Raw genomic sequence first — 57671 nt, forward strand, 5'->3', positions numbered from 1 at the left:
AACGAAAAGCAGAAGCAGCCGTTTAGACTCGGCAGACATAAGACGGACCGTCGAAGTGGCGTTCTTTGCCACACAGACGTGACGGCTTATGACCGAGAGTCTGGCTGCTGGAGCTGGACAACGCCGCACGGCGTAAAAGCAATAAACCATGGCACGGTATTGCCGGTTACTGAAACATATTATCCAGTTTTGAAAGAATAAACTCTTTCAACTTTATACAGTCTGGTGGCGATAGCGAAGAGGTCACACCCGTTCCCATCCCGAACACGGAAGTTAAGCTCTTCAGCGCCGATGGTAGTGAGGGGCTTCCCCTTGTGAGAGTAGGACGCTGCCAGGCACCCGCCTTTAAATCAAATATAAAAAGGCATCTTGTCAGTTTGAAATGCCCCCCAATTGTTAGACACTCTTAACAATTGGGGGGCATTTTTTTTTATGGTTAAAATTACTCCACAAGAAAAATAGAAGCCGTTAAGAAATATTTACATGGTAATCAAGGAAGTAAAATCGTTACTAAATCAATCGGCAGAAATAATTGTTTATTACATTTACAAAATAATCTTCAATCTAGTATGTTTTACGAAATGGAACCTCGCTTTTTATTGGAGTAGCTCTTCAAAAGTAAATTTATTAAAAAAATAATAAATGGGTAGATGTCTATCCATCAATAATAGGGACACATATACTAACATGTAGTTAAAATAATGATGAGGAGAGTTAAAAGTGAACAATATGCCATTTGTAGGGCCAAATATTTCTCCAAACCAGCCATTTGTAGGGCCGAATATTTCTCCGAACCAACCATTTGTAGAGCCAAATATCCCCCCGAATCAACCATTTGCAGGTTCAAATGTCTCGCCGAGCCAACCCTTTGTAAGCCCGGAAGTTTACCCGGATCATCTCGCTTATCCAGCCTATACCCCATGTTGTTACCCGGCATATAATAGCGGATGCGGCTATGGTAGGAGCTTTGTGCTGATCGTTGTTTTATTTATTCTGCTGATCATTGTTGGGGCGGCATACTGCTGGTAATCTTCTCCTAAGAGTTGTTATCTCAGTATAGACACGACACGCCTTGCTGATCCAATAAACTCTGCTAGACGGGTTATCTTTAATCTTTGTAGAGGACATATGATGAATTGATTCCATGTTATTACCCTAATTATTCTTTTACTTTCTATCCTTTATAAGCCGAATGTATAATCTGCTAAAGCTTTTCAAGTGTGGCGGATTCTTAATTTGATTTTCATATGAAGAATGGACTTCACTGTTCATACAATGATTTACTTTACATTTCTCAAGTGTAAAAAAGGTGCTGATTTCACAACCAGCACCTTTTTTAATATTAATGGACAGCTTTTATCATAGTTATGTCTTTTTACCCGAACACCTATAAAATTGTATAGATGTAAATACATTATTCCATTTCATCCAGATACTTACTAATAACTTTAAATGTTGAGCCGATACACTTGAAAGTGCCCTTGTGCTATGCAGTCACAAGGGTAAGAGTAGAATAAAGCTTCAGATCTTATGTTTTTCTTACTTGTTTATGAGGAATTTTTTGGTCAATTATTTATGTCGATTTAATCTCCCCATAAATCTGTTAGTGGGTTTTCTGCAAGTTCAACGATATTATTTCTTTCATCTACATAAGCTACCTTAGTTTTTAATTCGTCCATTTCATCTTCCTCAAAGATTCCTATACACAGGATGACTACCTGATCTCCTTTTGTAAAAAGATGCGCAGGAGGGCCGTTCAGACAAATGACACCTGAGTTTGCTTCACCGGGAATAGCATAGGTCTTCCATCTGGTTGCATTTCGAAAGCTTGTAATTTGTACCATTTCATATGGTAATATTCCGACGGCCTTCATTAATTCCTTGTCTATCGTTATGCTGCCTGGATAATCTAAATTCGCTTCTGTTACAGTTGCTCTATGAATTTTTCCTTTGCAAATATACCGTTTCAATGTGAGCCCTCCAAATTATGCCGTTTATCTCTTCATATTCAAGTCGTTGCAGAAGTGTACGTGATATATACCTTTATTAAAGAGTTTTTTTGTATGATCTTTAAAATCGTTTAAAGAAGAGGATATAGAAAAGTCAAAAAGGATAGCGGAAATGGACGATGATTTGTATGAAGAATGGATGAGAAGCTAACCTTTGATGAATCAAACCAATCCAGAGTCGCTTCCGCAAGTCACCCAACTTGCCTTGATCTGCCGCCTTTAGAAAGAGGGACCGATCACTATACCAATGTCGCTGAAAGCATGTATTCTCTTGTGGAAGACAGAAAGTATAATCTAAACACCTGACAATAAGTTAATGAGGATATGGAGAATCGGACTTAAACATTATTCTATTTAACTTGGTGAGAAGCGAATGCCCGCATATTTGGATCTTGCTGATTCAAATATGCGGGCAGGTTATTCGTAACACTTATAAAATCTCTGTTGTAGATTGATGAAAAAGCTTTTTAAAAAAAGGGACTTAAAGCGTTTGACACGTTCTAGTCTGGACTAATCAGTTCATGGCCATATCCAAAACAAACAATGTTCTTTTGAGCTTCTTTCATCTATACACAAATCAGGAAGGATGTAGGATAAATCCTATATGATATAGCAAAAAATAAACAGAGATCTCCTAATCAGCCAAGATACATTCCGCGATTATGAACTTCTATGCATAGCTAAGTTATCAAATTTAGTTAACTCGAAAAATTTTAGAAAAACTAATAAAAGAATAGGCGATAAGGAAAGGTAACAAAATAGCGATTACTCTTCTTGGGCTGCTAAAAGGAGTTCTAGTCATTAATTGTTGCTAGGGGAAGCTATATGAATCCCACTTGTTGATAATTAAGAGCTTATTGCTAAGACCTCAGAAAGTGGCTGAAAGAAATATACTTAAGCTAAACGGACAACATTTAATAAGCCCGAGTATTGAAATAAGAGAAATGAAGAAACAATACTGAACTGTTCCGCTGATAAAAGAAGAGTACCAGGTAAACCTGGTACTCTCTTAAAATCAGTCGTTTTTAATTTAATTTTGTCACGCGTCCTTCGATTTGAGAATTCACCACGTCTCTGGCCTTAATATAATTAACTAATGCATCAAGATCGACTACGTCGATTGTACGGTTGGTGATACCAGCCAATACTGTGTAACCATCGCCGCCGCCAGCCATATAGTTGTTCACTGTTATCGTGTAATTCTGATCCATTTGAACTGGTGTCCCGTCGTCCTTCACGATGGAAACAATGCGGTCTCCAGCAGCGCGGGAATCATCATAGGAAACTTTAAGACCTGAAACTGGCATGATACGAACTTTGCTGCCCCATTGCTGTTCTAATAATGTTTTAATGTCCGCTCCGGTTACCGTCATTTTTACAAGGTCATTTCCAAACGGCTGGACTGTGAAAGCTTCTTTCCAAGTAATTTCACCAGCATCAATGTCTGCGCGAACGCCGCCCGGATTCATAAAAGCAAAATCTGTACCTGTTTGAGCTCTCATCGAATCAGCAATGAGATTTCCCATAGCTGATTCACCAGCTGCATTTGTTGTTCTTGTAATCGCAGTTGGAGTAGTGCCAATCACTTCATTTAACTGGCCCGCAACATCAGTCATATATCCATCCAAAATGGCTCTTATTTCTGCATCGGGAGTGATGCGATCACGGTAGGTTGTGACGATTTCTGATTCTGCTGAAATCACATCCTTAGTGTCAGGATCGATCAATAGGTCGACATCAGAAAAAGCTGTTCCAGAAGCATATGACTGGACAACAACCTTTCCATCTACTGTAGTGTTCGTGTACGAATGATTATGGCCGCCAAATAAAACATCGACCTCATCATCTACATTACGGGCAATATCAATGAGTTCTTCCGATGCATTTGAGCCGTCTGCTTTTGAATAGGAAGGGTTATGGGCTAAAACAATAATCGTTTCAACGCCTTTTGCTTTTAACTCTGCCGTATACTTATTAATGGCCTTTGTTTCATCTGTAAATTCAATCCCCTCAGTCGCACTTGGGATGACAATGTCCGGTGTATCTGACAAAGCCACACCAATAAAACCAATTGGTACTCCATTTACTTCTTCAATATGATAAGGCTCAAGAATAGTTTTCTTTGTTTTCGCATCAATGACATTTGCTGCGATATAAGGGAAGTTTGCCCCTTCAAATTCACCATATTTCTCGACCGTCTTCGGATGGCTTCCTCCATTGATAAGACGCATCATTTCTTCAATGCCTTCGTCAAATTCATGATTGCCAACGGTACCGACATCAAAGCCAAGTTCATTCAGAATATGGATGGTCGGTTCATCCTGTAATAGGGCAGATACTGGTGAACTGGCACCGACAACATCTCCGGCATGAACGAGTAGTGTATGGGGATTTTCCGCTTCACGCTGTTTTAAATAGGCGGCTAAATATTCGACGCCTCCTGCATTAATGCTGGAGTTATACGTGTCTAGCTGTCCATGGAAATCATTAATGCCTAAAAGCTGAAGCTCGAAAGGCTCCTGAGATTCCGCAACTGGCAGTTTCATAGAATACTTGCCAAATCCGCCTGCACCTTCACCTGTAAATTCAATCCCGCTTCCAGGTAAAAGAGCCTTTTGCGCGTCCGGCGAAGATTCAAAAACAACATTTACATCGCCACTGACAGGGGAGAAGGTCCAGTTTCCATCTGCAGACGGATCAATGGTTTTCTGTTCCTCAATATAATCAATAATCGCCTGACGGTTTTCATCTGGATACATTTCTACAGCTGTCTGATTTTTGACTCCAGGGAAATTGCCACCTGCACGATAGTTGTTTGTCACAACAAGGAATTCCTGTTCAAGATCAATGGGCTGGCCGTTGTACTGTAAATTTTTAATTCGGTTTGCCTTAGCATTCACAAGATTGCCATCTTTATCATACTTAGCTGGCTCTGTTACATCAATTTCGTAGGTTACCCCGTCAATTACATCGTAGTTATAGGTTGGAAAATTGGTATTAATCAATGTTTGTTCTTCCCTTACGGACGGGTCAATTTGATTAAATTGGCCTGCAGACATTTCAAGCCATTCTTTTACATCACTACCTGTAATTTTAACAGTGGCTACAGTGTTTGGGTAAAGATAAAGGTCTGCCACGTTTTTAATTGCAATGGTTCCTTCTGGAATATATGTATAGTAATTAGCTCCGCTTCTTCCGCCTGCTTTAAATGGCGCTCCTGCTGAAAGAATTGGCAGGTTTTCATCAGGGGTACCCTGTACTTTTTTCTCCACATACCATTTTTGGGCATTGGTCACAATCTGGATGGAAGGGTCGTCCTGAACAAGAGCAAAATAGCTGTGAATATCAGCCGTTGTTGTCCCCACCGGCTGGCGGACATAATTAACAGTTTCTTCGTGTGCTTCTTTAACTGCTTTTAATACTTTATCATCAGGTTCAGCCAAGCTTGTTTTGGTTGTTTTGTCATAAATCGTTCTGATTTCTGCTTCAGAACTTTTGACAACCCATTTGCCTTTTTCTTTCGCTATGTTTAAATCAATGACACCAAGGTGACTTCCCCAGCTTCCTGGCATTACGACAGGAACACCATTAATCGTTCCGTTTTCAGTGTCTACACCAGGCAGATTTGCATAGTTTCCTGGAAAGGTAGAATGACTATGGCCGGAAATGATGGCGTCGATACCTGCCACACTTGTCAGGTCATAAGCAGCATTTTCCTCCATCTTAACTACTTCTTCGTCGCCGATTCCGGAGTGGGCAAGGGCGACAATAAGATCCGCGCCTTCTTTTTTCATTTGAGGAATTTGCGCTTTGACCGATTCGACAATATCTTTTGTGATCACTTTACCATCAAGGTGGGCTTTATCCCACTGGAGAATCTGCGGGGCAACGGCACCAACTACACCGACTTTAATCACCTGCGTTTTTCCGCGTCCATCTACTACTTTTTTCTTTAAAATGGTATAAGGCTTGAAGGCGTTTTTATCATTGGATGGGTTGTTGTCTTTGTCATCTATGTATACATTTGCGTTAACATAAGGAATTGGTGCATCGTCCAGTACTTCATCAAGGAACTCGAGTCCATAGTTAAACTCATGATTTCCAACGGTTGCTGCATCGTAATCCAATTGCGCCATTGCTTGAAAAACTGGATGAAGTTCGCCATCTTCCAGCTTGTCCACTTTTGCTTTATAATCGCCAAGCGGGTTTCCTTGAATCAGGTCACCATTGTCAAAAAGGAGAGTGTTTTGGGCTTCCTCTCTCGCTTCGTTGATAAGAGTAGCTGTTTTAGCAAGACCAAATTCCAACGTTTCAGCATCCTTATAATAATCATAATTATAAAGGTTGGTATGAATATCTGATGTTCCAAGGATTCGCAAGGATACCTCGTGTTTGCCAGTCTGATCTGGCTTGGCAGCCATTACTGAATGATAGGAAAGTGGAGCAGCTAAGACAGATAATGCCATCGTAGTTACTGCTAATGTCTTCCCGGCTTTCATTAAAGGTTTTCTCAACGGAAACAACTCCTTAATAGTTGTGTTTTTTTAAACTCTTTTTAATTATAAAAAGAACTGCTTATATATAAATGAGGCTTAAGGTAGTACTATTCTTAAGATTTAGTAAACTTAATGTAAATTAGCAGTTCTAAAGTTTGGTGTTGCGAAGCGGGGAACAGGAAAATGTCTTAAATATCTTCTGGCTATATGTTCAGTGTGAACATATACTAAATATTGAGGGCGTCGTGGACTATCAGGATTATAAAATCAACTGTGCAGCCTGTAAACTTTACGATAATATTGGTCAGGAAATTGTTTTTGCCATTTCATTAATTCTTTACAAATATACGCTTCTAATAACCGGTGTAGTGCTTGGACTTCTCTATATACTTGATAACCTGTTGCTTTATCAAAGCGACAAAACAAGGTTTGAAAAGAGAAGAGAGGGGTACGTCCAAAATAAATTTCTATTTTTTCACCCTTCGATGCTGTTGTCAGGCCTCCTTGTAGATGTAGAGCATTCAGCGAAAGGGTCTAAGCTTTCGCTGAATGCTGTGTTATGAACAAATGAGGAAAAGGAAACAAGTGGGAAACACTTTGACAGACAGAGAGCCTGTGGAGTAAGGAGCTTGCATAAGGGGCTCTATTTGCTTTTTTAGCTGGATGCTGAAGGATACGTAACCATTTAAAGTCGATTGTGTTCCGCGTGACGGCGGATGATCATCGGCTTTTTGTTATATAAAAGGATAGGAGAAAACTTAAATACCAGAACATGGTGATTTAAATCAATGTAGGCTGATGAAAGCTGTAAGCGTGAAAACGAGAAAATGAATATTTCTTAAAGGGCGGGAAGAAACCTACGCTTATAGGTCAATCATTTTGGCTTTTTCTGTGGAAATTGATCATGGAAGGAGAGAGGGAAAGTGGAAAAAGCGTTGATAAGATCTATCCCCCTGTCTTGATTAGACAGGACCTCAAGCGCCATTAATAAAATAACAGGGATCTGGTTATTAGACGATCGGATGTGACGCAATACCTCAATGCTGGTTGCTTAATCCAAATAGCATCACGTTCAATAGAAGGTGATGCTAAATTTCCTTTTAAAATGTCGAAAACCCCTCTGTTCGCGTATAAGCAGCCTTTGTTTCATATCCTTCCTATTCAATTTCCAATTGAACCAGGAGCGCAATCTTAGCTTCATCTTCCATAATTAAAATTCTTCCTTTATTGATTAGCGGCCTCCTCACATATCAATAGGAGAGCTTTATAGAGAGGTTCAATTACCTTACATCTAGAGGATGCAGGGTAATTGGATTTATAGATTCGGCAGTACTTTTTTGGCTCCTAGGAAAAGCCATGTGCTAAGAACGAAAGGCATGGTCAACGCTGGAAGTCCGTATGGCAAAAGCCAAGTAGCTATGCTTGCAGCGAACGGCACTGTTAAACAAGCCGCAAAAATACCTGAAAGCAGACCAAAGCGGCGGTGGTCCGTATTAAACGCTGCAGACACGGCGAGGATCGCCAGGATGGCATTGTATCCGTATAGCCCCCTATAAATCAACGTGTGTTCTCCTCCAAGCAGATAGGAAGTCAGTAAAGCGAAGACGTTTCCTAATACAGCATAGAGGCCTAGTTTCCAGCCAGCCACAAATACCGCAACAAAAAGCAGAATTCCGGATAGGATGCCCTCAATGAAAAAGATCTGTCCAATTCCGTCAAATGCCCCTTCTAACCAGTTTATTTTTCCAGCTGTGTCCAATTGCCAATTAGATAAGTCTTGCGGAACAAATCGGGAAGTTAAACGGAATGCTTCTAAACGGTAAGAAGCAAGAATCGTAAACCATGTCACGGTGATAAAGGGAAACGTAAGTACAGGGATTCCTGTATTTTTCATTACATGCATCATAGCGGCTGTTAAGAGTGCTGCTAGTGCCGCACCTGCGAGAGCAATAATCCAATGATAAGGTCCAGTTAAAAATAAGGTGAGCGCAAGTCCTGTCAAGATGGAGTTATAGCCGAACAACCCTTGGTTGATGCTTTCCTTATTCGCTCCTCCTATTACTCCAACGATAGTACCTATAAAAGCCGACAGCAGAGCAATGATTCCTAAAGAATAAGAAAATGTGGTGATGGCTAAGAGAATGATAAGTCCAGTAACAGCATTTTCAATGAGCATAACTTGAGATATGCCTTTTAGAGTCGCTATCAGAAAGGAAACCAATTTCCCTTCAGCCCATCGCGTGTGATTAGTATTTTGCACAATAATTCTTCCTTTCCAATTTCTTAGGATTTGCTCCTCTAATATAGAAGCTTTTGCTTTACTGTAAAGTGACAAGTCTATTCTTTCTTGGGTATCTCCTTGTTAGCATTCCTTATTGATAAGAAGATAAAACAAAAAGAAAAGGGTGGTTCCTTTCTATAGGAGCCCATCCTTTTTTGCTTGATCTATGTTTATTTCCTTTTTATTACAAAATATATATATAACCTTAACATATAAGAATTATGATATATGATGGTTTTAAAGGAATCAATATAAGAATGTATGTTATTTGCTGGTTAATTCGACTACATAACTTAAAAAAAGAAAGTTTTTTCCGATAAAAAGTAAATATTTGTAATAAGTAACTATCGAAAATTCAGGTTATAAGGTGCAGAGGCCTATTTTTTAATAGAAATGATAGTGCGGTTGCCAGCGGTTTCTAAGGAATCATTAAAAACGTCATTCCTGCCAAAATAATGGGAAACATGACTATAAATGTAGGCATAGAAACACTGCGTATTTGGGTTCCATGTTCATTGGCTTGGTCCATGGACTAGCAGGAAGCGGCGCTATGGTCCTCTTGAGAATGAGCACTTATCGGGGGAGCGGCCATCTATATCCTCATATTTGGTGCAGGAACCGTCATTGGCATGCTTTTCTTCACGTCTATTGTTAGCATTCCATCCGTGTTAAGCAAAAAATGCAGGACAGTGAGCATGACATTCGGGTTAATAACAGGCATTATCAGTCCTATTTTTTGATAACAATTCGTCTGTAATCTCATTACAAAACCTTTGAAAAGAAAGAACTGCTCTGAATCAGTAGTTTTTATCCGGACATACCATATTTACAATTAGAAGCGTAAAAAAATCCTTAGTCAGCATGCTTCCAGCTTTTCATCATCGTATCGGCCAACTGATGTGCGTTTGGATCATTTTCTTCATACAGCTTACTAATAATATTTTTTTGATCCTCTTCATCATGGTTTTGACTTAGCTTATATGCAGCCTGAACTTCTTGTACTTTTATTTTGAAACCAGTGATGCCCTTTAATTCAGCCTCTAACAACTCAGGAGAAAGCTTGTTCCATAAAACTGGATCTTCACGGTGCCCTTCATATTTATACAGCATTTTGCTAAGCGCTTCTATTAACTCGTCCTTTGGCAATATTTCTGCTTTTCCATATATATGGACAGCTTGATAATCCCATGTAGGGACATTTTCGTGATTGTACCAAGAAGATGATATATAAGCATGCGGTCCCTGATACATAACTAAAACTTCTTTGGATTCCTCAAATGTTCTCCATTGAGGATTACCATAAGCCATATGTCCTGTAATGTAATAGTTACCCTCATCTACATCCTTTTCTAAATATAAAGGAATATGGGTAGCAATGGGCCTGCCCTGTTTAGTGGTAACAAGGGTACCAAATGAATGTTTTTGGATAAATTCTTCAATTTCATCCATAGAAGTTTCTTTAAAATATTTAGGGATATACATGGTTGAACTCCTCCTTAATTGTAATGTGAATGTTGAATGCCGTAATGTGAAGTATTCAACATAACACCCGCTAAAAAAATAGTATTATACAAACTGACATTAAAAAAGGTACAATATTAAACAACTATACATGTCAGAAGGGCAGTAAATGAAAAATACTATTTTTACTTTTAAAAATAACTCTCCTAAATACAAACAAATCTACGAGCAATTTAAATTATTTATTGAGCAAGGTGACATACAGGCTGATGAACAACTGCCTCCTATTCGTCAACTTGCAAACTCCCTTCACGTAAGCCGCAATACCACATTAATGGCTTACGAACAGCTGGTAGCTGAAGGCTATATTCGTGGAGAAGGGCGAAAAGGTTATTTTGCAAATGAGTTGGAGCCTGTTTTGGTTCAGGAAGAGCTGTATTCCCATAATAAAGGGCAAACCGAGCCGGTACCGCCTGTCCTCGTCAATTTCCGGGCCGATGCTGTAGATCAATCTCACTTCCCTCTAAAAGTCTGGAGAAGAATCGCTAACCAGGTATTAGCATTACAAGAGAGCTTTCAATATGGAGAGCCTTTTGGGGAGATATGCGTGCGAGAACAGATTGCTGCGTATTTGTTTCAATCGAGGGGAGTAAAAGCAGAGGCAAATGCGGTTATTATCGGCAGCAGTACCCAGCAGATGCTCATATACCTTGGCCATATACTGAAAGATGATTTCGAAAGTGTCGTAGTAGAGGACCCTGGATATGATGGTGCAAGGGAAGCTTTTCATTTCCATCGCTTTTTGCTTGAAACCTTGCCAGTTTATGAAACAGGAGCCGATTTCACCCAATTAGAACAAATGACATCACGATTAATCTATGTAACGCCTTCCCATCAGAGCCCAATGGGGGTAAGTATGTCCATTCAACAGCGGCAAATGCTTATTCATTGGGCTGCCAGTATACAGGGATATATTATCGAAGACGATTATGACAGCGAATTTCGTTACACACAACGGCCATTTCCAGCTCTTGCTTCCCTTGATGCCACAAGGGTTATTTATCTGGGGAACTTTTCGAAGTGTTTCCTTCCAGGGATCCGTTTAAGTTATATGGTGCTCCCACAACCGCTATTAGATCGTTATAAAAATCACTTCCGTCATTTCGAGAGCACCACTTCACTTCTTAGCCAACTCACAATGGCTAAGTTCATGGAAGAGGGAGAATGGAATCGTCATATTAAGCGTATGCGTCTTGTTTATAAACGAAAGATGCAGCACTTAGTATCATTGTTAAAAAAAGAGTTCAAGCAAAGTATATCTATTATTGGCGAACAGTCTGGTTTGTACTTATTAGTCAAAGTACACACGAATCGTTCAGAAGAATGGCTCATCAAACAGGCTTCCGCTTATGGTGTTAAAGTGTATCCTATCTCACTATACGTCGTTAACAATCATTCTGATCAACCAGTTATTAAGCTTGGTTTCAGTAATCTTTCTGATGAGGAAATCCAACTTGGTATAAGCCTCTTAAAAAAAGCTTGGTTTTAAAAGTCTCAACCTTATCACAGCTGCTGGCATTTGTGAAGACGGATCGAAAGAAGTGCTGGCTTACACGATGGTCCCCAGAGAATCAGTGTTTGTCTGGAAAGGACTGCTGGAAGACATCAAAGAGAGAGGGGGAAGGAAGACGTAATATTGCCCGCAAAGTTCATGTAGCTGACCAGGCAGAGATCTGTGAAGATTGACTTCAAATCGGTTTTATATAAGCAAACTGGAGGTTCTTTTTCTTTTTGTAAAACATATTATTCAGCTTTATTTAAGAGGGGGGATATTATGATTCAAAGTTCTTGGAGAGCATTGGCGTGGATTGGATTATCAGAATTGTGTGCTTTAAGCTTGTGGTTTAGTGCATCAGTGATTGCCCCCGAACTAATTGAAGTTTGGAACCTTAGTTCCAATTCAGAAGCTTGGCTTTCTGCTTCTGTTCCTATCGGATTTGTAATAGGATCATTATTCAGTTCATATTTTGGGGTGGCTGACCGTTTTAATCCCCGAAAAGTTTTCGCAATTTCAGCATGTCTAGGTGCAATATTGAATGCTTCACTTATTCTAGTTGATTCCGCTTTTTTCGGTATTCTACTTAGGGTTTTAACCGGCATAACACTCGCTGGTGTATACCCAGTAGCTGTGAAAATTTTATCACAATGGTTTCCAAAAAATCGCGGATTTGCAATTGGAATCTTAATAGCAGCCTTAACATTAGGGTCATCATTACCTCATTTTGTTGTGATATTTTTTTCTTCGTTAAATTGGAAATTCGTGATCATTTGTAGTTCAATTTTGGCTTTATTATCGGCTCTAGTTGTCGCGTTTATTTTAGAAGATGCTCCAGTAAAATCGAAAAGATTGCCTTTTTCGTTAAAATTAATAAAAAAAGTAGTAGTGAATAAACCGGTAATGCTCGCGAATTACGGTTATTTTGGTCATATGTGGGAATTATATGCGATGTGGACATGGCTTCCTTCCTTTTTGGCAGCTAGTTTCTCAACCTATTCACCAGGAATTCCTCATTGGTTCATTGCGTTATCCTCTTTTATTTCAATAGGAATTGCAGGAGGGATTGGATGTATAGCAGGTGGACTAATCTCAGATAAAATAGGAAGAGCCAATTTAACGATTATTTCTATGCTGATCAGTGCTGCCTGTTCAATAGTAATAGGTTTTACATTTGGACAATTTATTTGGCTAACTCTAATAATCGCCATTGTTTGGGGGATGTCTGTCATATCTGATTCCGCCCAATTTTCTGCAGCAGTTTCAGAAATAGCTGAAGTTGATTATGTAGGTACAGCCCTTACTTTTCAAATGTGTATTGGTTTCCTGATTACTATATTTTCTATTAATCTAATCCCTATTATTCAGAGAATCGTTGGTTGGGAGTGGGTCTTTTCGGTATTAGCGATTGGACCTATTCTTGGAATGGTATTTATGGTCAAATATAGACGTTACGAATAGCTTTTTTACGGAACGCTGTTTACAATTTTTTGTTTATGAAAGTTTGACATAAAACAACCTCCTTTGTTATTTTATAATACTTTTGATGGTTGACTGGAGTAAAAATTTTCAGTAACGTTTATCCTTTTAAGCCCTAATATAATCTTCCATTCGTCATCCAAAAATATCCATAAAAATTTTGTTGATAAAGGAATAAAAATCTTGTAGTCTTTTATTTACTGTGACAAATGAATAAGATATTTTCTTCTTATCAAGAGAGATGGAGGGGCTGGCCCGATGAGATCTCGGCAGCGGAACTTAGTGATTAAGTTGCTGTGCCAAATCCAGCAAGCAAAGGCTTGCTAGATAAGAGGGGTGTTTTATAGATATAAGGCCTCTTCTTGTTGTTTCAAGAAGAGGCCTTTTTTCGGGGCAAAACTGGACAAAAGACGTGCCCTTTTTTATTTTTTGGAGGTGGAACCATGAAGAAAGGAAATCCATGGGCGCTAATCCCATTTGTTGTTTTTTTGATTTTATTTATTGGTTCAGGGGTTATGACAGGTGATTTTTATGCCTTTCCTGTCATTGTAGCCATTGCCATTTCGGGTGCTGTGGCTCTGGCGATGAATCGAAAAGAATCGTTTTCGAGAAAGGTTGATATTTTTTGCCAAGGAGCAGGAAATTTAAATGTCATGCTGATGGTTGTTATTTTTCTCTTGGCTGGAGCCTTTTCAGAGGTAGCGAAAGGCATGGGGGCAGTGGATTCCACTGTTAACTTTGCTTTATCGGTCGTTCCGCAAAACCTGCTTATCGTAGGCTTGTTCATCATTGCCTGCTTCATTTCCCTGTCAATGGGTACATCAATGGGAACGATTGTTGCACTGGCGCCAATTGGAGTTGGGATAAGCGAGCATACTGATCTTGCCATGGCTTTAATAATGGCGGCGATTATTGGCGGTTCGATGTTTGGCGATAATTTATCCTTTATTTCAGATACCACCATTACTGCCACTCGTTCACAAGGTGCGCAAATGAAAGATAAATTTAAGGTAAATTTTTGGATTGTGTTGCCGGCAGCTGTTGTTACAGGCATTATTTTAGGCGCTATCACAATGGGTGAAACGGCACAAGTAGAGCATTTAAACTATAATTGGGTGAAAATTGTTCCTTATGTTTTGGTTATTATTTTTGCGTTAGCTGGAATGAATGTTTTCCTTGTTTTGGCATTAGGGGTTGTTCTGGCCGGAGCTGTAGGCTTAGCGGATGGCAGCTATCATGTAATGAGCTTTTTGCAAAAGATTGGTGAAGGCATGGCAGGCATGTATGAAATCGCCTTTCTTGCGATATTAATAGCTGGAATGGTGGAGGTTATTAAATTTAACGACGGGATTGATTTTCTGCTTCACCTTGTGACACGAAGGATTAAATCAAAAAAGGGTGCTGAATTTGGGATTGCCGGTCTCGTGGGCTTAACGGATTTATCGACGGCCAATAATACGATTGCTATTTTAATCACCGGTCCGCTTGCAAAAAATATTGCTGATCAGTATGGGATTGAGCCGCGAAAGTCCGCGAGTATATTAGATATTTTCTCCTGCTCGACCCAAGGCCTTCTGCCATATGGAGCCCAATTATTGGCAGCTGCAAGTGTAGCCGGAATATCGCCAGTGAGCATCCTTCCATACTCTTTCTATCCAATCCTTATAGGAATCTGTGGAATCATCGCTATTCTCATGGGATACCCGACAAAAAAGAAAGCCTGAACTTCACCACTTTAAATTAATGGGGCCTGTCCTCCAGTTGTTAAAAAAGGTAAAGTATTAGTGCATCAGTCATGGCCTTTGAAAGTATGGAAATTTGGAACCTTAGCTTTAATTCAGAAGCTTGGCTTTCTGTTTCTGTCCCTATTGAATTTATAATAAGATCATTATTTAGTTCATTATTTTTGGGAGGCTGACCGTTTTTAGTCCCCAAAACTTTTTTTAACTTCGTCATTTCTAGGTGTAATACCGAATATCTAACAAGTTTTAATCGATTAGGCCTCTTTCGCTATTCTACTTAAGGTTTTAATTGAAATAACATTCGCTTGTGGGAAGTTTTATCACAATGGTTTTCGAAAATTGCGCGTTTACAATTGAAATCTTCATAGCAGTATTAACATTAGGGGCATCACTATCTCATTTGTTCAGCAATCGGGCGCTTTCCTGTAGCAGGGATTAGCGCTTATTTCCATTTTAGGGCCAGATTGTTGTAGACTATCTAGACGAGGCAGTTGAAGTGAAGAGGATATAATTAAATAATCTGATTTATATGAAGGAGACATAATGTTGGATGCAAAATGTATTAAATTCTATGAATTCGGTAGTCCTAGAGATGTAGTAAGAGTGGAGTCTAAAAGTATTCAGCCACCAAAAGATAATGAAGTCCTTGTTCGAATGTTAGCTCGCCCTATCAATCCATCTGACTTAATACCGATTAGAGGGTCATATTCTCATCGGGTTTCTTTGCCAAATATTCCGGGATATGAGGGAGTTGGTATAATAGAAGACGTCGGTCCTTTAGTTTCCCATCATTTTATTGGTCAACGTGTTCTACCTTTGCGAGGGGAAGGTACATGGCAAGAGTTTGTTAAAACATCATCAGAATTTGTGGTTCCTATACCTAATTCGATTGATGATTTTACAGCAGCACAGATGTATATTAATCCAATTACAGCATTGGTAGTATGTACCGAAGTTTTAAAATTAAAACCAGATGATGTTTTATTGGTTAACGCATGCGGTTCTTCTATTGGGCATGTTTTTGCCCAATTATCGAAAGTTTTAGATTTTCGGTTGATTGCAGTTACTAGAAATAATAAGTATATGGAGGAATTGCTTCATCTTGGTGCTTCTTATGTGATTGATACATCTCAACATGACTTAAATGAAGTCGTTATGGAATTAACTAATGGGATGGGCGCTGATGCTGCTATTGACTCTGTTGGGGGTTCAGATGGAAATGCATTGGCTTATTGTGTAAAGCCTAACGGAAATTTTTTAGCCATCGGCCTTTTATCAGGGATACAAGTGAATTGGGCAGAAATTATAAAAAAGGCTAAAGTGAATGCTAATATGTTTCATTTACGAAATTGGAATAAAAATGTTTCAGCAGATAAATGGCAAGAAACCTTCCATCGCTTAATAAATCTAATAAGTGATGAAAAATTATGTTTGATGACGGTAGATTCTCAGTATGATTTATTAAATATAAAAAGGGCTATTAAAGTTGTTGAATCTTCTAAAAAGACAAAAGGGAAAGTGTTTTTAACTAGCTATTGAGTTACTAATTTTCAATTAATATTAATAAATGAGGTCTATTGTGGAGTAACATAAATAGGAAATGATCAAACTTTTTTATAAAAGCATAATCTAATTGAAAATATTTAAGAGCATGTTTTGATCCATCTTTTTTCAAAACATGCTCTTTTCTATGACCATTTGTCAAGGTTATTAGTACCAATGTGATCAAACTTTATTTTAAAATAACACCCGGCTTTTTGCACTATTCTTATTTCTTATGAATAAACTAATTTATATTCATAGGTACGCCGCTTTCACTTAACTAAGATATGGCCGTTGATGAGCTGGACAAATGTCTGGCTTTTTTTACGGGTTATTTATCTAAAGGGCTTTATAAGGTACTGAAGATAGACAGTCTTTGAATCCGTTCTACATTCATTGAAGCCTTAAAAGTCGCCGTACTTTTTGCAGGCTGCACTTTCCCAGCTTGTGATTAAAGACGCAGCCAGCGAATGTATAAGAGTCCTGCGCGATAAGGGGAGAACCCAGTCGTAGGCAGTCCACCTTGCATTTCAAGGAAACTCTTGGTCTCTCGTGCTTTCGAGATGGTTAATGAATGAATATTTGTCTATATTTTTTCATTATCAAAATTGCCATGTTCCTTTATTTGAAGTAGGTCCCGTCAAACGTTGCCGCTGCCCCATGCCAATATAGACAAGCAGATGATTCCTTTAGCCGGATAGAGTTTCCTTGATGGGTAAAGGTTATGCGGCAGTAAGGGTCCTTAGAGAAGGAGGATTTTGTATAGCCAGAATAGGTGGCTTTCCCGTCTTTTCTCTTGGCAGTTCCTTGAAGATCTCCGACATGCCCGCCCATGACAACATGAATATCAAACTTGAAGCTAGAGGCTGTTTCATGGGTAATCAATAATTTTCCAAATTCAGTCTGCCATTTCCCGCTCCACTTTTTTGTGGAAGGGGAAGTGGGTGTTATCGCTTTTAAATACCTTGAAGCGACATACCCCGCTTTGTTTTTATATTTAATTTTTGACCAGCCGCCAGGCGCTGTACTATATACATACACGATAGTCCCATTTTTCAGAGAGCCCACGATTTTGGCTCTTGGACTTGGCTTCTCTCGTACATTCAACGTAGTTTTTACCTTCACAGTATAGTTTCCGGTGCTGGCTGCTGTTAGCTTGGCAGAGAGCAATGTGATGGATAAAAAGAAAATCACCATCAATAGGAATATTTTCTTCACAGGGAACTCCTCCTTTTACAAAAAAATCCATCCCATTGTATTGTACCACGGGGGTGTTGTTGTCTTTTGGTATTTTGAACGACATCTTCCGTCATTATAAACCAGTATTCTATTGAACCTGCCTTTCATACAATCGTGCCATTAGACGCCGACACAACATAGATGAGAAATGAAAGGGGGGAATGATAGAATAGCGGCTTCTGGAACGAGTAACAAGCGGAAGAAAAAGTAGAAATAAAGAGAGTAAAGAGGCAGATTTGCAATAGAGGATATTGTGTCCGTGTAGTTTGCTGGCACTGGGGATGAGGGATATGGCGGTGGATGATCTATCAAGTGGCTAGAGCAAAGAGGAAGAACAGGAGAATTATCTAAGTATAAAACATATAGGAGAGTCATAGACGATAGCTTACAAAAATATGTTATTTATTAAAAAAGAAGTTGATGCTTCATTCTGCATATTCCAACATCCTAAGTTAGATCCTATTAAAAGAGTACATGAGGGCTTTCTTGTTGACAAATTTTAAAAAATGTCCTATCTTATACTTACTTAATAATCGAAAGATGTTTATTTTCTCCTTTTTAAACAATCTGGGCTTTAGCATTCTTTTAATATGTAATATTGACTGGATGAAAAAGCGTCCTAATATAAAAAAGGAAGAGTAGCGTAAATCGATTTATTTCATAACCAACAGATTAAATTTGAGTTATACCGATATTTTCTTTAGAAGGAAGTTAAAACATAAAGTAAAATAACCTATAAAAAGGTAGCTCTTCAAAAAACTTTTCGGAAGTTAGTTGAAGTGAAGCCGACAACTTTAATAATTCAATGATTTAAAATAATCATTGAATTATCGAAGCTGTCGGTTTTTTTATTGGAAAAATAATATTTAACTAGTAAAAGTAAACAAAACTGTATGAAATTACAGAAAAACATCACCTAAATTAAAAAGGACTTCTTGTACGTTAACGTTATTTAAAAAGGGAGAATTTGAAATGTTAGTTTCGCTGAGTTTGTCATCATTGTTAACATTATTTTTTGTTATGCTTATTGCTTCTGCGCTAAGCGGACTATTGTTTTTGCATCCGCGAGTACCTTTGAGCTTTGTTCGCATTCATATTGGTATCACGGCTTTACCGCCTTTGATTTCCTTAGTGGCTCTTGCTAATAGTAGTGTAGATGGAAATATTGGTCCTTGGTACTTGGATTCCTTGGCTTGGTTAATGGCTTTCTTTGTTCTTGCAATTGGTTTAATCATTCAGCGTTTTTCTGTCCGTTACTTAATGGGAGACCGCTATTATCGCAAGTATTTTGCTCTTTTCACATTCACTACGGGTTTTGCTTCAATTGCATGGTTAAGTGGTGATTTCCGCTTGATGGTTATATTTTGGGGAGCTACTCTTGTCGGGTTAACCTTACTGATAAGGTTAAATAGTGGGTGGAAAGTAGCTGTTGAAGCAGCCAAAGTTTCTGGTCGATTATTTATATTAAGTTGGTTTTCTTTGTTACTTGCAATGCTTTGGCTTTTTCAAGTCACAGGTCAATGGCAGTTATCATTAGCGTTAACAAATGAAAGTTTAGCTCAACTTGGAGCATGGGAGAAAACAGGGATTAATTTATTGATCGTATTAGCAGTGATCATTCCTGCAGCTCAGTGGCCTTTTCAGAGATGGTTAATTGAGTCTATTGTGGCTCCGACTCCTGTTTCTGCGATTATGCACGCAGGACTAGTAAATGCAGGCGGGATTATGCTAACTCGATTTTCACCTCTTTTTAATGGGGACATAGCATCGATAATTCTACTTGTTTTTGCCAGTATTTCTGTATTGATTGGATCTGGAATTAGTTTAGTCCAGGTTGACTATAAACGCCAGTTAGTAGGCTCGACGATCGGACAAATGGGATTTATGCTTATTCAGTGTGCATTAGGTGCGCATATTGCAGCTATCCTTCACCTTATCCTGCATGGACTATTCAAAGCTACGTTGTTTTTACAGGCTGGTTCGGCAGTACGCCGTTTCGAAGTATCACCTCGCGTTAATGAAAGATCATCCTACTTGTGGGGCGTTGCTGGTCGAATTTTAGGCTTAGTTGCAGGGGGGGCTTTTTGGCTCATGGCTCCTGGAGAGGGATACCGATTGATTAGTGCGTTAATCTTAGGGTGGTCATTGTCCGTTTCTTGGACACAGCTCGTAGCTTTTGGGGAAGGGAGAATTGGTCGAATTACTGGCTTATCATTCTTAGGAGGAGCTGCTCTCGTTTATTTTATCATTCATAATCTCTTCTATGAGTGGCTGCATGCAGCCGTTTCTGAAAGTACTCAACCTCCAATGCCAGCTGTCATCATTGTCGTATGTCTCTTACTAATTGGTAGTGCGATAGGTACGTGGGTTGCTCGTAATCGTTCTTCTGTTTCCTTCGCAGTACTCTATCTTTGGTTAGTACGGTTAGGTGAAGCGAAGCCAAAGTCAGTAGAGAGTCATCCAAACTACCTTAAACAATATTAATCATAAGGAGGTAATCAATGATGGGCGTAACATCCGTGTTGATGGAAGGAAATATAAGAAATAAAGATATAAATATTGATTTTCAAGAAAGCGATATTAACGTTTTAATTGAATCTGCTAGTCGAGTGATTGCACCGCTTGGACCCATTTCTACATTTGCAGCACGCAGTCCGTGGATGGGACTTGAAAAGCAATCTTTTGATCAGGTTGCAGGTTGGTTAAAAAATACTCGTAATGTTGATATATACCCTAGTGCTTCGATGATCCTTTCGGCAAAGAGCAAGGGAGAGATTGATGAAGGTTATGTGGAAATGGGGCTGCAGCGTTGGCTTGATTCCCATTCCTTTAATATTCCAAGGGGCGTGGCGGAGCAATTTTGCCGTGCTGCCCTAAAATTAGATCCACTGCCTTCTAACCTTTTGTCATCACCTGAACTGGAGAAGTTAGCAGATGAGTCTAGTAGATTGAATATGGATAGCATTGAGAATTCTTCAATGCAACCAATAAGTTCGCAGGTAGAGAATCAAGATGGTGAAAGATTAGTCGATATTCTTGATCAACATGTCATCAAGTGGTGTAAATTATTTCTTGATGACTCTCAGGCAGGCTGGGCAATGCCAAATCGTGAAGAGGGCTTCTATCGTGCTTGGAAGCATCTCATCCAATATGATCCAGCTCTTAGTAAAAAGCAGCGTGAAAGCTTAAAAGGTTGGCCACAAGAGGCACACTTGGCTTTACAAGAAGCATTATTTGCATTAGAAATTCCTGAATCAGAAATACAGGCTTACCTTGAAGGCCACTTACTTTCCTTGCCTGGATGGGCAGGAATGATGCTTTGGCGTTCTCAACAATCGAGCCATGAGCATGCACTCCTAACAGACTATTTAGCAGTTCGAATTTCTATGGAGTGGGCTCTCATAAAGCCTTACTTAACTTTGAATAATTATCGACCTAAGAAAAAAGTTTCGATTACTTCCCTTTTAGCATCCTGGCTCTATTGGGGAGAGCTTACAATCGATGAATGGTCACAAATGTCAGCGGTTGAACAAAAAGAATATTTATCATTTGCCTACCGTTTTGGTGAGAAGCTTCGCAGGAAACTTTGGTTAGAAGCTTGGGAACAAACATATACAGATCAATTAAGTCAGAAGATTGCCTCTAAACAATGTGAGAGTGACAGTAAAAAATCTGTATTAGCTCAATTGGCATTTTGCATTGATGTACGATCAGAACCTTTTCGTCGTCAACTTGAAAAAGAAGGTCCGTTTGAAACGATTGGAATTGCCGGTTTCTTTGGCTTACCGATTGCAACTAGTGAACTTGGGAGTGATCACAGTCATTCTTCCTTGCCGGTTATACTAAAGCCTCAACACAAAATAAAAGAGTCTGCAGAGGAAAATGAACTCAAATCATATCGACAACGTAAACAGTCAATTAATTCCTTAAGCTCTACATTTAAAATGATGAAACAAAATGTACTTTCAAACTTGCTTTTACCTGAGCTAAGTGGACCTTGGCTTAGTCTCCAAACGGTAGCACGTAGTTTTATGCCGAGGGGAGCCGATCGTTTTATTCATAACCTTCATAAGACTTGGTTACGCAAACCTAATACAACGCTCTCACTTAATCATGTTCATAATAGAGAAGCGGAAATACCTGTTGGTTTTTCTGAAGAAGAAAAAGTGACTTATGCATGCCAAGCTCTGAAAATGATGGGGCTAACAAAGAACTTTGCGCCATTAGTCGTAATATGTGGACATGGTAGTAAAAGTACCAACAACCCCTATGCTGCTGCTCTCGACTGTGGCGCCTGCGGGGGAGCGGCAGGTGGATTCAATGCTAGAGTTCTAGCTGCTTTATGCAACCTTCCTGAGGTCAGAGAGGAGCTTTCTTTTGAGGGAATTAAAATCCCTGAGGATACTGTTTTCGCAGCCGCTGAGCATAAAACAACGGTGGATGAATTACACTGGATTTATGTTCCGGAGCTTTCCGAAGCTGCGCAAGAAGCATTTGATTGTATCGAAGCTATTATGCCGAAAGTTAGTCATAATGCAAATGCAGAACGTCTAGCCCAATTGCCGAATTTTCAATCAAAATTCAAAAATCCGAAGGCTGAGGCACACCGTTTTGCGGAAGATTGGAGTGAGGTACGTCCGGAATGGGGATTAGCTCGTAATGCCGCTTTTATTATTGGTCAACGTAAACTAACTCAGAATTGTGACTTGGAAGGGAGAGTCTTCCTTCATAATTATGATTGGAATCAGGATAAACGTGGTGATATCCTAGCTAACATCATTGCAGGACCAGGAACGGTGGCCCAATGGATTAATCTTCAATATTACGCTTCAACGGTAGCACCTCATTATTATGGCAGCGGAAATAAAGCAACTCAAACCGTTACAGCAGGTCTCGGTGTTATGCAGGGAAATGCAAGTGACTTGTTAGCCGGACTACCTTGGCAATCCGTCATGCAATCCGATCACGAGGCTTATCATTCTCCTCTTCGTTTGCTGATTGTCATCCAAGCACCTAGCAAATATGTAAAACGGTTATTAAATAATGATTCAGCATTTCGGGAAAAAGTTCAAAATGGATGGGTTCGACTAGCTAGTATTGATTCAGAAGGACGTTGGAAAAACTGGTAACTATTAAAATAAACAGTTATCAAATGATTTGTTAGGTGATCAAAACAATGTATAACAATAAAGAAAGGATGTACTTTATGAATGTAGATAAAAATAAAAAAGCACTATTTTTAATGGACATTGAAAACGAGTTAGAGCCTATCCTGCAAGAAGTGCCTCATATTCGAGCTGAAAAAGTGCTGACTATACAAAACTACGGTACCGATATTCTGCATCCTTATGGAGATATAATGAGGTCTGTTATTCTTGCTATTTATCGGGAAAATGTTGAAGAGATTTTTGTGATCGGAACAAAAGAGAAGAGGACTTTCACAGTTAACATACCAACTCAACTTGAATCAATGAAAGACAAAACCCAAACATTGGACTATCTTTTTCAAAATTGTATGCCTGAATTTTCTGGTGGTACGGTTGATGAATGGCTAAATGGAAAAGAAAATAGTAGTGATAATATCGAAAAAAGTGTTGATATCATTCGTCATCATCCGTTAGTGCCGTCATATATTAAAGTCCAAGGTTTAATAGTTGACAATAGGGATGAAAGATCCTTAATTGTGGAGGTTCCTATGGATAAAACAAACCTTGGCTGATCATCATTTGCCATTTTGAAATGGAAGGGAGGGATAACTTCTGTACACTTATACATGGGGAAAAGTCAGTTCTGCCTACCATGTATGGGAAACAGCAGGCGATTGCCCAACCTTTTGAAAATTACTAAGTGTTCACATCCAAGTCCCCGATAAGACCCATAAGACGTAGTAGAAGTTTTTTTGGAGAGGGAGAACGAGAGTTTACGTTCTTAGAAACTCTTTCGGAAAAAACTAAGAATGGGAATGGAGGAGCTTGCCCTACCTCTTGGAATAGCTAGTGAAGACCGTGTTGATTCACTTTGTTATCTTCCTTGGGATGCAGAGGATCATAAGGTTCTTTTATGGATTAATGAAGAGTGAAGAGTGAAGCTTATAGAGCGTGAGGGAGGCGTTGAAATCAATTTTGATTTAAAAATAATCTCTTCATTTAATGATCTTAAAGATTATTGATTATTAAGCGAAAAGAATCTGCTTTGTATATCTAGCACGTATACAAGGATTTTTCGAATGTAGGATTGAGGATGGGCACTTACAATAAGGATAAAAATCGTGTGAGAGACTAAAAATAAAAAATATGTGAAATAGACCAACTTTTTATTCAGGAGATGCATAATACATGAAAGTATCGAAAGGTTCTTTTGAATCAGCGATAAGCAAGTCAATTACTCAATGGGAAAAGGACTACCTTGGGCGTGGGTCTGTATCTGTAAAGACAGATATAGTACGGAATATGATAATTGTTAATTTAAAAGGTATTTTAACACCAGCCGAATATACAGTTTGTGAAACAAAAGAGGGAATGCTAACCATAAAAAAAACTCGTTCCGAGTTAGTTGAATCAGGTGTAGAAGATCTTAAGGATATTATACTAACTATAACTGGAGAAAAAGTGAAAAGTTTTCATACTGATTTAAGCTCTCGTACGGGTGAACGAGTGATGATATTTAAATTGTTTAACGATCTTGAGAAAAATCTTTTAACGTAGGGGAATAAAGGAATGTCACCTAAAGAGATGTGAGATTTTAGTAAACAGTACATATCATAATGCCCGCCATAACGATTCAAACAAAGATAAGGGCTGAAAGACCTTGGTTACTCTCATGTTTATAACATAAATAATATAAATTGACTTTTTTGGACGATAGAGCAACAGCCTTCTAAGCTTACGGTCAGAGATTCGAATCCTCTAGGGCGCGTAAACTGTAAAAATGCATCTGGCTAGTTTTATAAAGACTGGCTAGATGCATTTTTTGATGTTTATTAAGGAGCCCTTTTAATTCACATGAAATCCGATATAAGCAATGAAAAAGGATCTTCAAATCGGAAGATCCTTTCAGCTGCTTAATAAACTAAAGCACCCGTCTCTAGATTATCGCAGATCAAGGGCGTAAAACATTTTGTCGTATCGATCAGTACCGACGGCCACAAAACGGGGCAGTCGACCATATTCTGTGAATCCTAGAGATTTATACAGCTTGGCGGCTCTTTCATTGTCACCACGGAAGTCAATGGTCAGCACCTCAATCCCGGCCTTAACTGCAGTGGAAATTAACTGATTCATAAGTTGGCGCCCTAAGCCACGACCTTGAAATCTTGGGTCGATTGCCAATTTTTCTATGTCGGCGTGAGGGTAATGGGTCGGGCGATTATAGCGCCTCCAGTATCCAATCCCTGCCAGATCTTGACCGACCAAAGCTGCAATTAGGCATGCATTGCTATTTTCACTTGCAATGGCCAACTCCAAGAGTAAGTCAGCGACCTCTTCTGTTGAAGGCGGATCAACCCATCCAATTGCCGCTCCGTTTGAAACAAGTTTCTGTAATAATTGTGCTGCTTTTTTCACAGACTTTAAGTCTCGCATGTTTTCGATATCTACCACACGCAACTCAATAGAATCCTTCATCAAGATCCCTCCAACCTTAATTCTTCTCAAAAAATATCATCTAACACTATTTTTATAATATACTCCGTAGTATGGCTCTCAAGTTAAAAAAGGGTTCTAAGGAACGTAATGAATACTCTATACAACTCCAGTTCACTTCAAACCAAAAATGGAAGTTCCTGCACGAATAACCCCTTATCCGGCAAAGGGGGTTCTTTCTGTCTCTCATTCTTCTTTATACACGGCTTTATGCATTGTTGATTTAACAAGGCTTCTGGCCCTTTAAATCATCTTAGTGACGTGGATCAACAAATATAAAAAGGGGCGGTACAACTGAAATTCTCCAGCTAATAACCTTTTTTGACTAGTTAAAAGGTCAGCGAGCCTAATATTGTTGAGATCATCAACAAAGGGGAAAGGTCCCAATCAAACAGTAAATTCTATAAAGGTTCCACCTATGCCGCCTAAGAGAAAAAGACAGAATAACTTGTTATTCCGCTATAGACTTTCCATTTTATTAAAATAAACAAGTGAGTCCCAGAACGCCATATATAACCAAACATCGCAGCAACTAAACCTTGTGTTAACGGTGGAATATCATTCGGTGCAAAACTAGATACCAAACAATTGGCTGTAATGGCTGAGAACTTGAATGAGAGTGATGGGCTAGAGTTAACAACCTTCCAACAACTTCACGTTGAACATTTTCTTCACTAAAAAGGGATCGTCCTATTTTATGTTTCTTACACATTAATTTTCACCTTTAGATTTGTATAAAGTATTCATGTAATGCTTTGGGATGTTGTAGAACCCCCTCAATCCAGGTATTTATTGGCGGGCAAATTAATATTATTTTTATAGATAAAAAACTATAATGATTTTTTATGAAAGGGGGCAAATATGTTTATTTATACGGTCCAACCTGGAGATACTTTGTTTTCAATAAGTAACCGATATGATTCCTCTGTTGATCAGCTTCGGAGTGTTAATGGTTTGGAGGAAACAAATATTGTTCCAGGTCAATCCCTGCTGATCCCTCTCTATGTATATACTGTTCAGCAAGGGGACACACTTACTAGCATTGCCAGGAGAGCTTATGTTTCCTTAGAGCAATTAAGAACGGCCAATCCATCCCTTAATCTCAATGTGTTACAACCTGGAATGAAAATTAGGATTCCTGATATATCGAACTATCTTGCAGGCACATTGGGGTATTATGTTGTTCGAACAGCAGAATTGGATCGAACGTTAATCAATCAGTTCGCCCCTTATCAATCTTATATTTCCATTTTTGAATATCACTTTGCCGCTAATGGAGATATAGTGAACGATCTAAACGACTTAGTTGCAATTGAAACCACTTGGAGGAACCGAGTTACGCCACTAGTCACTATCACTAATCTTACTTCTGAGGGATTTAGTCCTGAGCTTGCTCATCAAGTCCTAAATAATCCTACAGCAAGGACAAATCTTGTAAATAATATCTTTTATTTAGTATCCAGAAAGGGGTATGGCGGAGTAAATATTGATTTTGAGCGTGTAATGGGTGAGGATAGGGACCTTTTTACAGGATTTTTACGTCAATTGCGGGACCGTTTGAGGACAGCAGGCTACGTTTTGACAATTGCAGTTCCAGCAAAAACAAGTGATGATATCCCATGGTTAAGAGGATACGATTATGGGGGGATTGGAGCTGTCGTTGATTATATGTTTATTATGGCATATGATTGGCATCATTCTGGTAGTGAACCAGGGCCTGTTGCACCAATTACTGAGGTAAGAAGTACGATACAATTTGCCATAAGGAGTGTTCCGCGAAGAAAAGTCATACTGGGAGTTCCTTTATACGGATATAATTGGTTAATCCCGTACAGACCGGGAACAGTTGCGCCTGCTATATCAAATCAGAGAGCGATTGAAACAGCAATGAGGTATCAGTCACCTATCCAATATTCAGAGGAATATGAATCACCATTCTTTCAATATAAAGACCAACAGGGACAAACACACGAGGTATGGTTTGAAGATGTAAGAAGTATGAGTGCAAAAATGGTATTAATTCGTGAGTATGGTTTACAAGCGATAGGTGCTTGGCAATTAGCACTCGGATTTACACCGGGACCTTGGCTTCTAAGAAAATTTTTCACGATTAAAAAGATATAAATAGCGATACCCCTAATCCCTATACCAATAATACGGAGTATGATACTCCGCACTAATCACTTTTATCTCGTTATTTAGAAAGGGAGGGAGGGGATGAATGGTTTGCATGCGTTGGACAACATTAAGGGGACTTGAAAAATTGCCGGTGCAGGCGATGCCTGCTTTCGCTGCCATGAATCTCAAGGGAAGGGACAGATGGACTTGGCAAGGTCTATCTTTCTCTCGACTGGCTTGAAAATCGCCTAACAAACAGAAAGGAGTTCGGAATGAGATCATTCCGAACTCCTTTTGTTTGTCACCAGCCTTTTGTGCTTTCAGAACCATCGTAAAGCGATATAAGGGCTTGTGAAAGTAACCGGTCACTTTGTATTAAATATTAATCTTCAGAACCTTCCCCATCTTACCTAATTCAGATTCAATATATTCCTTGCTGTAATCATAGCCGATCAACGCAATGACTTTGCCTGTGTCGTCTATTACTGGTGCAAGGCTTGTTTTCCATTCTCCGTAAATGTCTTTATATATCGGGGTTACTTCTACTCTTCCTTTCACTGCATTGACAGCTACTTTAGCAAATTCCGGTGATCCTTCGTATAATTCTCCAGGCTTCATAGCAAATTCTTTGTCTGCAGCTAGAGTCCTAAACTTTTTATCCTCAAGAATATCAAAGATAAAGGCCCACTTGATTCCACCTTCCTGTTTTCTGATCATGGTAAGCTGACTTTGAAGCTTTTGAAAAATTGGATTTGAAACCGCGGGGTCTCTTTTTAATTTGCTGACCTCTTCGGACTGTATGATGGCTGCTGTAGCTATGGCGACAGAACGCAATCGGTTATTTAGCTGATTTTCAAGAATTTCTCTTTTAGCAGATGGTACTATATTCTGTTCCGACAATTTCGTTAAAATCTTTCTATACTTCCTGCTCATCGTGGGCTGACTGACATCTAGCACCTTAGATGCTAGTTTAATAGATTTATACTTTTCCATGGCCATAGTAATTAACTGCTCTTCTACAAGATCGATGGCTTCTTGAAGGGGCATAAGATGATTAAACAGGGGTGGAGATTTAATAACTTCTTGTTCAAATGGTACAAATGCTTGAACTGAGGAAGCATCTACTATTGGATTTTTACTCGTAACAACAATTCTCTCAATCGTATTTTCAAGCTGCCTAATATTACCTGGCCATTCATAGATCGACATGAAGTCGATTGCATCTTGATTAATTTCAATGGTCCGATCATACATATTATTATACTTATGCAAAAAGAAACTAATTAAGTAAGGAAGCTCTTCAATCCTTTCCCTTAATGAAGGGATGTTTATAGGAATAACATTTAAACGATAGTAAAGATCTTCCCTGAATGTTCCTTTATTCACTAAGCTTTTAATATCTTTATTCGTCGCTGCAATGATTTGGATATCAAGTTTAACAGCATTCGAACTCCCTAACCGAGTAACTTCTCTTTCCTGCAGAACTCTTAGCAATTTAACCTGAAGGCTAAGCGGCATCTCCCCGATTTCATCGAGAAAAATGATTCCCTTATTTGCAAGTTCAAATTTGCCAGGTGCACCATCCTTCTTTGCGCCGCTAAAGGCCCCTTCCTCATAACCAAATAGTTCGCTTTCCAATAGATTTTCAGGAATGGCCCCACAGTTTACTGCAATAAATGGCTTGCTTTTTCTAGTACCTAGATCATGAATGGCCCGCGCTATTACCTCTTTACCTACACCGGACTCTCCCAATAAAAGAACGGATGATGAAACCTTTGCAGCCATTTCAACAGTACTTAAAACGTCCATCATCTTTTGACTCTTCACAATAAATAACCTGGAAATGTCTTTTGTAAGCGCTTTAGAAAAATCAATTTCATCCTCTAAAGTATTTTCCATCAAAATATTATCGCTTCTTGAAAGAGCTTTAAGTCCCCATGTGTAATACTCTTTATTATGATCTGGGTAACAAGTAATAAGGATTCTTTGGTTATTCCAGGCCGTATGAATAACAGATCTTTTATCTCCATTAAGTAAATCTTCTAGAGATGATTCATCATAAAAGACCTTTTTTTCAATATTAAATAAATTCATGCCGATCAAATCGGGTTTTTCTTTCCGCACTATTTCGATGTTTCCGAAATTTTCGATTATTTTTCCCTGAATATCAGTAATAATGAGTTCGTCATATATGCTCAAAAGAGTTGACTGTAAAACGTCCATCATCGTGCTACAAATGTTAATCACTCCTTTTTAATGTTTCTCTGAAGTTATTTCAATTTTAAATGAAAATCTGACAAATGCAAATCAATTATTTACTGAACTTTGTGTTTGCACTGGGGTTCAATTGCGTGCGATACAAAGTTCAAACCTCTTTTTTTGCTCTCTCTTTCTCCGTCATTTCAATTTTGAGCGAAAAATTCATAAATGAAATTACCTGTTTGCTCAACCTTAGATTTATAAAGGATTGCCAATTGGCACATAAATTGCAATAATCTAAATAGATTAAATATTCGAATGAGTGGAGAGGGGATATCTTGAAAAGAGAAAGCATGATTGAAAAAAATATGGTGTCTACAGATGAATTTGTCAGGAACTTGTATACCGACCTTTATGAAAGGATTCAACATTATGAGAAAGAAGAATCTGATGCTAAAAAAATGGGGGTCGTTGATGTCATTCCTGAGCTTGCAATAATAGGAGTCATTTCCGTATTTTTGTTATTCGTTATTTTCTAGATGACATTTTATCCAAAGCTTTGTATACGCTTTCAATGATCGATAGCCAGGTTAGGTACCTGCAACCTGCTAAATGAAAATATCTGGAGGTTAAAATGAGTAAAGAGAATTCAGCTATTTCAAAAGATGTGGCTTTTGGATTTCTGCCCGCACAAAAAAGTGATCGTGTGTTTGGTTTTTGGGATTTGGTTCTCATTCAAGTGGGAATCGGTATTTCTTGTATCTGTATACTTGTAGGCGGTTATACCGGGATGCTGCTTAGCGCTAAAGAAGCTATTGCATCGATTTTATTTGGGAATGCTGTGCCTTTTCTGTTGATTGCACCTATCATCCTTCTTTTTGCTAGGTATGGGGTAGACACATTTATTGGTTTTCGCAGCGCACTAGGATACTTGGGTTCAAATATCTTTTATTTTATCTTCATGTTCCTTACGATCGGTTACATGTCAATTGCTTTCTTTATGGCAGGACAGGCATTAGTGAAGATCGCTTCTGTAGCTGGCCTTCCGGAGTTTTTTACATCGAGGACAACTGGAGCACCTTTCTTTGCCATCATCATCTTTGCGATTGTATTTTTCATTACTTTTCAGGGTCCTCTGGTCATGCGTAAGTTTAACTTATTAGGCGTTCCGGCTATTTTGCTGATGACTTTAGGACTCATAGCTCTTTTAATGTTTGGACAAGGGTTGGATAAAATATTCTCTCTATCTCCAGCTGAGGCCTATGAGGATCACTCTCGTTCAATGATCACCGCTTTAGAAATAAACATTGGACTTGGATTTTCTTGGCTTCCTTATCTAGGTCAATACAGCAGACTTGCCAAAAACGAGAAATCTGCATTTAAAGCTGGCTTTTTCAGCTACGGTATCATTGTCAACGTCGCTGTCATCCTAGGAGCCCTGGCTGCATTAGTAGTTGCCTCACTAGACCCAACAGATTGGATGTTTGCGATCGGAGGCACCTGGATTGGAATCATTGGCCTTTTATTACTTACTCTTGGAAATATTACGGCCGGAACTTTTCTTATGTATTCACAAGCTATTAGTTTTAAAACGGTTTTTCCAAAGAAATCTTGGTCTGTTGCCATGGCAACAGCTATCCCAACAGTCTTACTGTTACTAAGTGCATCTTTTTACGATGCTTTCGGATCTTTTATTACAGTAATTTCATATATCATGGCGATATTTGGAGGAATCGTTATTTCTGATTTCTTCTTTGTGAAAAAGCAGAAAGTTTCCATTAGAGACCTCTATGATACGAACGGAAGTTATTATTACTGGAAGGGAGTAAACCCATCTGCCATTGTAAGCTTTATAGTTGGTACAGCTGTATACTGGAGCCTGTACAATCCTGTACTAGATACTTCAAGCAGCTTGTTCTATTATATTTCCGCCGGTATCCCAGCATACTTTGCTGCAGGGATCTGCTATTACATTTCGGCCAAATACCTTTTTTCTTATAGTGTAGATCGGGACACTAGTAAAATTTCTTTACCGTCCAAAAGCAACAATGCTATTTAACTCAGAAATTTTATTTTTGAAATAAAATTTAAAAATTGAAATTGACTGTAGCAATTAAAGAATTATAAAACCTGATTTATCACGGTTTTCTTCACAAAAAACGTTTGGCACAAATATTGCAAATACTAGATTAAGAGTAGAGAAAATTTAGTAAACAATTTTGCTGCTCATTCACTCAGCACATGAAATTTATTGAAAGGGGGGATACATTGACTATCTTGGTAATCGGACTAAATCATGAGAATGCTCCTCTAACTATAAGGGAACAGATTCACTTTGATGCGCTTGAGAAAAAAGATATCGAACGTAAATTAATATCTAATCCTATCATCAAAGAATGTTTAGTGCTCAGTACATGTAACAGAACTGAAATTTACGCGGCTACAGATAATCTGTATTTGGCAGAAAGAGTATTAAAAGAGAAATTGCTGAAAAAAGTAACCAAATATTATCACATAGCCGAAAGTGTTGTTTATGACAAAGTAAATGATGAAGCTGTTACTCATTTGTTTACAGTTGTTTGCGGCTTAGATTCCTTAGTTATAGGGGAAACTCAAATCCTTGGGCAAGTGAAACGAGCATTTCTGGATAGCCTGAACTCTGGAAGCACCGGTGAACTTTTCAATCGTCTTTTCCAACAAGCCATAACGCTTGGAAAAAGAGCACATACTCAAACGGACATTGGAAAACAAGCGGTTTCCATTAGTTATGCAGCCATCCAAATGTTAAAAAGGAAAATTCCTCAGTTAAAACAGAAAAAAGTATTATTGATTGGTGCAGGAACTATGAACAAGTTAGCTGCCCAGCATTTGAAGGAAGCAGGATGCAACCAACTGATTTTCGTGAATCGAACATTAGATAAAGCAGAGAAGTTAGCTGCACTTTATAATGGAAACGTTTACCCTCTAGATGATTATTTACAATTATTAGAAGAAGTCGATATAGTTATTTGCTCCATCGATAAGAACAATTACTTGCTGGATGTAACAGACGTAATGAATCTTACACGAAGAAGAGAACGTCCGCTTACTTTTATCGATCTTGGAGTTCCAAGAAACATAGACCCAAGAATTGGCGAACTAGAAAATATCTATGTATACGATGTGGATCACTTATACGGTGTCATTGAATCAAACACACAGCAAAGATTAAAAGAAGCCAATAAGATAAAACGGTTGATATCAAAGGAATTGCTTGAATTTAATGATTGGAAAAAAACATTATCCGTTGTACCTCTTATCGAAGAACTGCAAGAAAAAGCTTCGAATATCCAAGCGGAGGCAATGAAACACATTCAAAATAAATCACCTAACCTATCTGAAAAAGAAAAGCAGGTTATTTTGAAATATACAAAAATGATTTCCAATCAATTCATTCGTCAGCCGATTCTTATGATGAAAGAGATCGCTTCGCAAGAGGGAAACTACGAAAAAAGGGATGAATATCTAAAGTTAATTTCCAGAATATTTGAATTAGAGAGTGAATTGAACTTTGACTTTGATAGGGATCATTCCTTTTCGCATCAGTTGCTGCAAAACACAGGAAGCTAATAATAAGGAAATTCTTTTAATTAAAAAGGAGGAAATCTAGATGTTTAAATCAACAAATCTTGATTTGTTTACATTCCCATTTACCAATTATAAAGACAAGACCTATCGTTATTCCAATGATTTAGTGGCGTTAGGTGAAGATAAGGTAAACTTCATGAAAATCACTCCTGAGTATCAGGCTCAAATAAAACGTAAACGGGAATTGCTAGAAGAGCAGCCCGAAGTTCGCTATCAATCATTCCCACATACGATGGAAATGCAATGGGAATTCGTTGAGTTAATAATTGATCTGGCAGTAGATAAATATCCTGAACACTTCAGTGTTGAAAAAAATGGAGATCAATGGACTTTTTCTAACCATATCCTTGGAGAAAAAGAAACCTTCATTTTTGGCGATGAATCAAGCATTTCGATAGAGCCTTATGACATGATTGGCCGGCATTTTCATCATGACTATATGTTAATGGTGAATAGAGACGACAACTTCTACCTGGAAGTGGCACAAGAGTCCTTTGCGGCATTATTTTCACCACACTGGAATCTTGGAATGTCATTTAATGAAATACACGGGCCAGTCCCATTTGTTAGTCGAGATGGCGTAGAGCTGACGGATAGAATCAGAAAGTTCTTGTTAACGATTGAACCAGGAGCACCAAGAACAAGAGTAAACTGGAACCTTATGGCCGATCGTTGGGATGTTAACTATGAAACGATGGATATTTGGGGTCCTGAACGAGAGAAGGTCACACCAGAGAATGCAGGAGAGCTTGTTCACCTCCGGGTAGAAGAACAATGGTTCATCCGTATGCCAAGAAGTAATGCCATCTTGTTTGTCCTTGATACTCAGTTTCTTCCATTAGAAGACTTGGTAAAAAGACCGGAATGGCTAGAGATCACCTATTTTAACCTTGCAGATATTCCAGATTATATGGCGGAGTATAAAGGGATGGCACCATTTTTACCTCAGTCGGTTGAATATCTCAAAAACTTGATTGATAGTTTAAAAGTGAAATAAAAACCAAGAAGAAAGGGAGGAGTACTTTGTATAGTAGCCCGGTATTATATGATCAATCAGAAACAATTAAAGAAAAACTTGCCTTGAATGATAAAAGGAAAAAGCATCTTATTATTTATGATCAAAAGGCTGTAAGCGATGTCAAACAAGTTTTAGCTAAAGGTGCACAAGAAGAGCTTGAATATGAACACTTTGAAATTGGAGATTCTATCAACCTTCAAGCCCTGCGCACTTTGCTTTATAGTCAAAAAATGGGGACTCATCTATACATTGCTTCGGACTGGGATCATGCTGCCGCTGTTTTTGCCGAAGCGATAGAAGCCGGTTTCACAGAAGATGAAATTCAGACAATTATCTATGGCCCTAAAAAACGTTACATTTATTGCATGAAATGTTATCAAAAGAGTGAAATCAACTATGATGATGAGGTCCAGTGTACACATTGCAATGCTTATATGGAGGTTGGCCCGTTTTTCTCCAAAGTTCGCAAAGGTTATATAGGATATCCATTCATCCCTAATTAACACCATTTTTATACACAATGAAGAAAGGACTGAGGTGAAGGTTATGAGAGTCTACGGAAATATAGAAATGAATGTGGGGAAGATAGAGCAAATAACGGAAAGCGTTAAACGTTTTTATCTTTACCCTTCCGATCAAAAATTACTACCAGCGTTTACCGGCGGTGCGCATATCACTACGTATGTGAACCAGGGAGATAAAATCCTTGAAAGGGACTATTCTCTTGTCAGCGATCCAACCGATCGTACTCACTACTCTATCTCTATTAATCGGGATCTAAATTCAAGAGGAGGATCCGTTTACTGGCACGATCATGTAAAAGTGGGTGATACCGTTAAAACGAGTTTTCCAAAAAACCACTTTACGTTAGGTTTTCATGCTAAACATCACGTATTTTATGCGGCTGGAATCGGCATTACTCCATTCTTAACCATGATGACGGAACTAGAAGCTCAAGGGAAGACATTTGAACTTCATTATGCAGCCCGAACAAAGGAACAGTGTGCTTTTTATGATTATTTAAATGAAAAGTATCCAGGCAAATGTACTTTCTACTTCTCAAGAAGTGATAAGCCAGTGCGCATGACTCCTGAAACGATGAAGAATCAAAGAATTGGCAGTCATGTTTACTTCTGTGGCCCTGTTTCTATGGTTACTGAATATAAGGAAGCAGCCCTCTCCTATGGATATCCTGAAAAATCTGTTCACTTTGAGTTATTTGCAGCTGCAGCTGGAGAAAACAATCCATTTTTAGTGGAAGTAGTGAATAGCAACACAGTAATAGAAGTAAGTCCTGAGCAAACCCTATTAGAAGCATTGCTTGATGCAGGGATCGAAGCTCCATATTCCTGCAAAGCTGGAGGATGCGGACAATGTGAAGTTGATGTCGTTGCGGGAGAAGTTGATCATCGAGATATCTTTTTCAGCGATGAAGAAAGAAAACAAAAAAATATGATACTGACATGCTGTTCAAGAGCCAAGGAAGAAAAATTAGTTTTAAAAATATAACTTATGAGGTGCAAATATGACAATCCAAACACAAGTAATCGAATTGAAAATGTATATTAATGGGGAGTGGAGAGATTCTCAAAACTCTGATTTAAATAAAGTTATCAATCCTGCAAACCAAGAAATTATCGCTACAGCTCCCAGAGCAACAAAAGAAGAAACAGAAGAAGCGATTGCTGTTGCAAAGGCTGCATTTGAAAGCGGTGTATGGTCTGAACTAACTACTCACGAGCGAGCTAAATATCTAAATAAAATTGCAGACAAGATTGAAGAGAATTTTGATGAGTTGGTTAAGTTAGAAGTAATGGACAATGGTAAGTTGAAAGCTGAAGCAGAATTCGATATTAGTGATGCCGCTACATGCTTCCGTTATTACGCTGGTTTGATTATGACGCCTGATGGCGAAACATACCATGTTCCTGAAGATGTACAGGCAATGGTTGTTAAAGAGCCTGTGGGGGTTACTGGCCTTATCGTTCCTTGGAATTTTCCATTGTTAATGAGTGTGTGGAAAATAGCTCCGGCATTAGCTGCAGGAAATACAATTGTTTATAAGCCAGCGGAATCTACGCCGATTACTGCAATGAAATTAGTAGAAATCATCGAAGAAGTTGGTGTTCCAAAAGGTGTTGTAAACCTTGTAATGGGTAAAGGCTCCGTCGTTGGCCAGACTATAGCGGAAAGCCATGACGTTGATCTCGTTTCCTTTACAGGAAGCACAGACGTTGGGCGTGAAATCATGAGAGCTGCTGCAGGAAATTTAAAGAAAATTTCTCTAGAATTGGGCGGCAAATCTCCAAATATTATTTTTGCTGATGCAGACTTTGAAACAGCCGTGGATTATGCGTTATTTGGAATTTTCTTTGGTGCTGGTCAAGTATGCTCATCCGGCAGCCGTATTTTAGTAGAAGAAAGCATTTATGATAAATTCGTAGAACGCTATGTTGAACGTGCTAAACAAATTAAAGTCGGTCCTGGTCTAGATGAGACTTCCCAAGTAGGCGCCATTAACAGTGAACATCAAATGAATGCCATCTTAAACTACATCGAAATTGGTAAAGAGGAAGGTGCTACGCTGGCATGCGGCGGTCGTCGTTTAACAGAAAACGGATTAGATAAAGGATTCTTTATCGAGCCAACAGTTTTCACAAACGTTACATCTGACATGCGCATCGTTCAAGAAGAGATTTTTGGACCAGTTGTTACAATTCAAAAGTTCAAAGATGAAGAAGAGGCAATTAAGTTAGCAAATGACACTGTTTATGGACTTGCCGGCGGTGTATTCTCAGGTGACGGTGCAAAAGCTATGCGGGTCATCAAAAAGGTTCGGGCTGGAATCACTTGGGTGAACTCATACCATCCTACTTATGTAGAAGCTCCATGGGGCGGATATAAACAAAGTGGAATTGGCCGTAGCCTTGGAACTTACGGTTTAGAGGATTTCCAAGAAGTCAAGCAGATCAATGTTAACCTTGCAGTAGAACCTGTAGGCTGGTTTCCAAACTAATAAGTTTTATAAAGGGAGATGAAGAGAAGTGGGCACCTCACTTCTCTTTTTTCAATCAAGTATGATGCTTTATAGTATTTAAGAAAAAAATCTTGTCTGTTTTAGTACTAGTAGTTCCTATTTTAATCAACAATGCCGCAACTTTTCCAAATCATTAACCGGAGCTCATCATTACCGAACCCTTACGCCTAGTAAAAGAAAGGAGAGAAGCAATGGAAAGTTCGAGAGCAACAAGTCGGGTAGAAAAATACCCTGTTACTTCTTCGCCTATATCTAAAATGAAAGGAGATAGTGTAACTCCTTTAAAAGTAGATATAAAAGATGCCATGACAGGATTACTCGGTGGCTTTTTAACCATTTCTATTTTATCCATATTGACTAGCGTCACGTCAACTGAATTGCTAATAGCTCCATTTGGTGCTAGTTGTGTTCTTGCATTTGGTGTTTGGAATGCGCCATATTCACAGCCAAGAAATATTATTGGCGGCCATCTCATATCAACCTTCGTTGGTTTGTCAATCTATCACATATTCGGGAATGGCCCCTGGGCGATTGGTTTAGCCGTAGGATTGGCTATTGCTGCGTTAATGTTAACCAAAACAACACACCCGCCAGCCGGTGCCACTCCTCTTGTTGTTATGATGGGACATTATAATTGGAGCTTTTTATTTTTACCTGTTTTAATCGGCTCCGTGTTAATCGTTTTATTTGCCTTGCTTATCAATAATTTACGAAGTGATCGAAATTACCCTACATTTTGGATATAGGAGACACGTTATAGAACAAGATCATCGTTTGATGAAAAAGCGAGTTCGTTATCAACGGTTTAGACTCAAAGATCCTACGTGTTTCTAATATTTCGGTGGAGAGTAGCAGACCCCTATATGGGAATTAATGTAGACTTTGAACGGTAATAATGGGGTGAAGTTTTCCATCCAATGCAAAGGAGACTCTGCCTGTCTCTTCTGACACAACTAGCACAAGTGCATCACTTCGCTCGCTTAAACCTAATGCGGCTCGATGACGGGTACCGAGCTTTTTGTCCCCTATAACGGCAGTGGTTAAGGGCAGCACATTGGCTGCTGAAACAATTTGATTCCCATAAATAATTACTGCACCGTCATGAAGGGGGTTTCCAGGATAAAAGATAGCCTCTAATAATGCGGGAGTTAAAGCTGCCTCTACCACTGTTCCTTTTTGGATGAAGGACTCAAGAGGATCACGCCGTTGTATAACGATTAACGCACCATGATGTCGATCAGACAGCCGCTGAAGACAAATGGATAAATCCGCATATTTATCTGTAAAAGCGGATAAATAACAGTTTAAATAAAAGGAAGCAGCAACTGATTCCATTTGGATAAATTTGTTTTTGATTTCCTCCAGTTGGCTTAAGAGGCAATAGTTTTCATTGTCTAGCACCTCTAAGCTATATTGGAGTTCATTAGTAATGTGCTGTATTCCTTTTGACAATTGCTGCTTCATTGGTGAAAAATCGCAATTAGTAGTCTTCACATTTAAACAACTCCAACTAATTATGTTTTTAAACAGCCTTCTTCTATTGAGTATCTTTTAGATAGTATTAACCAGTTTTTTTCCTTGCAAAGCAGGTATTTTTATGAAATGTTTCAGGACTCACAAATTCTTTTCCCAAAATGGACAATTGAGGAAAGTGCAATCCTAATTGCTAGGCGCCCATTCCTCTTAACCGATAATCAACAAGTAACCTTGAGCACGAGCTTTCGCATCTTCGAAACACCCAATATGTCTCTTATCTGTTTCGTCCTGGTATTGAAAGAAGGGATGTTGATACAATTTATATATGGATTCTTTCTATAACAAGCAAGGCATCTATACTTGCTTAGGTGAGTATGACAGCTTCCCATTATTTTTTCCGTAAACGTTATATAGCCTAATGGGGAAAGGCAAGTGAATTGGACTTTCGCACACCACTTAGACCGGCCAATGGGACAGATGGAAAAGTCAAAGGGGGATGGCTGTGCCTGTATCGTGCCGTTGAATTATTATTTCATCTTTGAACCGGAACCTGAGTAGGCATGTATGGTTTCACTGATTTAATGGACAATAGGTTGTCATATCTTCCATAAGGTGAATGATCTTATATAACTGTTCATTAATTGGAGTTGGTACCCCGTATTTTTTGCCCAACTCGATTACCGTTCCGCCTAAATAGTCAACTTCTGTTTTTCTTCCAGCCTCTATATCCTGTAGCATAGACGTTTTTCCATTGGGTGACAGATTATGTAAGATCGGCCGAAAACTTTTGACATCGTCCTCTGTTAAATTAGCTCCTACCTTTTGTGAAAGGGCAACGACTTCGCGCATCGTCGATTCTGCCCATTCATAAGCACTTGGAACAGATTGAAAGACTTCATAGGGTGCCTTCAGAATGGCAGATGTCTGGTTAAAACCGACATTTACCATGAATTTCCACCACATGGAATGCAAAATATCCTCGGAAATCTTGTATGGAATTCCAGCTCTTTCAAATAATTCTTGAACTGCTAACACATTCTCAGATTTAGAGTTATCCTTTTCACCATATTCAATCCACCCAAGCGTACTAAAATTTGTTTCGTTCTGTCGTCTAACCGCATCAATTTCCACACATACGCTATAAAGAATAGGCTGATTTTCACAAGCGGATTCTATTTCACCTTCACTAGAAATACCGTTCAATAAAGATAAAATGATGGTATCGGGTCCGATATGATGTTGGACATCTTGGATTGCTTGAGATAGATCAGCATTTTTTACAGCAAAAATCACTAGATCTACTGGTTCTCTTTTTGTTTCTGGAGTGATGTAATGAAAGTGATAATCTTGTCCATTCACGATGATTCCTGTATTTTCATACCTTTGTATTCGTTCTTTACTTGCCACGACTTGTAACGAATCTTTCAAGATATCATGCAGCTTACTTCCATAAGCAGCTCCTACAGCACCTAGCCCAATTAATGAAACGGTTTCAATTTTTTTCACTAATTTCCCTTCTTTCATATGAGTTTTTACGTACAGATGAGAAATGGATTGCTCTTTAAAGCTCCTTGATTAATGAATATTTTCTAAGGCTTCAATTTCCATCGTAATGACTTTTCTGCCTATATGGCTTTTGGACAATGAACTTTATACTGCCACATAAAATTTATTCTGCGTTGAAGTAATGACACATTAGCTAATGTGATTTTTATTTATTAATTTCATCTAAAACATTTACAAAGGGAGATTTAATTGCCACGAAACTCCGAATCGGTCAGTTAGCCAACCAAACTTCTTACTGAAACCATAATCGCCAATTGGCATCAAGGCTTGTCCACCAACAATCAGTTGTTGATAAAGGCTGGTCATCTCCTCTTCAGTATCACAAGTAACATAGATGGAGAATGACGGGGTAAAGGAGAATTGATGCTTCACGTTACTGTCAATGCACATAAATTCTTGCCCTTTCAAGGAAAAAACCGCCTGCATCACCGTTCCTTCATCGCCAGCTTGATTGGCTCCATACCGAACGATGCTTTTAATTTCTGAATCCTTTATTAATGATGTATAAAAATCCATTGCTTCTTCTGCTTTTCCATCTTGAAACATTAAAAATGGTATAACGATTGGCATTTTGTCTACCTCCTAATGTATGTACTAAATTTATTATAGTGAATTTTAAGGACTTAAGGTAGTTACCTTAAGTCCTTAAATGATTTATTCTGAGCTCAATTGTTGGAGGTTAGTGTCAAATAAATATAATGTTTATTCAGCGCTATAATGTCCGTGAATCTGCTTGCCTTTCCGCAAATGATGACCCCAGCATTCAGTTAAAATCTTTCTGGCAGCAAATACAAAAAGAGCGGAGTCATCTAACTGTGGTGAAACTTCCACGTAATAAATCAAGAAGCTGTCGGCTGTTTAATCCGCCAAATTGGGGTGTGCTTGTGCCGGGAGCATAAGATGGATCGAGAGAATCTATGTCTACTGTTATATAAATATTTTCAGGATGGGCCATCTTTTTCTTAATTTCTTCCAATGTTTTTGTTATGCCGTCTCGGCCGATATCCGTTGCTTTAATAATATTCATTTTGTTTTGGTGAATAAATTTAAGTTCTTCAGATTCCACTGAACGGATTCCTGCAAAAAAATACTCTTTCTTCTTGCTCCTTCTAACTGAAGCTTCATCACTCTTTAGAAATCTAAAGAATCCTTTCTTTAAACTCTACAAGGAAATAGATATAATAGTTAACATTACACTGGTTAGGGAGTTTAACAGAATGAAGGTTATTATTGCAGAAAAGCCATCCGTAGCTAAAAACATTGCGGATGCTTTGAAAATAAGAACGAAAAAAGATGGTTATTTTGAGGGCAATGGCTATATCATCACTTGGGCTTTTGGACATTTATTACAGCTGTACGATGCGAAAGATTACGACGAAAAGATGAAAAAGTGGAACATGGAAAATTTTCCTTTTATTCCGTCTCATTTTCGCTACAAAGTAAAGAGCGATCCGCGTAATAGAGACAAAGAAGACTTGGGAGCAAAAAAACAGTTAAAAATTATCTATTCTTTGATTAAGAGAAATGATGTGGAGACCATTGTTTCGGCTTGTGATTATGATCGGGAGGGCCAAATTATTGGTGACACGATCATTTATAATTTGAAGAGCCAGAAAAAAGTATACAGATTATTGCTGAACGAGTGGACGCCCGAGGAAGTGTTAAAAGGTCTTCAGGCTATTAAGCCAAACAGTGAAATGAAGCCTCTTCAAGATGCGGGTTTAAGCCGGCAGTGGGCAGATTGGATGATAGGCATCAATCTAACTTCCGTCGCTACATTAAAGTACCAAAAGGGAAGAGGCCAGGCTTTAAATATCGGAAGGGTACTGCTGCCAACTTTAAAAATTATTTATGATCGTGATAAGGAAATCGAGAATTTCGTACCGGAGGATTATTATAAATTAACTGCGACGTTTAAAACGAAAGACGGAGAAGAGTATGAGGGGACTTATTTCGAAGAGGGGCAGGAAAAATTTAAAAGTAAAGAGCCTCTTGAATTAATTGAGCAAGTTCTAGCCAACCAAAACGGAACAGTGATTGATAAGAAGGTAGAACGAAAAAAGGAGTTCCCGCCTTATTTGTTTAATCTTTCAAATTTACAAGGATACATCACAAGTAAATATAAAGGCTGGACGTCCGACAAAGTGTTAAAAGTAGCCCAGTCTCTCTATGAGAAAAAATTAATCACGTACCCTCGAACAGCGAGTGTTGCTTTAGAAGAAAGCCTTGTTGGCAAAGCGGCTAAAGTGCTGGATGTCTTAAAAAAAGGGCTGCCCTTTGAAGAGGAGATTAAATTCCAGAAAACGAAACGGATATTTAATAATGCTAAAGTTGAGAGCCATAGCGCCATTATCCCTACTTATGTTGTACCTAAATCGTTAACGAAGGACGAAGAGATTGTGTACACCGCTATTAAAAATCGCTTTATCATTCAGTTTATGCCGATAGCGGAATATGAAGAAACGAAAATCACGACAAAAGCGAATGTTAGCGAGATAAAAGGTGTGTTCATTTCGAAGGGGAAGGTCCAAACGATTGTCGGCTGGAAAAAGCTCGAAAGAATTGAATCTAAAGATACGCTGTTACCGGCTGTCGATATCAATGAGCTTGTGAACATAGCAAAGCAAAACGTATCGTCTCATGTGACAAAGCCTCCTAAGCCTCATATAGAGAAAACATTACTCCGAGTCATGGAAACCTGCGGGAAAGGCAGCGGGAGCAAAGAGAGCGATGAGGAAGAGGAAATGCTTGCTTCCATTCTAAGCGGCTATAGCATTGGGACTCCAGCAACAAGAGCTGAAACGATTAAGAAACTAAAAGATATTGGTTACATTACGACACAAAACAAAAACTTGGTATGTACGGAACTTGGCAGAAAGCTAGTAGAAACGTTTCCGGTAAAGGAATTATTTGATTTGGAATTTACCGGGCGATTAGAAAAAACGTTAGCAGATATTGAAAAACGAAAGTTCACAAAAGAATCTTTCCTGAATGTGATTTCTGATTTTACCTCGAAGGCGGTTGAGAAAATAAAAAGTGATCAGGAAATCGTGATCAGTGAAGTCTCTAAAGAGAAGAAGCAAGTTGAAGTGCTTGGAAAGTGTCCCCTATGTGGGCACGCGATCATTGAAGGACAGAAGGGCTTTGGCTGCAGCAATTGGAAAAGCGGCTGTAAATTCGTGATTTGGAAAAATGACAAATTCCTAGCTTCTATGAAGAAGAAACCGACTAAAACGATGGTAAAAACACTTTTGAAAAATGGAGTAGTGACAGTAAAGGGGTTAACGAGCAAAAAAGGCAATAAATTTGATGCTAATTTACGTTACGAAAAAAACCCCGATAATGAATACTTTAGCTGGAAGATGGAGTTCAGCTAATATTGATGAAACAAAGTATTTTAATGAATCATATGAACTGATAGATGCAGGGTCCAGAAACCACTTAAATAATCAACTCGGAGACAGCTATTATTCTTTCAAACGGCTTAAACTCCATCCAAAAACAGAAAAGGGTTCGGAATGGTCTCATTCCGAACCCTTTTGTCGACAGTCTAAGACTTCATTTGAATTACGAATGAGGATTAATCGGTGTTTTTACTGTTGAATGTGCTTCAATGACTTCAGCTGCGTCAAATAAAGTGTCTTCCCGGAAACGCATGCCTAGAATTTGAACACCAACCGGCAGGCCGTCTACAACGGATGTTGGTATAGAAACGGAAGGGAACCCAAGTAATGCGATGGACATCATCGACCATTGTGCGGATATGATGTGCCTCATACTTTCCCTGCTTTTAATATCTGCGTCTTGTTCAAAGGCTTGTTCTGTGGATACAGGCATTAGCAATAGGGGATAGGATTGTAAAAATTCTTGAAGTTTATAAATTAGGGTGCCACGGCGAGAGTATCCTTTAATGTAATCAGAAAGGGTAGGGGTTTCTCCCCAAAATTCTTTTGTTACATCAAAGAAATAAGATACAGCTTTATTAATGCCGACATCGCCCATTTGTTCGATGGCTGGTACAGCACCAGCTACATCCATCATACATAGCAGATACCATAGTTCGTATGCTTCTTTAAATAAAGGAACATCGACTTCCTCGACAGCATATCCGGCATTTGTTAAGTACTGGGCGGCTTCATCCAACGCTTTGTTAACAGCGGCCGTTGGTTTTTGCACACCTACCTCACGAAGCAGCCCCACACGTATTGGACGTTGAAGAGCTTTTCCCAGCAAGGGAGCAGGTGCATAGATGGGATCCCGGGGATCGAATTGACTCATGCTCTCAAAGCCTAACCGAAGGTCGGAAACGGAACGAGCCAAAGGTCCGTCTACAGACATAAACTGAACGGAAGGAGCTTGGTCTCCCTTTGGATCCCCGTACCATCCCGGCAATCTTCCCGGTGTAGGGCGCAATCCCATAATCCCGCAAGCGTAGGCGGGATAACGAATGGAGCCGCCAATATCATTTCCATGAGCAATGGGGGTCATTCCAGCTGCAACAGATGAAGCAGCGCCTCCACTAGATCCGCCAGGTGTGCGAGTAAGGTCCCAAGGATTCAATGTTCTGCCATGAAGGTCATTGCTCGTAACCCATCTATAGGAAAAAGCAGGCGTATTACTGCGGCCAAGGATGATGGCTCCTGATTTACGTAGGTTTGTCGCTACTGGACCATCCTTCTCAGGAATATTCTTTTCGAGTGCGACTACTCCATCTGTCGTAGCATGCCCGGCTTGATCGCTATTCACTTTAAGTGAGACGGGTACACCATGTAAGACACCAAGTTTCTCTCCTCTTGCCACTGCTTTATCCGCTTCATCTGCGGCAGCAAGTGCTTCTTCAGGAAACACCTCCACAAGAGAGTTTAACGTTGGGTTGACTTCCTCAATACGATTTAGGCAGCTCATCACCGTTTCACGGGAAGAAATAACTCCTGTTTTAATGGCATGGGCAAGTTCTGTTGCACTCCAGCGCCAAAGTTCATCTTTTTTAGTGTTATTTACTGTTTGAGATGCTTGCATAGCGTTTGCCACCTTCCTGTCCATTTCATTTTTAGGAAAACAAGCTTCGTAAATCTTGGTTGTGGTTTTTACTTTAACAAGTAACAATTGTCTAAACAATTACCCAAAAGGATTATTTTCAGAAAAAACAAACAATTTGTATTATAATAGATGAATAGGATATCTAATAGGTTTGGAGGGTTCGATATGTTTGCTCTATCTACAGGTCACTATGAAAAGGTTCTTGCCTTTATGGACGAAACGATTGATCTTGACCAAGATTTCCGGAAAAACGTTTTATTGTCTATTGAACGGTTGTTCGGTTATCATTTAGCTAACTTTTGGCTATTTGATAAAAATATAAAGTTAATCGATCCAGTAACCTTGAATATATCTAAGCTGGCTATGCAAGAATATAACGACTACGGTTATAAGGTCGATATTTTGAACCCTCGGAATATCATGCCTCAAATGTCTAGACAAAACGTTTTTCGAATTGTTGATATTGTTTCTGAAAATGCATATCAACAAAGTGTTTTCTATAATGGCCTTATGGTGAAATATAGATATTATGATGAAATGGTTGTTTGTTTAAAACATCAACATAAACTTCTTGGAAGTCTGGCGTTTCTTAGATATAAAGATGAGGAATTATTTAACCTTCAGGACACGATGGGGATGGAGCTCGTGGCTAGACATTTATCGGAGAAACTGGCGAGTTATCTTAATGTGGAAGTATGTAGAGATGTACAAGAAGATCAGCGGTTAACTGAAAGGGAAAGAGAGATTTTAAAGTTAGTTCAAAAAGGTTATACAAATGCAGATATAGCTAATCGTCTATTTATTAGTACTAACACTGTAAAGAAGCATTTGCAAAACCTTTATAGGAAACTGGATGTCCCAAATCGAACTAGCCTAATCTATAAGATGAATCTCTGGTAATCAAGCAAAAAATGACAACGGTTACATAGTTATCTTTACTTTTGCTTAACTGGCTTATATCCATCTTTGAAAATAGTTAATAGTCATAATTTAATGTGGTGAATGTTTGTAATTTGGTGATCTTTAGCATCGTCAAATAATGTATAGGGAGAGCAAAGGAATATTTTATAACAACTTATAATTTACCATATACCTTTATTTCTCGAGCAGCCCAATAAGCTTTATGGGGCTGCTCCTTTTTTATTTATTTCAGTTCCTTTGAAATGAAATATCAATTAGCTCCTTCTATTAGGTCCTCTTTTGAGAACGAACAGTATGTAAACCAAAGTCGGGTTTTTGGTTTTTAAGGCAGCCTAATATGTTAGAAATTAATGAGTATAATCATATATATTTTTCATTAACAGTAGACAGGTGACGGCAATAAACAACGCACGCACATAGCTGCTTCCTTTTTTAATCGCAAATCTTGAGCCGCAAACGGCACCGGCAAGCTGTGCTATTCCCATAATTAATCCATACGTGTAATGCACTTGGCCTAAAAACATAAACATCAACAATCCAGCAATATTACTGCCAAAGTTTAAAAATTTTGCATTTCCTGCAGCTTTTAAAAAATCAAATCCGATCAATAAAAAAGAGAAAATTAAAAATGAACCTGTTCCAGGGCCAAGAAATCCATCATAGAAACCAATCGCAAAAATGGCAGCCATGAACATAATAAAGTGACGGACAGACAATTTTTTAGGGGCTGAGATGCTGCCCCAATCTTTTTTGAAAACAGTATAAATGGCAACGGCTGCGAGCATTAGCAGCATCAAGGGCTTTAGCACTTCAGGATCGATTAAATGGACCGTCCACGCACCAAGCATGGAGCCAATGAAAGAGAGTGGAAATAATTTAAGCACTGATTTGATATCGATTTTACCAGAACGATAAAACATGTACGTACTTGTTAAAGAACCTATTGTTGATGCCAGTTTATTGGTAGCTACTGCCCCGGCTGGATTAAGCCCCGTGAATAACAAGGCAGGTAATGTGATGAGGCCGCCGCCCCCAACGACAGAATCAATAAATGAAGCTAAAAATCCAAAAATAATTAAAATAATAAATACGGACGGGTCTAGATGGAAATCCATACAATCAACCTTTCTTATAGCGACTACTAGAATAGTAACTAATTATTTGCGCGCTGTAAATAGTTATTGTAACGTTGATAGTATAGAAAAAGAATGATTGGAGGGAGAAAAGTGGACAACATCGTACAAAAGCTCAAAAAACTAGGCTTTAATGAATATGAAGCTAAATCTTATGTTTCCCTAGTCAAACAGGGCCCTGTCACAGCCTATCAAGTTAGCAAGGAGTCAGGTATCCCAAGAGCACGAATTTATGATGTGTTAAGCAATCTTGTTGAAAAAGGAATTGTGATGAAGGAAGAAATAAATGACACCACCCGATACTCTCCTTTGCCTGTTGAAATCTTTTTACAGAAGGCTCAAACAGAGTGGCAATCAACTTATACGGTCATAAGTGATACGTTAAAAAGCTTAGAGACCTCTGAGGAAAAAGTGGACAATCGGGTGATGACTCTAAAGGACTATGAAACGATCATAAGCTACTGCCAGACATTATTGAAAAAGGCAGAAAGGCGTATTGTCCTTTCAATGTGGGACGATATGTATGGAGAGTTGGAGGAGGAGCTAGTGCAGGCAGCTGAAAAAGTAGCCGTACAAGGCATTACACTACATGTTGACAATCCAATTGGAAACCTGGAAGCCCACCGTATTACCCCTTTTACTGAAACGCCGTCTACAGAACGCTGGTTTATTTTATCCATAGATTCTAAAGAGATGATTTATGGACCATCTATTGAGGAGCGTAGTGTTGCTTTTTATACAGATGATCCGGTTCATATTTACCTATTAGAGGATTATGTGTGGCATGATGTGTTAGTGAATCGGCTTGTTCGCCGCAGTCAAGATGATTTAGAGAAGTGGATTACTAAAGAGCGAAGGGCCTTTTTTATGAAAAAATAAGAAGCTTATTTAATAGAAGAAAGACGATAAAAAAGACGGTGCAATCAATCAGCACCGTCTTTTATTCATTTATTATTGTTCTTTCTCGTTGTAGTATTTCACACCAAATTGCGATCCTTCAGATACCATTTTATTATCAGCAATATCATCAGGATGAGGGTGTCCAGCTTTTAAAACAGGGAATTCTTCTTTTGAAGGCTGGACGTCCATATTCATTTTTTCTTTCGCCATATTCATGAGGTTATCGAGCTTGCTTCGGTTTTCTTCTTTAGAGAGCCACCAAGCTGCAGCTCCTGCTCCGAGAAGCATATAACCTAGACCTGAACTAACGCCGCCTTGATTTTTTTCCATGTTTCTTCCAAACATAACAGAATTCCTCCTTAAAACTTCAAGCTCTTCAGCTTTTTATTGTTCCTTCTTGCATTATGTTTACCCAAACATGGAAAGATTAAAACTAAAAGGTTGTTTGCTAAATTTCTTGGAATGAATGAAAGAGTGTTTTTTCTCTCGTATACTAGGGTATTAAAAAGTGCAGGCAAACCGGTTATAGGAGGCATTAAGATGGAGCATACCTTTAATGAAGGGCGATGGTCCTGGTATGAGCTCAGAAAGTTTCAAATGGATGAGGCGGCACAATATGCCGAACAATACCATTCATATAAAAAGTGGGCAGAAGAAACGAAAAAAAATGTATCTAGTATTTTACGAGTAGACACGAGTGAAAGAGGAAAGGAGGCATTATGGGGTTCACTCGTTTATTTTCAGGACGTTGAAAAAAAGGAAGGAAAACGAATCTTTCACTTTTATTTAACGAAGAAGCACTTAATTACGGATAATTTGGATTTATCTGTTCTTGAAAGTGTTGATGAAAAAATTATGAAGAAGAAGATGGATGAAGCCGATTGTCCAGTAGAAGGGTTTATGATTATGATTGGAGAGATTATTCATCATTTTCTCGAAAAAATTGATGAATACGAAATTCGCTTAAGAGATTTACTTTGGCTCATTAGAGAAAAAAACAATATTGAAATCCTCGACGAAACAGCGAGAAGCCGTCATGAGCTTCTCGTCTGGCAAAACTTAATTATCCCGATTATAGAGATCAAGCATGGAATCGAGGAAACGTTTGGTGACGACGTAGTTAAAGGCCTTCACTTTAAAAGAGCATATAAACGCGTCGAACGGGCGTACATGCTGATCAATGAATACGATAAAGAATTAAAAGCAATGGTAGAATTAGAAAATACCGTTTCCACACATCGGGGAAATGAAATTATGAAAACCTTGACGGTGTTGACGACACTTTTTACTCCTGTTGCTGCGTGGGGCGCTATCTGGGGGATGAACTTTAAGAATATGCCGGAGCTTGATTGGAAGCTTGGCTATGTTTTCTCTTGGGGAGTGATCGCTGTTACAACTTTGGCATTATATGTATATTTATTGAAAAAAGGCTGGATGGGCGATATTTTACGAGGGAAAAAGAGAAATTCTTTTTTTAAGTAAAGAAGATATCTGATAAGTAATTCTTATTGAACTTGATTCGATTATCGTTATTTACTTATGTTAACGATTGTATTATGATGAAATAGTATGAAAAGCAGAGAGTAAGCTTTTTGAAACTTTCAGCTATGCTTACATATTTATGAAAAGAGGGGGAATCGGGATGGCAAATAATGATGTATTCAATGCCCGTTCAAGTTTTGAGCTTGATGGTAAGCGCTATAACTATTACCGTTTAGCAGCTCTAGAAGAAGCGGGTGTGGCGAAAGTATCTCGCCTGCCATATTCGATCAAAGTATTATTAGAATCTGTACTGCGCCAGCATGATGGCTATGTTATTAAAAAGGACCATGTAGAAAACCTGGCTAAATGGGGAGCGGCAGACTTAAAAGATGCCGAGGTGCCATTTAAGCCTTCACGCGTTATTTTACAAGACTTTACTGGTGTTCCAGTTGTCGTTGACCTTGCTTCATTGCGCAAAGCGATGGCAGATATGGGCGGCAACCCGGATGTAATCAATCCGGAGATTCCAGTGGACCTTGTTATTGACCACTCTGTACAGGTTGACACATATGGCACACCTGAAGCATTAGAAAGAAACATGGAGCTTGAATTTGAACGCAATGCTGAGCGTTATGAGTTTTTAAGCTGGGCACAAAAAGCATTTGATAACTATCGTGCTGTTCCGCCAGCTACTGGTATCGTTCACCAAGTAAACTTAGAATACTTAGCAAGTGTTGTTCATGCTGTAGAAACAGCAAACGGTGAATTTGAAGCTTATCCGGATACACTCGTTGGTACAGACTCTCATACAACGATGATTAACGGTATCGGTGTTCTTGGATGGGGTGTCGGCGGTATTGAGGCAGAAGCAGGTATGCTTGGTCAACCGTCTTATTTCCCTGTACCTGAAGTAATCGGGGTAAAATTAGTTGGAGAACTTCCGAACGGTGCGACAGCAACTGACTTAGCGCTTAAAGTGACACAAGTGTTGCGTACAAAAGGCGTAGTTGGCAAATTCGTTGAATTCTTCGGTCCCGGCGTATCCCAGCTTCCACTTGCAGACCGTGCAACAATTGCGAACATGGCACCTGAATATGGAGCCACTTGCGGATTCTTCCCAGTTGATACAGAATCCCTTGATTATATGCGCTTAACAGGCCGTGAAGAAGGTCATATCAGAGTAGTAGAGCAATATTTAAAAGAAAATGATATGTTCTTTACTCCTGATAGAGAAGATCCTGTTTATACAGATGTAGTTGAATTGGATCTTGCTGAAATCGAACCAAACTTATCTGGTCCAAAACGTCCGCAAGATTTAATTCCGCTTTCCAGCATGCAGAAATCTTTCCAAGGAGCGATTAGTGCTCCAGAAGGCAACCAAGGCTTTGGATTGACTCCTGAAGAGCTAGATAAAACAACAACAGTTAAATTTGCTGATGGCGAAACAGCTGAAATGAAAACAGGAGCTGTTGCAATCGCTGCGATTACATCTTGTACAAACACATCTAACCCATATGTATTGCTTGCTGCGGGATTAGTGGCGAAAAAAGCAGTCGAACTTGGTCTGGAAGTGCCGAAGTATGTAAAAACATCTTTAGCGCCAGGATCAAAGGTCGTTACTGGCTACTTGCGTGATGCTGGATTAATGGGCTACATGGAGAAACTCGGCTTTAACCTTGTAGGATATGGCTGTACAACTTGTATCGGTAACTCCGGTCCATTAAAAGAAGAAATTGAAAAAGCAATCGTGGATGCAGATCTTTTAGTGACATCTGTTCTTTCAGGTAACCGTAACTTTGAAGGTCGTATTCATCCGCTTGTAAGAGCAAACTACCTAGCTTCACCGCCATTAGTTGTGGCTTACGCTCTTGCTGGAACAGTAAACATTGACTTTGCTAAAGATCCAATTGGTAAAGATAAAGACGGCAACAATGTCTTCTTCAAAGATATCTGGCCAGCAACAGAAGAAGTGAAAGAAGTTGTACAACGTGCAGTAACACCAGAATTGTTCCGTAAAGAATATGAGCGCGTGTTTGACAGCAATTCCCGTTGGAATCAAATTCAAACAAGCAATGAAGCTCTTTACAGCTGGGACAATGATTCAACTTACATCCAAAACCCGCCATTCTTTGAAGGACTATCTGCAGTTCCTGAAAAGATTGAAGCGCTTAAAGGCTTGCGTGTAATGGGTAAATTCGGTGACTCCGTGACAACTGACCACATTTCTCCTGCTGGTGCGATTGGCAAGGATACACCTGCTGGCAAATACTTACGTTCAAAAGGCGTAGAGCCACGTGACTTTAACTCTTACGGTTCCCGTCGCGGTAACCATGAAGTAATGATGCGTGGAACATTTGCTAACATTCGAATTCGTAACCAAGTGGCTCCTGGAACAGAGGGCGGATTCACAACTTATTGGCCAACAGGCGAAATTATGCCAATTTATGATGCGTGCATGAAGTATCAAGAAGACGGCACAGGCCTCGTTGTTCTTGCTGGTAAAGATTACGGTATGGGTTCATCTCGTGACTGGGCAGCAAAAGGTACGAACCTTCTTGGTGTAAAAACAGTTATTGCCGAGAGCTACGAGCGTATTCACCGTTCAAACCTTGTTATGATGGGTGTGCTCCCATTACAATTCAAGCTTGGTGAAAATGCAACGACTCTAGGCTTAACTGGCAAAGAAGTGTTTGAAGTAGATTTAAATGATAACGTGAAACCACGTGACGTTGTGACAGTTACGGCGATCGATGAAGATGGCAGCAAGACACAATTTGAAGCTCTTGTCCGCTTTGATTCTGACGTAGAGGTTGACTACTATCGCAATGGAGGCATCCTGCAAATGGTGCTTCGTGGCAAGCTGCAAGACATCAAAGCACAGTAAAAACAGTATTAAAAAGGGATCAGTAGGAATACTCATCCTTTACAGATTGCGCGTACAAAAAACCCTCATCGAACATATAAAGCTTTCAAGCGACTGGCATACTGCCAGTCGCTTTTTACTTTCTATATAATTATTGTAGTTATTAGAAAATTTAGTATAAAAAAGTTTTTTATGGGTAAGATAGTCGTAATGACTATTGATAGAAGGGAAGAAGTGCGTTATGAGAAAAAGACAGAGAAAGTCGTTTGCTGAGTTAGTAAAGGAAAATAAAAGTGAATTACTTCGAAATCCAGCTGCTATGAAAGAAATCGAAGACAGATTAGAAGAACGTTTAGAAATCAAACGATCTGCTAAATAAAGCTGTTAAGGGGAAGTCGTGCAGCTCCTCCTACATAAGAAGAGCGGTCTCTCCTTTTGACAGGGGAGCCGCTCTTTGTGTTTTAGTTTAATTCAGATTTATTAACCCCTACAGGGATGCCTGGTCTGGATGAATCACTTGCTCCATATAATTGATTAGATTGATGATCAAATAGGACAGCCTGCACGTTACCCATTGGAAGAGCAATCTCGTCAAATTGATAATTCATTTTTTCAAGCACCTGTCTCGCTTCTTCAGGTAACCCTTCTTCCCACCAGATCAACGGTCCAGTACCGTTAAAGATGCGGGGTTCTTCAATCGCGTCCTTTAAGTCCATTTCATAATTAATTACATGAATGAGCGTTTGCAGGACAGAAGCAACGATCGTTGGACCGCCAGGAGAACCAAGTGTTAAAAAGGGCTTCCTATCTTTAAAAACGAGAGTCGGTGTTTTCATGCTGACAGGATATTTATTTGCTTCTACACTATTTATACCTCCAATGGACGGGTCGAAGTCTGTCATATCATTATTTAATAAAAAGCCATAGCCTGGAACCATAATGCCTGACCCAAAATTATGCTCTAGGGAAGAGGTACACATGGCAATATTGCCTTCTTCGTCCACAGCTACGAAATGGGTCGTTTCGGAGCCAATTTCAAAAGCTTGCGCCTTCAGGCCGCTTGGTTTTTTATCCTTGTCATATTTCCACGGGTTTCCGGCTGCGATTTTATCATTACGAAATGTAAAGTTATACAGCCGAAGACGTTCATCTAGATAATCAGGGTGAAGCAGGCCTTCAAGTGGGATATCGTAGAAGGAAGGGTCTGTCATAAAGGTTAACTTATCGGCTGTCATGATTCGTAAGGTTTCCGCGATTAGATAATATTTTTCCCACGACCGGACGTTATACTGCCCGATATTCAGCTTTTCTAATAACTTTAGCATATAAAGAAGAGCAAACCCACCTCCATTTGGGGGGCTTGGTACGACAACGTCGAATTCTTTATAAGTAGCTTGAAGTGGTTTGGCTATTTTTGCTTCATAATCAATCAGGTCCTCTAATACTAAGCAGCCTTCAAATTTTTGAACTTCTTCAGCAATTGCTTTTCCGATGGACCCTCCATAAAAAGAGTCGGCGCCATTTTTTTGAAGTTCTTTTAGCGCGTTTGTTAAATCTTCATTAACGACCCTCTCACCTTTTGTTAGGGGCACATCGTCCGGAAAGAAAAAAGAGCGAGCTTCTTCTCCAAGGCGATTCCCAAATCTTTCGATCGCTGTGACCCATAAGTCGTTGACTTCAATGCCTTCTTCGGACAAACGAATAGCGGGCTCAATCACTTCCCCCCAGGTTTTACGTCCGTACAACTTAATCGCTTGATCAAACGCTTTGAGGATGCCTGGAATAGCGACGGCGGTACCGGGAGTTGATCGCTCTAAGAAAGGGATTACATCCTGATTCTCATCCACAAATATGTTTTTTCTAGCATTCTTCGGAGCCTTTGAATGCCCGTGAATGACTTTTGTTTCTTGTTTTTTAGCATCATAATAAACGATAAAGCCGCTGGCGCCAAGCCCAGTATTGAAAGGCTCTGAGACAGCGAGGGCAAATTGCATGGCGGCCAGTGCATCCATGGCATTCCCGCCAGATTTCAACACTTCAGCACCAATTTTAGAAGCTTCAGCTGTAGCGCTTGCAGTCATGCCAGCATCAGCCCAAGCTCGTTGTCCCTCATTTTCTCGTTTTTGGTTTTTTACTATATTTTGTACATTCATTTTCTTCACCTCAAGTTCGATAAGTTACATAGATAAACGTTCAATTATTTTGGCTAATAAGATCGTTCGGTCCACTAAAGAATTCAAATCGGTATATTCTTCTGTTTCACTATGCGAGAATTCTCCGATAGGCCCGATCCCATCAATTGTTGGGATTCCTTTAGCAGCTGTAAAAGCTGCATCAGAACCGCCGCCTGTGCTGACCTCATGAATCGTAAAGCCAAGCTCTTTTCCGGTTTCTTTTACTGTGTTGAATAGTTTTTCAGATTCTTCTGTCCGCTCCATTGGAGGACGGTCGATGGCTCCAGTTAATTCTGTTCGTGTGCCTTTCACTATTTCTTCGCCAGCAATTTGATGAATAGAATTTGTTACATTCATCGCTTGGTCTTCATTTTTGACACGGACGTCAATTTCCGCTTCTGCATGGGGAGGGACGGTATTCACAGAGGTACCGCCCTTGATAAGGCCCACATTCACTGTTAATCCTTGTTTGTAATCATTTAATTGCTGAAGCTTGATGACTTTATAGGCTAGCTCTTCAATAGCGCTAAGCCCGATTTCGGGTTCTACTCCGGAATGAGCACCTTTTCCTGTTACATTTACAGTGAAATGGCCAACTCCTTTGCGCTCTGTTACGACGCCGTCATTTGGCCTTCCACATTCCACGACAAGGCTATAGTCTTTCCCAACTGCCGCTTCGTCAATTAAGGATTTGGATGAAATAGAGCCGATTTCCTCGTCGCTATTGAAAATGATATGGACATTGTTTACAGCTGGTGATCCACTCTTTTTTAAAGCTTTCATCGCATAGAGAACTTGAACGTGACTCGCTTTCTCGTCGTTCACACCCGGTCCGTAGGCTTTATCTCCGATAACGGAAAAGGGCCGCTTCTTTGCTTCGCCTTTTGGAAATACGGTGTCCATGTGGGCAATAATCAATATTTTCGGCTGGCTCTCTCGCTTTGCTTTGATTTCTAGATGATTGCCCTGCTCTGTTTGACGATGTATCTTTACATACATTCCAATGTCTTCAAATTTTTCCTTTAGTAAAGCACCTACCTGATCAACACCTTCTTTATCGTAGGAATTACTGTCAGTGTTGACGATGGCCTCCAATAGATCAATCATTTCTTGTTTTTTATCATGAAGATAATTAATCAAAAGAAACCCTCCTTAGCTCTTATCTTCTGTCCTTAAGTGATTCCCTCTTTGTTTGAGGGTGTAAACATGCTTTATTTTGCCAGCTGGCTAGGCTATACTGAGTAGATCAAGACGTAAAAAAGAAACAAGGGAGATTGGACAGATGTTTGTTTCAGAAAAAGAGGTACAAGTAAGATATGCAGAAACTGATGCGATGCAAGTGGTGTATCACGGCCAGTACGTCGTATGGCTGGAGCTTGGCCGCACGCAATTAATTGAGGATTTAGGCTTTAATTATGCGGAAATGGAGAAGGAAGGGTATGTGGCCCCGGTGCTGGACATTCAGCTTTCCTATAAAAAGCCGTTTCGTTATGGGGATACAGCTTGGGTCTATTCTTGGATTGAAGAATATAATGGGGTCCGGACTGTTTACGGATATGAAATTAAAAATAAAGAGGGAGAGGTTTGTGTCACAGGGACAACGTCTCACACAATCGTGAAAAAAGACACATTCCGCCCGGTGTCCATGAAACGAATTTTCTCAGATTGGCACAGCGTGTACGAAGAAAATAAAAAGCAAGCATAGGATGGACAGAAAAAATGGCATTTGGCATTGATCGGCGAGAGCTGGCGGAGTGGAAGCAGCAGATTGACAAAGGGAATATTGCTTTTTTAACCCACTACTGGCTTGATGAAAGGTTTCCAGATTGTTATACCGTGACAAAAGTAGGGTGCCGGAATTTAGAGGAGCTTGCTCGCTGGGGAGAAAAATACGGGCTTAAAGAAGAGTGGATTGACCGAAGAGAGAATGGTTATTCACATTTCGATCTGCTCGGGCGGCGGCAAAAAGAGATATTGGAAAAAGAAGGGCTGCAACATCATATTCAAAGATTTAAATTATAGGCTTTGTTAAAGATGAAGGCTGTTTTCAATAATTGTTTGTAGTGGAAAGCGTCCGCCTGCAACAAAGGTCAATAACCAAGTATAACAAAGCCAAATTATAAAAAGCGAAAAGGCCACATGCTGCGCCTTTTCGCTTTTTAAGAAGGTTTTACGTATTCATATTCCGGCTCGTCCAGTTTTTCATTATAATTCACACGTAAATCGTGCCCATCAAAGTACCAAAGATCTTTTTGCTCTATGAAGTAAACCGCTCCATCTAATTCGGATTTTACTCCGATTTCCATCGGTTCATCTTTGGATACCCCAAGTGAAAACCCTTCATGCAGCGGGCTGGAGCCTCCGTAGCGAACGAAGAAGCGTACATAGTCCCCTTGATTGACGTCCATTTCGTTTTTAAACCAAGCGCGGGCTTTTTCTCCTACTTGAATATTCATGATTCATTCACCTCTACTTTTCTTCAGTGTATCACGGGGGAAACAAATAATAAAAGCAGATGCCTGCCAAATTTAAAAGCTTGCTGACAGACCATATGGTTTTCATCTTTCTGTGACCACTGTGTAAGGATATTGGCAAATTAGGGGCCACTGGTGCAGAAAACAAATGAAAGTAATAGCGGAGGTGAAAGAATGATTTTAGTGAGTTCTTGTTTAG

At 39.2% G+C, this 57671-nt stretch carries 45 protein-coding genes, 1 rRNA gene, 3 pseudogenes and 1 riboswitch (1 of these 50 only partly in view); of the genes and pseudogenes, 32 read left to right on the plus strand and 17 right to left on the minus strand.

Annotated features, from left to right (window positions below; translation table 11 throughout):
- The 3 genes and pseudogenes from AC623_RS21710 to AC623_RS21375 form a co-directional block, all read left to right on the plus strand.
- Positions 1–201 (plus strand): hypothetical protein (locus tag AC623_RS21710; RefSeq protein ID WP_197090952.1); only part of this gene is annotated, 201 nt, incomplete at its 5' end.
- Positions 202–221: 20 nt separating this feature from the next.
- Positions 222–337, plus strand: a 5S ribosomal RNA gene (rrf, locus tag AC623_RS07435).
- Between the two features lie 605 nt (positions 338–942).
- A pseudogene (locus tag AC623_RS21375) lies at positions 943–1029 on the plus strand (YjcZ family sporulation protein); the annotation flags it as partial.
- A gap of 554 nt (positions 1030–1583) precedes the next feature.
- On the opposite strand, the gene panD reads toward AC623_RS21375, so the two are convergent.
- Together panD and AC623_RS07450 are read right to left on the minus strand one after the other, a co-directional pair.
- Positions 1584–1970 carry an aspartate 1-decarboxylase gene (panD, locus tag AC623_RS07445; RefSeq protein WP_049661872.1) on the minus strand — a complete coding sequence of 129 codons (387 nt, stop codon included), beginning with the start codon at positions 1968–1970 and terminating at the stop codon, positions 1584–1586.
- A 1064-nt stretch (positions 1971–3034) separates the two neighbouring features.
- Positions 3035–6523 carry a bifunctional 2',3'-cyclic-nucleotide 2'-phosphodiesterase/3'-nucleotidase gene (locus AC623_RS07450; protein WP_053104085.1) on the minus strand — a complete coding sequence of 1163 codons (3489 nt, stop codon included), beginning with the start codon at positions 6521–6523 and terminating at the stop codon, positions 3035–3037.
- 137 nt (positions 6524–6660) lie between these two features.
- On the opposite strand from AC623_RS07450, the gene AC623_RS21880 reads away from it, so the two are divergent.
- Positions 6661–7068: a hypothetical protein gene (locus AC623_RS21880; protein WP_049661873.1), complete on the plus strand. Its 408-nt coding sequence runs from the start codon at positions 6661–6663 to the stop codon at positions 7066–7068.
- Positions 7069–7820: 752 nt separating this feature from the next.
- Here the strand turns inward: AC623_RS21880 and AC623_RS07460 are convergent.
- Positions 7821–8765, minus strand: a complete 945-nt coding sequence (locus AC623_RS07460) for an urea transporter (RefSeq protein WP_231603402.1) — start codon at positions 8763–8765, stop codon at positions 7821–7823.
- A gap of 873 nt (positions 8766–9638) precedes the next feature.
- The gene (locus tag AC623_RS07465; protein WP_049661874.1) at positions 9639–10268 is read right to left on the minus strand and encodes an FMN-binding negative transcriptional regulator; all 630 of its coding nucleotides are present in this window, start codon (positions 10266–10268) and stop codon (positions 9639–9641) included.
- Between the two features lie 148 nt (positions 10269–10416).
- Here AC623_RS07465 and pdxR point away from each other — a divergent pair, with 148 nt between their 5' ends.
- The 5 genes and pseudogenes from pdxR (at position 10417) to AC623_RS07485 (ending at position 16562) form a co-directional block, all read left to right on the plus strand.
- Entirely contained in the window at positions 10417–11796 is a 1380-nt protein-coding gene (gene pdxR, locus AC623_RS07470; protein ID WP_049661875.1) for a MocR-like pyridoxine biosynthesis transcription factor PdxR, read from the plus strand.
- A 19-nt stretch (positions 11797–11815) separates the two neighbouring features.
- A pseudogene (locus tag AC623_RS20960) lies at positions 11816–11990 on the plus strand (transposase); the annotation flags it as partial.
- Positions 11991–12081: 91 nt separating this feature from the next.
- Complete coding sequence (locus tag AC623_RS07475; protein ID WP_049661876.1) at positions 12082–13263, plus strand: MFS transporter; 1182 nt, start codon at positions 12082–12084, stop codon at positions 13261–13263.
- 244 nt (positions 13264–13507) lie between these two features.
- Positions 13508–13615: riboswitch (SAM riboswitch) on the plus strand.
- Between the two features lie 109 nt (positions 13616–13724).
- Positions 13725–15005 carry a Na+/H+ antiporter NhaC family protein gene (locus AC623_RS07480; RefSeq protein ID WP_049666369.1) on the plus strand — a complete coding sequence of 427 codons (1281 nt, stop codon included), beginning with the start codon at positions 13725–13727 and terminating at the stop codon, positions 15003–15005.
- A gap of 564 nt (positions 15006–15569) precedes the next feature.
- Positions 15570–16562: a zinc-dependent alcohol dehydrogenase family protein gene (locus AC623_RS07485; RefSeq protein ID WP_156187111.1), complete on the plus strand. Its 993-nt coding sequence runs from the start codon at positions 15570–15572 to the stop codon at positions 16560–16562.
- A gap of 624 nt (positions 16563–17186) precedes the next feature.
- Here the strand turns inward: AC623_RS07485 and AC623_RS07490 are convergent.
- Entirely contained in the window at positions 17187–17783 is a 597-nt protein-coding gene (locus tag AC623_RS07490; protein WP_049661878.1) for an SH3 domain-containing protein, read from the minus strand.
- Between the two features lie 993 nt (positions 17784–18776).
- Here AC623_RS07490 and AC623_RS07495 point away from each other — a divergent pair.
- The 4 genes from AC623_RS07495 (at position 18777) to AC623_RS07510 (ending at position 24508) form a co-directional block, all read left to right on the plus strand.
- On the plus strand, positions 18777–20288 hold the full coding sequence (locus tag AC623_RS07495) for an NADH dehydrogenase subunit 5 (protein WP_049661879.1): 1512 nt from the start codon (positions 18777–18779) through the stop codon (positions 20286–20288).
- Between the two features lie 20 nt (positions 20289–20308).
- Entirely contained in the window at positions 20309–22933 is a 2625-nt protein-coding gene (locus AC623_RS07500; RefSeq protein ID WP_049661880.1) for a DUF2309 domain-containing protein, read from the plus strand.
- A gap of 77 nt (positions 22934–23010) precedes the next feature.
- A complete protein-coding gene (locus tag AC623_RS07505; protein WP_049666371.1) occupies positions 23011–23523 on the plus strand; it encodes a carbonic anhydrase in 513 nt (170 codons plus the stop codon).
- A gap of 616 nt (positions 23524–24139) precedes the next feature.
- The gene (locus AC623_RS07510; RefSeq protein ID WP_049661881.1) at positions 24140–24508 is read left to right on the plus strand and encodes a DUF2294 domain-containing protein; all 369 of its coding nucleotides are present in this window, start codon (positions 24140–24142) and stop codon (positions 24506–24508) included.
- Between the two features lie 384 nt (positions 24509–24892).
- On the opposite strand, the gene AC623_RS07515 is transcribed toward AC623_RS07510, so the two are convergent.
- The gene (locus tag AC623_RS07515; RefSeq protein WP_049661882.1) at positions 24893–25426 is read right to left on the minus strand and encodes a GNAT family N-acetyltransferase; all 534 of its coding nucleotides are present in this window, start codon (positions 25424–25426) and stop codon (positions 24893–24895) included.
- 879 nt (positions 25427–26305) lie between these two features.
- Here AC623_RS07515 and AC623_RS07520 point away from each other — a divergent pair.
- Positions 26306–27568 carry a glycoside hydrolase family 18 protein gene (locus AC623_RS07520; protein WP_049661883.1) on the plus strand — a complete coding sequence of 421 codons (1263 nt, stop codon included), beginning with the start codon at positions 26306–26308 and terminating at the stop codon, positions 27566–27568.
- Positions 27569–27937: 369 nt separating this feature from the next.
- Here AC623_RS07520 and AC623_RS07525 read toward each other — a convergent pair whose 3' ends face one another.
- On the minus strand, positions 27938–29686 hold the full coding sequence (locus tag AC623_RS07525; RefSeq protein WP_231603405.1) for a sigma 54-interacting transcriptional regulator: 1749 nt from the start codon (positions 29684–29686) through the stop codon (positions 27938–27940).
- Between the two features lie 413 nt (positions 29687–30099).
- Between AC623_RS07525 and AC623_RS07530 the strand changes: the two genes are divergently transcribed.
- From AC623_RS07530 to AC623_RS07565, 8 genes are all read left to right on the plus strand, one after another.
- On the plus strand, positions 30100–30300 hold the full coding sequence (locus AC623_RS07530; protein WP_049661885.1) for a hypothetical protein: 201 nt from the start codon (positions 30100–30102) through the stop codon (positions 30298–30300).
- A 95-nt stretch (positions 30301–30395) separates the two neighbouring features.
- The gene (locus AC623_RS07535) at positions 30396–31820 is read left to right on the plus strand and encodes a purine-cytosine permease family protein (protein WP_049661886.1); all 1425 of its coding nucleotides are present in this window, start codon (positions 30396–30398) and stop codon (positions 31818–31820) included.
- A 209-nt stretch (positions 31821–32029) separates the two neighbouring features.
- On the plus strand, positions 32030–33370 hold the full coding sequence (hemA, locus tag AC623_RS07540) for a glutamyl-tRNA reductase (protein WP_049661887.1): 1341 nt from the start codon (positions 32030–32032) through the stop codon (positions 33368–33370).
- 40 nt (positions 33371–33410) lie between these two features.
- Complete coding sequence (locus AC623_RS07545; protein ID WP_049661888.1) at positions 33411–34385, plus strand: heme-dependent oxidative N-demethylase family protein; 975 nt, start codon at positions 33411–33413, stop codon at positions 34383–34385.
- Between the two features lie 26 nt (positions 34386–34411).
- The gene (locus AC623_RS07550; protein WP_049661889.1) at positions 34412–34909 is read left to right on the plus strand and encodes a hypothetical protein; all 498 of its coding nucleotides are present in this window, start codon (positions 34412–34414) and stop codon (positions 34907–34909) included.
- 43 nt (positions 34910–34952) lie between these two features.
- Positions 34953–35915, plus strand: coding sequence for a PDR/VanB family oxidoreductase (locus tag AC623_RS07555; RefSeq protein WP_231603407.1), 963 nt, complete (start codon positions 34953–34955; stop codon positions 35913–35915).
- 16 nt (positions 35916–35931) lie between these two features.
- Complete coding sequence (locus tag AC623_RS07560; protein WP_049661890.1) at positions 35932–37422, plus strand: aldehyde dehydrogenase family protein; 1491 nt, start codon at positions 35932–35934, stop codon at positions 37420–37422.
- A gap of 212 nt (positions 37423–37634) precedes the next feature.
- Positions 37635–38189, plus strand: a complete 555-nt coding sequence (locus AC623_RS07565; protein WP_049661891.1) for an HPP family protein — start codon at positions 37635–37637, stop codon at positions 38187–38189.
- Between the two features lie 124 nt (positions 38190–38313).
- Here the strand turns inward: AC623_RS07565 and cdaS are convergent, their stop codons facing one another.
- The gene (cdaS, locus tag AC623_RS07570) at positions 38314–38937 is read right to left on the minus strand and encodes a sporulation-specific diadenylate cyclase CdaS (RefSeq protein WP_082174352.1); all 624 of its coding nucleotides are present in this window, start codon (positions 38935–38937) and stop codon (positions 38314–38316) included.
- A 414-nt stretch (positions 38938–39351) separates the two neighbouring features.
- On the opposite strand from cdaS, the gene AC623_RS22085 reads away from it, so the two are divergent.
- The gene (locus tag AC623_RS22085; RefSeq protein WP_269429905.1) at positions 39352–39477 is read left to right on the plus strand and encodes a hypothetical protein; all 126 of its coding nucleotides are present in this window, start codon (positions 39352–39354) and stop codon (positions 39475–39477) included.
- Positions 39478–39489: 12 nt separating this feature from the next.
- On the opposite strand, the gene AC623_RS07580 is transcribed toward AC623_RS22085, so the two are convergent.
- From AC623_RS07580 to AC623_RS07590, 3 genes and pseudogenes are all read right to left on the minus strand, one after another.
- A complete protein-coding gene (locus AC623_RS07580; RefSeq protein WP_049661893.1) occupies positions 39490–40425 on the minus strand; it encodes a ketopantoate reductase family protein in 936 nt (311 codons plus the stop codon).
- Between the two features lie 231 nt (positions 40426–40656).
- Positions 40657–41055, minus strand: a complete 399-nt coding sequence (locus AC623_RS07585; protein ID WP_049661894.1) for a VOC family protein — start codon at positions 41053–41055, stop codon at positions 40657–40659.
- Between the two features lie 235 nt (positions 41056–41290).
- Positions 41291–41575: pseudogene (locus tag AC623_RS07590) on the minus strand (arginase family protein); the annotation flags it as partial.
- Positions 41576–41702: 127 nt separating this feature from the next.
- On the opposite strand from AC623_RS07590, the gene AC623_RS07595 reads away from it, so the two are divergent.
- Entirely contained in the window at positions 41703–43862 is a 2160-nt protein-coding gene (locus AC623_RS07595; protein ID WP_049661895.1) for a type IA DNA topoisomerase, read from the plus strand.
- Positions 43863–44052: 190 nt separating this feature from the next.
- Here AC623_RS07595 and AC623_RS07600 read toward each other — a convergent pair whose 3' ends face one another.
- Positions 44053–45504, minus strand: a complete 1452-nt coding sequence (locus tag AC623_RS07600; RefSeq protein ID WP_049661896.1) for an amidase family protein — start codon at positions 45502–45504, stop codon at positions 44053–44055.
- Positions 45505–45690: 186 nt separating this feature from the next.
- On the opposite strand from AC623_RS07600, the gene AC623_RS07605 reads away from it, so the two are divergent.
- A complete protein-coding gene (locus AC623_RS07605) occupies positions 45691–46425 on the plus strand; it encodes a helix-turn-helix transcriptional regulator (protein ID WP_049661897.1) in 735 nt (244 codons plus the stop codon).
- 368 nt (positions 46426–46793) lie between these two features.
- On the opposite strand, the gene AC623_RS07610 is transcribed toward AC623_RS07605, so the two are convergent.
- Entirely contained in the window at positions 46794–47561 is a 768-nt protein-coding gene (locus tag AC623_RS07610; protein ID WP_049661898.1) for a TSUP family transporter, read from the minus strand.
- 111 nt (positions 47562–47672) lie between these two features.
- Between AC623_RS07610 and AC623_RS07615 the strand changes: the two genes are divergently transcribed.
- Positions 47673–48458 carry a TrmB family transcriptional regulator gene (locus AC623_RS07615; protein ID WP_049661899.1) on the plus strand — a complete coding sequence of 262 codons (786 nt, stop codon included), beginning with the start codon at positions 47673–47675 and terminating at the stop codon, positions 48456–48458.
- A 72-nt stretch (positions 48459–48530) separates the two neighbouring features.
- Here the strand turns inward: AC623_RS07615 and AC623_RS07620 are convergent, their stop codons facing one another.
- Positions 48531–48824, minus strand: a complete 294-nt coding sequence (locus tag AC623_RS07620; RefSeq protein WP_049661900.1) for a hypothetical protein — start codon at positions 48822–48824, stop codon at positions 48531–48533.
- A 195-nt stretch (positions 48825–49019) separates the two neighbouring features.
- Here AC623_RS07620 and AC623_RS07625 point away from each other — a divergent pair, with 195 nt between their 5' ends.
- The 3 genes from AC623_RS07625 (at position 49020) to AC623_RS07635 (ending at position 53203) form a co-directional block, all read left to right on the plus strand.
- The gene (locus AC623_RS07625) at positions 49020–49961 is read left to right on the plus strand and encodes a magnesium transporter CorA family protein (RefSeq protein ID WP_049661901.1); all 942 of its coding nucleotides are present in this window, start codon (positions 49020–49022) and stop codon (positions 49959–49961) included.
- Between the two features lie 160 nt (positions 49962–50121).
- The gene (gene acnA, locus AC623_RS07630; protein ID WP_049661902.1) at positions 50122–52845 is read left to right on the plus strand and encodes an aconitate hydratase AcnA; all 2724 of its coding nucleotides are present in this window, start codon (positions 50122–50124) and stop codon (positions 52843–52845) included.
- A gap of 220 nt (positions 52846–53065) precedes the next feature.
- Positions 53066–53203: an FbpB family small basic protein gene (locus AC623_RS07635; protein WP_049661903.1), complete on the plus strand. Its 138-nt coding sequence runs from the start codon at positions 53066–53068 to the stop codon at positions 53201–53203.
- An 82-nt stretch (positions 53204–53285) separates the two neighbouring features.
- Here AC623_RS07635 and ggt read toward each other — a convergent pair whose 3' ends face one another.
- Both ggt and AC623_RS07645 read right to left on the minus strand, forming a co-directional pair.
- Complete coding sequence (gene ggt / locus AC623_RS07640) at positions 53286–54977, minus strand: gamma-glutamyltransferase (protein ID WP_049661904.1); 1692 nt, start codon at positions 54975–54977, stop codon at positions 53286–53288.
- 24 nt (positions 54978–55001) lie between these two features.
- Positions 55002–56138: a M20 family metallopeptidase gene (locus AC623_RS07645; RefSeq protein ID WP_082174356.1), complete on the minus strand. Its 1137-nt coding sequence runs from the start codon at positions 56136–56138 to the stop codon at positions 55002–55004.
- Between the two features lie 142 nt (positions 56139–56280).
- Here AC623_RS07645 and AC623_RS07650 point away from each other — a divergent pair, with 142 nt between their 5' ends.
- Together AC623_RS07650 and AC623_RS07655 are read left to right on the plus strand one after the other, a co-directional pair.
- Positions 56281–56703 carry an acyl-CoA thioesterase gene (locus AC623_RS07650; RefSeq protein WP_049661905.1) on the plus strand — a complete coding sequence of 141 codons (423 nt, stop codon included), beginning with the start codon at positions 56281–56283 and terminating at the stop codon, positions 56701–56703.
- 14 nt (positions 56704–56717) lie between these two features.
- A complete protein-coding gene (locus tag AC623_RS07655; protein WP_049661906.1) occupies positions 56718–57020 on the plus strand; it encodes a hypothetical protein in 303 nt (100 codons plus the stop codon).
- Positions 57021–57157: 137 nt separating this feature from the next.
- Here AC623_RS07655 and AC623_RS07660 read toward each other — a convergent pair whose 3' ends face one another.
- Positions 57158–57454 (minus strand): HesB/YadR/YfhF family protein, encoded by a 297-nt coding sequence (locus tag AC623_RS07660; protein ID WP_049661907.1) that lies wholly within the window; start codon positions 57452–57454, stop codon positions 57158–57160.
- Between the two features lie 192 nt (positions 57455–57646).
- Here AC623_RS07660 and AC623_RS07665 point away from each other — a divergent pair, with 192 nt between their 5' ends.
- Positions 57647–57671: the 5' end (the start) of a DUF523 domain-containing protein gene (locus AC623_RS07665; protein ID WP_049661908.1), read on the plus strand. The gene runs 443 nt beyond the window's last position; the window shows 25 of its 468 coding nt (coding positions 1–25); its start codon is at positions 57647–57649; its stop codon lies off the right edge, out of view.

The sequence above is a fragment of the Bacillus sp. FJAT-27231 genome, assembly GCF_001183975.1.
Taxonomy (GTDB): domain Bacteria; phylum Bacillota; class Bacilli; order Bacillales; family Domibacillaceae; genus Pseudobacillus; species Pseudobacillus wudalianchiensis.

Bases quoted from the DNA above. Each gene is read 5' to 3' on its own strand.
- AC623_RS07465 (WP_049661874.1), bottom strand. From the start codon at position 10,268: ATGTATATCCCTAAATATTTTAAAGAAACTTCTATGGATGAAATTGAA.
- pdxR (WP_049661875.1), top strand. From the start codon at position 10,417: ATGAAAAATACTATTTTTACTTTTAAAAATAACTCTCCTAAATACAAA.
- AC623_RS07475 (WP_049661876.1), top strand. From the start codon at position 12,082: ATGATTCAAAGTTCTTGGAGAGCATTGGCGTGGATTGGATTATCAGAA.
- AC623_RS07480 (WP_049666369.1), top strand. From the start codon at position 13,725: ATGAAGAAAGGAAATCCATGGGCGCTAATCCCATTTGTTGTTTTTTTG.
- AC623_RS07495 (WP_049661879.1), top strand. From the start codon at position 18,777: ATGTTAGTTTCGCTGAGTTTGTCATCATTGTTAACATTATTTTTTGTT.
- AC623_RS07500 (WP_049661880.1), top strand. From the start codon at position 20,309: ATGGGCGTAACATCCGTGTTGATGGAAGGAAATATAAGAAATAAAGAT.
- AC623_RS07505 (WP_049666371.1), top strand. From the start codon at position 23,011: ATGAATGTAGATAAAAATAAAAAAGCACTATTTTTAATGGACATTGAA.
- AC623_RS07510 (WP_049661881.1), top strand. From the start codon at position 24,140: ATGAAAGTATCGAAAGGTTCTTTTGAATCAGCGATAAGCAAGTCAATT.
- AC623_RS07515 (WP_049661882.1), bottom strand. From the start codon at position 25,426: ATGAAGGATTCTATTGAGTTGCGTGTGGTAGATATCGAAAACATGCGA.
- AC623_RS07520 (WP_049661883.1), top strand. From the start codon at position 26,306: ATGTTTATTTATACGGTCCAACCTGGAGATACTTTGTTTTCAATAAGT.
- AC623_RS07535 (WP_049661886.1), top strand. From the start codon at position 30,396: ATGAGTAAAGAGAATTCAGCTATTTCAAAAGATGTGGCTTTTGGATTT.
- AC623_RS07545 (WP_049661888.1), top strand. From the start codon at position 33,411: ATGTTTAAATCAACAAATCTTGATTTGTTTACATTCCCATTTACCAAT.
- AC623_RS07555 (WP_231603407.1), top strand. From the start codon at position 34,953: ATGAGAGTCTACGGAAATATAGAAATGAATGTGGGGAAGATAGAGCAA.
- AC623_RS07560 (WP_049661890.1), top strand. From the start codon at position 35,932: ATGACAATCCAAACACAAGTAATCGAATTGAAAATGTATATTAATGGG.
- AC623_RS07565 (WP_049661891.1), top strand. From the start codon at position 37,635: ATGGAAAGTTCGAGAGCAACAAGTCGGGTAGAAAAATACCCTGTTACT.
- AC623_RS07585 (WP_049661894.1), bottom strand. From the start codon at position 41,055: ATGCCAATCGTTATACCATTTTTAATGTTTCAAGATGGAAAAGCAGAA.
- AC623_RS07595 (WP_049661895.1), top strand. From the start codon at position 41,703: ATGAAGGTTATTATTGCAGAAAAGCCATCCGTAGCTAAAAACATTGCG.
- AC623_RS07600 (WP_049661896.1), bottom strand. From the start codon at position 45,504: ATGCAAGCATCTCAAACAGTAAATAACACTAAAAAAGATGAACTTTGG.
- AC623_RS07605 (WP_049661897.1), top strand. From the start codon at position 45,691: ATGTTTGCTCTATCTACAGGTCACTATGAAAAGGTTCTTGCCTTTATG.
- AC623_RS07610 (WP_049661898.1), bottom strand. From the start codon at position 47,561: ATGGATTTCCATCTAGACCCGTCCGTATTTATTATTTTAATTATTTTT.
- AC623_RS07620 (WP_049661900.1), bottom strand. From the start codon at position 48,824: ATGTTTGGAAGAAACATGGAAAAAAATCAAGGCGGCGTTAGTTCAGGT.
- AC623_RS07625 (WP_049661901.1), top strand. From the start codon at position 49,020: ATGGAGCATACCTTTAATGAAGGGCGATGGTCCTGGTATGAGCTCAGA.
- acnA (WP_049661902.1), top strand. From the start codon at position 50,122: ATGGCAAATAATGATGTATTCAATGCCCGTTCAAGTTTTGAGCTTGAT.
- AC623_RS07635 (WP_049661903.1), top strand. From the start codon at position 53,066: ATGAGAAAAAGACAGAGAAAGTCGTTTGCTGAGTTAGTAAAGGAAAAT.
- ggt (WP_049661904.1), bottom strand. From the start codon at position 54,977: ATGAATGTACAAAATATAGTAAAAAACCAAAAACGAGAAAATGAGGGA.
- AC623_RS07650 (WP_049661905.1), top strand. From the start codon at position 56,281: ATGTTTGTTTCAGAAAAAGAGGTACAAGTAAGATATGCAGAAACTGAT.
- AC623_RS07655 (WP_049661906.1), top strand. From the start codon at position 56,718: ATGGCATTTGGCATTGATCGGCGAGAGCTGGCGGAGTGGAAGCAGCAG.
- AC623_RS07660 (WP_049661907.1), bottom strand. From the start codon at position 57,454: ATGAATATTCAAGTAGGAGAAAAAGCCCGCGCTTGGTTTAAAAACGAA.